The organism is Bacteroidales bacterium (assembly GCA_035353855.1).
GTDB lineage: Bacteria > Bacteroidota > Bacteroidia > Bacteroidales > CG2-30-32-10 > DAOQAK01.
Window position 1 is genome coordinate 1 of sequence record DAOQAK010000012.1, and the last position, 57,671, is coordinate 57,671.

The following is a 57,671-nucleotide window of genomic DNA, read 5'->3' on the forward strand; positions in this document are numbered from 1 at the left end:
TCTCTATTAAATCAAACGACTTTATGATTTCTTCTGGTACAATTAAGCGGAGAATAGTATTTGTTTCCATATAGCTTTTTCTCCTTTATACGCAGCACCTCAAAAAATGATTTAGCCAATATTGACAAAATCATATTTTCAAGAGTTAATAACATATCCTGTAGGATTATTATCGGTAATTTTAAACAAGCAGATTCAATTAATGGCTATAGCTAAAAAATAATATACCGACAGAAAAGAGTTTTGCAAAAATATTTTTTGTTTTCTGTACGGTATAACTCGTTCTAAACAGTTTTGCCTTTGCAAACCTGATAAGAACAAGTATAAATTAATATTTTATTTTTTTAGAAATTTTTAATTATAGACTTTATCAATTCAGTAAGCAAATTATTTTGTATTTTTGCGACCTTATTTTTAATAATTGGTTATTAATTTTATTTAAACAATATGAAAATTTTAGTTTGTATCAGTCATGTGCCTGACACCACTACAAAAATCAAATTTGTAAATAACAATACAACCTTTGATAATGCCGGTGTTCAGTGGATTATTAATCCCTGGGATGAACTGGCACTTACCCGGGTGCTTGATATTAAAGATGCTCAGGCCGGTGCAATTGAAAGCATTACCGTTGCTAATGTTGGTTTAGCTGAAACTGAACCTACCATCAGGAAAGCATTGGCAATTGGCGCAGATAAAGGTATTCGTGTGAATACTCAACCTAAAGATGCTTTCACTATTGCTACACAACTTGCAGAAGTTATTAAGAAAGAAAGTTTCGATGTTATTTTCTGCGGTATTGAATCAAGCGATTTTAATGGTGCAACAGTTGGCGGTATGCTGGCTGAAATGCTTGGAATTACTTCGGTTTCGGCAGTTTCATTTTTCGATATAGAAAATGGACAGATTAAATTGAAAAGAGAAATTGATGGCGGACAGGAAATTGTTACCACTCAAACTCCTTTCGTTGCCATAGTTCAGAAAGGTATTTGCAAAGAGCCACGTATTCCGTCAATGCGCGGAATTATGGGCGCCCGCACAAAACCTTTACAGGTAGTTGAGCCCGTTGCAGCAGAACCATTACTCGAATATGTTAGCTTTGAATATCCAAAACCAAAAGCTGCTTGCAAAAAAGTTGATGCAGAAAATGTGAAAGAACTTGTACAATTGCTGCATAACGAAGCAAAAGTTTTATAAACATTCAAAGTAAATTCATAAATCGTCATTCGTAAATCTAAAATCCTAAATCAAATGTCAATACTAGTATATACCGAAAATTGGGATGGTAAGTTTAAAAAGCTTTCATTCGAACTTGTTTCTTATGCTGCAGAACTGGCAAAAAAATTCAATACTACTGTAACTGCTGTTTCTATTGGAAATGTTGACGCAGAAGAATTAAAAAAATTAGGCACTTATGGTGCAAATAAAATTTTATCAGTTAACGATGCAAAATTAAATGCACTCGATAACCAGGTTTATTGTTCTGTAATTGCTCAGGCTGTTGAGAAAGAAAAATCTAATGTTGTAATTTTTGCACACAACAATTCAGGAAAAGCAATATCTCCAAGGCTTTCCGTAAAATTAAAAGCAGGTTTGGTAACCGGAGTTACCGGGGTACCCTCTAATACCGAGCCTTTCACCATTACAAAAAGAGTTTTTACTTCAAAAGCATTTGTAAATGCAGTTGTAAAATCGCCGATTAAAATTATTACATTATTACAAAATGCATTTGGATTATTTGAAAATCCTGTTGCAGCAGAAATTGAAAATTTTGCTCCGCAATATAATGAAGGTGATTTAAAAACCCAGGTGAAAGAAGTAACTAAAGTTACCGGAAAAATTCTTTTGACCGATGCTGAAATTGTAGTTTCCGGCGGTCGTGGAATGAAAGGTCCTGAGAATTGGGGTCCTATTGAAGAACTTGCAACTCTTCTGGGTGCTGCAACTGCATGTTCACGTCCGGTTTCTGATGAAGGCTGGCGTCCTCATGAAGAACATACCGGTCAGACAGGAAAAATCATTGCACCTAATTTATATTTCGCTTTCGGAATATCAGGAGCAATACAGCATTTAGGCGGTATCAGTTCTTCAAAATGTATTGTAGCTATTAATAAAGACCCTGATGCCCCTATTTGGGAAGCCGCTGATTACGGCATTGTTGGCGATGCTTTAAAAGTTCTACCTGAAATTATTTCGGCTGTAAAAGAGCTAAAAGCTAGTTAAAAAAATATTCTACTTTTTTTTCAAAAAGCTATTCTTATTTTGAAGAATAGCTTTTTTGTTTTCTTTAAAAAGTAATATTAAAAAGTTCATTTCCTTTGTTTTATATTTTTTTAATTTTTATTTTTGTTTTGAAAATTTACAATAAAGCAGAATTGAAAATCATTAAAATTATTTTTTTTATTTTTCTGTTTCCGTTTATATTTGGATGCGAAAAATCAGTTGTCAATGAAAATATTTCTGATCATTCTAATGATAAAACAATAAATCCTCATCCATATCCTTATCCTGTAGTTACAGGTAAGTTCAATGTCCTTACATATAATATTGCCGGGTTACTTGAACCTTTTTCTAGTTCTAACCCTTCACTTAATACACCTTTCATTGGTCAGCGAATTAGAGATTATGACATTGTTCAAGTTCAGGAAGATTTTAATTATCATGCTTCATTATATGCAAATGATAATCACTTATACCGAAGTGCAACAAGCGGAGGAATGGGATTTGGCGATGGATTGAACACGCTTTCAAATTTTCCTTTTGCCGAAGATTTGGTAAGAGTTAAATGGAATGATTGCAGCGGAACTGATGGAAATTGTTTAACACCTAAAGGATTTACATACACACGTATTCGGCTCCAGGAGGGTGTTTATATTGATTTATATAATTGTCATACAAATGCCGGAGATGTTGAAGCAGCTTATGATGCAAGAAGAAAAAATGTGTTACAGTTAGTTCAGTATATTCAAACAAATTCTATTGGAAATGCAGTTATTATTACTGGAGATTGGAATTGCAGGTATACACGCAACGAAGATAATATTCGTGAAGTGGTTACAGGATTACCTGCAACCGATCCATGGGTGCAGTTGATCAGGGGAGGAGTTGAACCAACACAAGGCGCAAATGCTATAGTTTGCGATTCGTCAATACTGACCGATTATGATTGTGAAGTGGTTGATAAAATATTCTACAGAGGGAATAAATTTATCAGGTTAAATGCTTTGGAATATAAACTCGAAGATGCGATATTCCGTGATTCACTTGGAAATATGTTATCGGATCATCGACCTGCTTTTACTGAATTTTTTTATGGCTTACCGGGTAATATCAGATGCAGTGATCAGTTTGGAGGAAATGGCGGTACCAATTTTAATGATGTTAATTTAATTCCTGAACGACCTAAAGTTTCTTCTATTGGAATAAGAGCAGGTAACCGCGTTGACCAGGTTAATATTGCTTTAACTGATGGAACAACATTTATTCATGGCGGAACAGGTGGCACTGCAAATACATTGGTTTTACAGGAAGATGAATTTATAAACAAGGTAACATTGTGTTCCGGCACTAAAGATGGAACAGTTCGTATATTTTATATTCAATTTACAACTAATTTAGGAAATACAATCTCAGGTGGAACACAAAATTCGGCAACTGTTACATACACTGCTCCGAATGGATTTCAGGTTGCAGGATTCCACGGAAGAGCAGGAACTGAGCTTGATAAATTAGGATTGATTTATATGCCGTTGTAAGCGGATAAAAAGAAAATCAGGATTTTTATTGTCATAAGTCAGTCAAATGATTTTATAATGAAATTCGGTTTGAATCGAAAATAATTATAATAAAATTCGGTTTGAATCGAAAATAATTATATATTTGTTGTAAAAATTATTAAAATGGCAATACAAAGAACCATCGAATCAATTATTTTAAAGAAGCTAAACAAGAAAAAAGCTATACTCATTTTCGGCGCACGACAAGTTGGAAAAACAACTTTGATAGAAAATTTATTTAAAGAAAAGAAAAATGTACTTTTCCTGGATGGTGATGAATCTGATAACAGGGAGCTTCTTTCAAACACTACGTCAACTCGATTAAGAAGTATAATTGGAAAAAATACAATTGTTTGTATTGATGAGGCTCAACGCATAGAAAATATAGGAATAACATTAAAACTATTTATCGATAAAATAAAGGATGTGCAATTAATTGTTACCGGCTCATCAGCATTTGAGCTGGCAAATAAACTTAATGAATCACTGACGGGGAGAAAATATGAATTCCATTTATTTCCTTTGTCTTATGATGAAATGGTTAAACATCATGGTCTTCTTGAAGAAACAAGATTGCTGCACCATCGTCTTATTTATGGGTATTATCCTGAAATTGTTGTTGACCAAGGCTCGGAAAAAGAACATCTGAAATTAATTACAAACAGTTATTTATACAAAGATTTGTTGATGCTTGAAACTATGAAAAAACCTGTGTTATTGCAAAAACTGGTTAAAGCCTTGGCATTGCAAGTAGGGAATGAAGTTTCTTATAATGAATTATCGCGTTTAGTGGAGGCAGACAAAGAAACTGTTGAAAAATATATTGATGCTCTTGAAAAATCGTATATTATTTTTCAATTACCTTCTTTAAGCAAAAATGTACGTAACGAAATTAAAAAAAGCAGGAAAATATATTTCCATGATAATGGCATCAGGAATGCTGTAATTGGCAATTTCACTCCACTTGAAAACCGCACAGATAAAGGTGCTTTATGGGAAAATTTCTTTATCAGCGAACGAATAAAATATAATACGAATAAAGGAATTGATATGAAATATTTTTTTTGGAGAACTACTCAACAACAGGAAATTGATTTTGTTGAGGAATCTGATGATGGGCTTACTGCATATGAAATCAAGTGGTCAAAAGTTAAATCAAAATTTCCTTTAACATTTTTAAATGCTTACCCCAAAACGAAGACTAATGTTATAACACAGAAAAACTATTCTGATTTTTTGATATAATATTTGATTTACTATATCTTTTATAAATCAAGCGCTTTTACTATAATTTCAGCAATATCGAAATTAAAAATTTCTTCTTCTTTATTTTTATATTTTAACCCATCGGTAAGCATAGTCATGCAGAAAGGGCATGCTGTTGCAATAATATCAGCGCCGGTTTCCAAAGCATCTTCGGTGCGTTCAATAAAAATTTCCTTATCGCCTTTTTCAGCTTCTTTGAACATTTGCCCGCCTCCTGCACCGCAACATAATGCAAAACTTTTATTGCGTTTCATTTCTTTTTTTACTGAAGGAATTGCATTCAGAACATCGCGCGGTGCCTGGTATTCATTATTACAACGACCAAGATAACAAGGGTCGTGGAAAGTTATTTTTTTATTTTTGAATAGGTCAGAATTTATTTTCAAATTTCCTTCTTCAATAAATTTTTGAAGGAATTGAGTGTAGTGGATTACTTCGTAATTGCCGCCAAGATCGGGGTAATCATTTTTGAAAATATTATAACAATGCGGACAGATAGTAAGAATTTTTTTCACTTCATAGCGTGAGAACGTATCAATATTCATCAATGCCTGCATCTGGTAAAGCATTTCGTTTCCGGCTCTGCGTGCGGGATCGCCGGTACAGGTCTCTTCTTTTCCAAGTACAGCATAATTCACTTTAAGATGATATAAAATTTTTGTAAAAGCTTTCGCAACTTTTTTATATCGGTCGTCAAATGCGCCGGCACAGCCTACCCAGAAAAGATATTCAGGTTTTTCTCCTTTTGAAAAAACATCAGCCATTACAGGAACATTTATTTTTTCTTCTGTCATTTTTTTGTGATTAAATTAAATTTATACTATTAATGACTATTAATGACGACTTGCTTTAGCAAGTCGAATGTCTTTTTATTTTTGTTTTACTGTAATATCGTTTGCCCATATCAAACGGTCTTCAGGCGAGAATTGCCAGGGTGCTCCATTGTTCTGAATATTATTGAAAATAGTGTTTAAGCCTGAAGGTGCTGCCGATTCTTCCATTACAATATATCTTCGCAATTCCATAATTAAGATCGGGTGATTCATATTTATCGGGCATTCTTTTGCGCAAGCATTGCAAGTTGTGCATGCCCAAATTTCTTCGGGTGAAATATAATCGCGCAATGATTTTCCATCATCAAACGATTTATTTTTTATAAGCTGCGGACCTTTTTCTTTCATACGTGCACGCAAATTCATCATCAACTTACGTGGCGATAATTTTTTCCCGGTGATATTTGCAGGACAAACAGAAGTACAGCGTCCACATTCGGTACACGATAATGAATCGAGATAAGTTTTCCAGGTAACATCTTCCGGGTCTTTTGCACCAAAACGTTCAGGAGGTGCATCGGTAGCGGAAGGTGCAGCATAAGCCAAATTCGGGTCCATCATAATTTTTACTTCCCTGGTAACATTATCCATGTTGGGTAATTTTCCGAGTGGCTCCAATCTACTGAGAAAAACATTCGGTACCGACATGAAAACATGAAAATGTTTTGAGTAAGGAAGAACATTCATAAAAATAAAAATCATTAAAATATGCGTCCACCAGCAAACTTCATACATTGTTTTATATTCACCGTTAATCCCGAGAAGACCGAAAATAAAATTACTTACAGGATAATAATTTCCTTCGCCTGTAATGCTTATGTATGAAATGTTCATTCCAAGCAACGATACCATCAACAGCAAAATCAACGTAAGCGCGATGTTTGCATCAGCATGCGATTTGTGTTCCATTTCAATCCCGCTGAAACGCTTGATATGAAAGAATAATCTTCTTGCAAGAAAAACAATGATTGAAATTAATACCAGTAGAGCGAATATATCACCAAATGCCATTAATATTTCGTATACAATTCCAAGGAATGATAATGATTTTTCAAGACCTGTAATCCCATCAATCATCATTTCAAGCGAACCAAAAAGGATTACGCAAAATCCCCAGAAGACTAATGCATGAAAAAATCCTGCAAAAGGTTTTCTGAAAATTTTTGTTTGACCAATCGCAACTTCCAGCATTAATGAAATTCGTTTTCCAATATCTTTAACAGGATAAGGTTTGGTTAATTTTATTAATGCAAAAATTTTTCGAATTGAAAAAGTGAATATCCCGAATGCTATTAATACAGAAGTAATAAAGAGTATCTGTTTTACCATTTTTATTAATGTTTAATTATTGTATTGAATTCCAAATAAAATAGTTCCGTTAAAGTCAATAAATATTTTTAAAATAATATATGAAAATTAAAAATTCTTTTGTTAATTTGTTTACAGATAATTTTGCAAAAATAATGAAATATGAATAAAAAAACTATCCTAACCATTAACCCGGGTTCAACATCAACTAAGATTGCTGTATATCACTCTAATGACATTGCTTTTTTAAAAAATATCAAACACTCTTCTGAAGATATTGATAAATTTGAAAAAATAGCCGACCAGTACGAATATCGCAAAAACATCATTATCCAGGAATTGAAAGATGCAAAGATTAATATTAAAGATATTCAGATAATAGTTGCCCGTGGTGGTTTGGTAAAACCTATTCCTTCGGGGATATATGAAGTTAATGAACGTTTGAAAGAGGATTTACGCGAAGGTATCCAGGGACAACATGCCAGTAATCTTGGTGGTTTGATTGCCGATGAAATTGCGCGAATGATTCCTAACGCTAAAGCCTATATTACCGATCCTGTTGTTGTAGATGAACTGGAGGAGGTTGCCCGTTTTACAGGTCATCCGGAACTGAAAAGAATTTCTATTTTTCATGCACTTAATCAAAAAGCTATAGCACGTATGCATGCAATGGCAACCGGAAGGCAATATGAGGACCTTAATTTAATTGTTGTGCATCTTGGTGGCGGTATCAGTATAGGTGCACATAAAAAAGGTCGCGTTATTGATGTGAACCAGGCTCTTGACGGTGATGGTCCTTTCTCACCTGAACGTACAGGAAGTTTGCCTGTAGGTGAATTGGTACGTTTATGCTTCAGTGGAAAATATACGCAAAAAGAAATCCTTAAAATGATTACCGGTAAAGGTGGATTTGTTGCTTACCTTGGAACTAACAATGCGTACGAAGTTGAACAGCGTGTAAATAATGGCGATGAATTAGCAACCAAAGTGCAGGAAGCAATGGCATACCAGGTTGCTAAAGAAATAGGATCAATGGCAGTTGTTCTTGATTGCAATGTGGATGCAATTCTTATCACTGGTGGTATTGCTTATAATAAAGGCTTTATTAAATATATCAGAAATAAAGTTCAAAAAATAGCTCCTGTTGGTATTTATCCGGGCGAAGATGAAATGCGTGCATTAGCTTCAAACGGGCTTATGGTGCTCGAAGGCGAAATACAACCTTTGGTTTACGAATAAAATAGTTATCCTTAAATCCTTCTATTTTAGCCTGTTTCACAAAACAGGCTATTTTTTTTGAAAAAACTTGACTTTTAAAATCAGAATATACTATATTTGCAATATATAAGATTATATCATATGAAAAATTCTGATACAAAAAAAGAAATGATATCGAAAGAACTTTTAAAAGGTTCATTGAAATCGATAGTACTAAAGCTATTGTCTGAAAACAATAAGATGTATGGCTATGAGATTACTCAGAAAGTGGAAGAGATCACTGGCGGAAGGATCAAACTTACGTTTGGTGCACTTTATCCTATTCTCCACAAGCTTGAAACAGATGGTTCTGTTGTAACAGAATCGGAAATAATCAATGGTCGAGTAAGAATTTACTACAAGCTTACCAAAACAGGAAAAAGCGTTGCTAAAGAAAAAATAAAAGAATTACAGGAATTCATTGAAATGATTAGTGTTTTATTAAAACCCGGATTTAGCCTTGAGTTATGCAAAATTTAACAGCGGCAAATATTGAAATTATAATTGAAGAAGTTACCAGGGCAAACATTACATTTTCTCATCTTCGTGAAGATTTGATTGACCATATCTGTTGCGAGATAGAAAACGAAATGCAGCAAGGTTCCAGCTTTGACAGGGCTTTTGAAAAAGTAAAAAACCTTTTTGGAAACAAAGAATTAAAAAAAGTTCAGGAAGACACATTATTATTAATAGATAAAAAATACAGGCTTATGAAAAAAACAATGAAAATAGTCGGATGGATCTCCATGCTGATGATCACCGTTGGTGCTTTATTTAAAATTCAGCACTGGCCCGGGGCTGGACCTTTGCTGATTTTTGGATTCTTCTTTCTTGGGGCTATCTTTTTTCCTTCAGCTTTATGGGTGATGCGAAAAGAATCAAAATTAAAAGGTAGCCTCTTCACTTATATCATCTCCATTATCGGGGGTATACTTTTTATTTTTGGTATTTTATTTAAGATACAACATTATCCATTTGATAAGTTATTTCTGATCATTGGCTTTTCGTCATTAGGGTTGATTTTAATTCCTTCTATACTCATTTTAAAACTTCGTGATGAAAATACCAGGAATCATAAAGGTACTTATATTATCGGGGCTATTTCGCTAATAATTTATCTCGCAGGAATGCTCTTTAAAATAGTGCATTGGCCCGGAGCTCTTCCCTGCCTTATTGTTGGCGCTATAGGGTTAACCACAATATTTTTTCCTTTATTCACAATGAAAGTATATAAAAATGCAGAAAACATAAAAGCAAGTTTTCTTTTTTTATGTACCGGAATTTTATTTTTCAATATGTTCAGCCTTTTGCTTGCTATAAATGTTTCAAAAGATGTATTAAGCCTTTTTATTAAACCCGGAACAGAAATTATTAAGACAGCAACTATTCTTGAAAATAAAAGCAATGCGTTGTCAGAAGAAATCATGACAGATTCTTTAATACAGGATACTGTGAAATCAAAAATAAAAAATATTGTAACAATGTCGGACGGAGTGTTCAATTTTATTGAAGATATCAAAACAGAAATAATATCAAAAGTAGATGTGGTAACTATGGATGAAGCAAAAGCAGCAACAAAAAAAACATCATTAATAATAAATAAGGATGGGGGCGAAGCTTCAATGCATGTCCTTCTGGGTAATACAGAAGATTTTAAAAGTGGCAAAGCATCGGAAATGAAAACGAAAATAAAAACTTTAAAAAATACATTATTGAATTATTGCATCAGCGATGAAGATGCTGTAACTATAATTTCAAAAGCGCTTGAAATAAAAGATTCAGTATTTATTAAAGAAGAAGGAAAATATTTCTGCTGGGAACTTATTAATTTTTATCATCTGCCTTTACTTCCAACAATAGATAAGCTTTGTTTTTTTCAGAGGAATGTTCGGTTTGCAGAACTTGAAACGCTTGAAAGTCTTAATTCAAGATACTTTGTAGATAATCGGAACACGGTAAATAAAACAAAATAATAAAATTTTAAATTATATAACTTATGAAAAAGTTCATCTTAGTTTCAGGAATAGTATTCATCAATATTTTTGTAATTGGTGCATTATTCAAGGTTTTGCATTGGCCTTTTGCAAGTATCCTTGTAACGTTTGGACTTGGATTGTTCAGTCTTGGATTTTTGCCATTGGCATTCATACAAAGCTATAAAGGAAATGAAAGAAAAAATAAATCATTGTATATAGCTGGTTTTATTTGTGCATTCATTTGTTTTATGGGGGCTCTTTTTAAAATCCAGCATTGGCCTGGAGCAAATTGGTTTCTGATTGTTGGAGTTCCTTTGCCTTTTCTTTATTTCCTGCCGGTATATATTTATAACCATAATAAATCTAAAGAAAATTCTTCAGTAAATTTTCTTGGAGTAATGTTCCTGATGGTATATATTGCAGTTTTCAGTGCTATCCTTGCCGTGAATGTGAGTCGTGACATTCTTAATGCATTTAATATTGTTTATAATGATAATGCGAAAACCAATGATTTATTATCAGTAAAAAACACATTAAAGTATGAAGCTCTTGAAAAATCAGGTATTGCAGCTAATAAAGAAAAAATTATTCAACTTAAAATAAAATCGGAAACTTTGTGTACCCAAATCGATAATATAAAAATTGAATTGGTAAAATCTGTTGAAGGCAATGATTCACCTGCTATTGAACCCGGAAATAAAATTTATACATCAGCAATTATGGCAAAAGATGAATCAATTCGCACTAAAAAAATAATGAGAGGTATTAATGAAATTTCAGGAAGAGCTGCTGAATTGAAAGTTCTGGTTAGCAACTACCGCGAGTATCTTAAATCATTTGTCGGGAACAATGATTCCAGTATAAAAATTATTGATGAATTACTTAGTACTTCTGATATAACCGATACATATAATGGTGAAGTAAACACATTAAAATGGGAAGATTCCTTTTTCCCTTATGGAGCATATATTGTAACCGTGCTTGGAAACCTGGGTAGTATTGAAACTAATGTGAAAATGGCTGAAGCAGAAGCATTGGAGACAATTTAAAACCTAAACATTATTAAATAAAAAGCCTCAGAGAATAGTAAAGATAAGTGCAGCAGAGTTCTTTGAGGTTTTTTATATAAATAGTATTGTGTTTAATGCATTAACCAGTTTTCAATTATTTTTTCACCATGGGGAGTCATTACAGATTCCGGATGGAATTGCAAACCTCTTACATCGTAGTATTTATGGGCTAATCCCATTATTAGCCCATCCTTGTTCTTAGCTATAATTTTTAATGATGATGGTAAATCATTTTCATTTACTGCCCAAGAATGATATAATCCAACTTCAATATCAGAGGGGATCTCATGAAATAAATAATCAGAGATGTCGATAATGATTTTTTCTTTTTTACCATGTAAAGGTTTGGTTAAATTATAAATACTTCCGCCAAAAACTTCCGCAATTGCCTGATGTCCTAAGCAAATTCCAAGTATGCTTTTTGTAGCTGAAAATTTTTTTATTATTTCATTCATCTTTCCTGCTTCAGAAGGTAAGCCTGGTCCGGGAGAAAATAATATCTTATCGAAATTTTGCACATCATCAATATCAATATCATCATTTTTAAATACTTGAAAATAAAAATCAGAAAAGTTTCCAATGATTTGAACTAAATTAAAAGTAAAAGAATCATGATTATCTATGATGCAAATGCTCATTTTATTTATTATATTTGTATGATGACGAATACCGATGCAATAATATGTAAAATGAATGAATTTGGGAAAAATAAAATCCCCTTTCTGTTCATCATTGATTTTAATTGTACCTGGCCTGTTATTATTCCTTTATCTGAGATCAAAAGCGAAAATATTTTATATAACATAAATGGTTTTACAAATACAACGAAACCACTTGTTGAAAATAAAGAAATACATATTAAAAAATTTCCGCTTGCTTATAATGATTTTCTTAACTCATACAGCAAAGTTCAGAAACATTTGCACTTTGGGAATTCATACCTGGTTAACCTGACATTTGAAACACCTATAAAAATAAATCTTACTTTAAAAGAAATTTTTTATTTGTCACGATCAAAATATAAACTTTTATTCAACGATGATTTTGTGGTTTTTTCACCTGAAATATTTGTTAAGATTGATGATACAGGAGTTATTTCTTCTTATCCGATGAAAGGCACTATTGATGCTACAACAGAAAAAGCAGAAGAAAAAATAATCAATGACAAAAAAGAATTTGCTGAACATTGTACTATTGTTGATTTAATTCGAAACGATTTAAGCATGGTAGCAAAAAATGTTTATGTGAAACGCTTCAGGTATATCGATCGCATTGAAACATCTGAAAAACCTTTGCTTCAGGTGAGTTCTGAAATATGCGGACAATTACCAAAATTATATTATGAAAATATAGGAACCATTATAGCTGCATTATTACCGGCAGGTTCTGTAAGTGGTGCGCCAAAAAATAAAACCATTGAAATTATTAACGAATCAGAAACATACAGCAGGAAATATTATACAGGAATTTTTGGATATTTTGATGGCTCAATGCTCGATAGTGGCGTGATGATTCGTTTTATTGAAAAGCGTGACGGAAAATATTTTTATAAAAGTGGCGGAGGTATTACAGTAAACAGTAATCCTGAAAATGAATACCAGGAAATGATAGACAAAATATATGTACCAGCTTCTTGAAACCATAAAACTGGAAAAGGGCCAGGTTTGTAATCTTCGTTATCATCAGCGGCGTGTTGATGATAGCAGAATGATTTTGTTTAATATTAAAGAGCAGCTTGACATTGAACCTGCAATCAATGTACCTTTAAGAGCCAGGCAGGGAGTTTACAAGTGCCGCATTGTATATGGGAAAGAGATAAATGATATTCAGTATATTCCTTATTTGACAAAAAAAATAAAATCTTTGCAATTGGTTGAGGATAACGAAATCGATTATAAATTTAAATACGCAAATCGAGAATGTTTTGACAGCCTGCTTGATGATTGTATCTATGATGAAATACTAATTATTAGAAATGGTTTTATTACCGATACTTCTTTTTCAAATATAATTTTCTTTGATGGAAATCGATGGTATACTCCGGCATCCCCATTATTAAAGGGAACTAAGCGGCAGCAGCTTCTTGACGAAGGAAAAATATTTGCAGAAGAAATTCGTCCTTCCGATTTAAAACATTTTTCAAAAGCCATGCTTATAAATTCCATGCTCGATTTTAATTTGAAGCGCATGATCCCTATATGCGATATTGTTGTTTAAAGAAATGTGTTGAGATTTTATTTTAAATTAAAAAGGCTGTCTTTTTGAGACAGCCTTTTATGAAGATAAATATTATTTGTTAATTTTTATCCCAGAATAATTTATGGCTAACTGCATCTCCGCCTGCTCCAAGAGCACTAACAGCAGCGTTAAAGTTAGCAGCATTAAGTGTTTGTTCTTCAACAGGGAAAGTATAACGTAAAGGAATAACTGATTTTGCATTTGGTGGTGCAACAAGAACCGGAAAATCTAATCTTCTCCATTCTGTCCATGCTTCAAAACCACGATTATAATATGCAAACCATTGCTGTATACCTATTTTTTCTTTCCATGAAGTTGAAGAATAAGCTATTTCAGGTTTAGCAAGGTAAGTAGCAATATCAGCGGGAGCTACACCCCAATATTCCATACTGGCTGTGATACCTGCATTATAATGATCAGCAGCAGTTCCGCTTCCAATATTATATCCTCTTTCAACAGCTTCTGCAAGTAAAAATTCAACTTCTGCATAATCGAAAATCATACCTTCAAAAGTTGCTGCTTGTATTGGAGAAGAAACATGAGAACATTTTGAATATCTATTCAACATTCCAAAAATTCCACCAACATAGGTTGTGGTACCGGTTTTATAAGTAAAATAAAACGGCATTCTTGGGTCGCCCAATGTATCCATATAATCAACAAGGGTATTAGCAGGAACAAAATCGTGTCTTCCGCTAGCAACCAAGTCAGTATAAACAGGATTTGAATTGGATTGAGCATCATCAGAATAAGGAAGAACTGCGTTATCTGCATTTGAAGTAAATACATTTGGTGCAGCATCTTCAATTATAGTTTTGGCAAGAGCAGATTCAGCAGTAACATCTGATAAAATCATTCCCATATGCAATTTTAATGAATTGGCAAATTTATACCATGCTGCAACATCGCCGCCGTACATGTTATCACCGGAATCAAAACTTCCTTCAGAAGGATCCATATCAGCTATTGCAGTATTTAACCTTGAAATAAGGTCTTTATAAACTGTTAAGCCATCATCGTAAGCAGGTGTTTCATTTGTAACATCTAAAGCTTCAGAATAAGGGATATTTCCAAATGTTTCAACTAAAGTACCCCATGCATATACAGATAAAACTTCAATAATAGCAAGTTTATTCTTTTTAATTGCCGGAGCTTCGTTAACATATTCTTTTTCTGAAATCAGCCTTTTAGATTCTTTTAAATTTTTAAGAATATTTAAATAAATAGCATCCCAAAAGTTATCAGGAATACTTCTGGTAACCAAATCATAATTAGATTCATCAGTATAGGTGGTTTCTGTCCACTGCTGAGTAAACATTCTAAAAATATTTTGGTTTACATTTGGGGTTACCATAATATCAAAAATGTTCTTTTGTGCTCCTGTGAATAAAAGCTCTCCAGGAACGATTGAGGGGTCCTTTGTGTTTTTATTTAAATCTTCCAATTTCGTACAAGCAGAAAATGTCAGGAAGATTGTAAAAATTATCAATATCTTTTTCATGTTTTGTATAAATTAGAAGTTAAGTTTAACATTAAAACTAAAATCACGAGTTGATGGTAATGAACCTATAGTATAACCTTGTAAATTACCTGCTCCTAAACCGGATTCAGGATCTGCATAAGGTAAGTTTTTGAAGATTATCCATGGATTAGATGCAATTAAACTAAAGGTAGCTCCAGTAATAAAGCATTTACTTAATTTATCAGATGGTAAAGTGTATGATAAACTTACTTCTCTTAATTTAACATAACTTGCATCATAAACGAATTCTTTATTTGGATAACTTCCATAACCGAATCCACCAAAATTATAAGCATCTATTCTTGTTTGATTAATGCTTCCATCAGGATTAACGCCGTCAATGATATAGCCACCGCTAGCAGCAGTATAACCACCACTTACTATGCCATTTCCATCAGCATCGTACTGATTGAAATCAAGAGGATCTCTTACCGGATTACCTAAGTCATTAGTATAATCTGTTTCAGGATACAAACCTGTTGCTAATCCATAATACATATCAAGTGAGAAAATATCTCCACCTTTTTGTATATCAACCAAGAAACTAAATGCCCAGTTTTTATAGGTAAATGTATTTGAAATACCTCCTGTCCAATCAGGATTAATATTTCCAATAATATTATCTGATGTTTCTGTTGCTATAGGAGCACCTGTTTCTGGGTCAAGAACTTTTTCACCATTAATATAAGTATAATCAGTTCCGTATATAACACCATAAGGTTCTCCAACCATTGCGTTAATGGTTACGCCACCTTGGTATGAACCAAGCTGTAAATTATCAACACCTTCCATTAATTCAAGAACTTTATTGTGATTTTTTGTCCAGTTAACATTAATATCCCATTTAAAATTCTTTTGTTTAACCGGAGTACCATTTAAGGTTAATTCAATACCGCTATTTTGTAAATTTCCAGCATTAACAACTTCTAAAGCATATCCTGTTGCTGTTGATATTGCCATAGGAAGAATCTGGTCAATGGTATTGGTTTTATAGATAGCTAAATCAAATCCAACTCTTCTGCCTAAGAAATTCATTTCTAACCCACCTTCAATACTCTTTGTCATTTCAGGTCTTAATTCTGGATTCTTTTTTGTTGATGGAACATCATAAATAGGACTATAGAATGGTGTTACAGCAGCGTAGTTATCTGTCAATTGATCAAAATCAGCACCATTGCCAACCTGTGCATAATTTAAACGAACTTTACCAAATGATAACCATGTAAGTTTTTTAGTAAATTCAGAAAAAACAAAGTTGGATGATATTGACGGATAATAATATTTACTTTTATCTACTGGTAAAGTAGAAGAATGGTCACGTCTTAATGTAGTTTCTAAATATAAATAGTTTTTGTATCCAAAAGAAGCATCAGCATAAACACCGTTAACTCCAATTGTAGTTGCTAATTCTCTTACTGAAAGAGGATCGTGACTGTTTCTTAATGAATATAAACCCGGAACTACTAAGCCGCCATTGGTTGCAGTAATAATCCTGTTATATTCTGTACGTCTGATATTGTTTCCTATAATACCTTTAAAACTTATATCTTCAGAAATATTTTTATTGAAATTCAACATTACATCATAGTTATATTCAGTGAAAGTAATATCTCTTCTTAAATAACCAGATTCCTGTTTATTTCTGCCACCACTACCATCGGTGGTAGTACCTATACCAAACTCGCTGGCGATACTTCCAACAGCTCTTCTTTCTTCCTGAGATTCATTGTATGAATCGCCTGCAACTCTTCCGAATATATCAAACCAGTCATTTACTTTGTAATCTAATGACATATTTCCTGTAATACGATTTCTTCCATCATTTTCGTAGTTTTCATAACGAGTCCAGTAATAATTGTCCCAATAAGCAGGTACCGGATCTATAGGATCGCAGTTCCATGTAACATTTCTGCCTGTTTTATCATAAGCATCCCACTGGTCTTTCATGTCAACATTTGTTTCCATCCACTGACGGAATGAAGTGCAAATATTATCACTATATCCGGTAGAGTTACGGCCTGTAGCTTTTTGTGTAAGATAATTTGCAGAACCGGCTGCAGTTAATTTATCCGTTACTTTCCAACTTCCACTCAAATAGATATTATCTTTTATTAATTCACTATTTGGCATTAAGCCTTTTTGATTATAATTAGTATATGAAAGCCTGTATGAACCTACAGTTGTTGTGTTGTCAATAGATACTGTATTAGTAAATGTAATAGGATGATTAAAGAAAGTAACCGGACCATTTTCTGCGGCTACCCAAGGAGTAGCTTTAAGATAATTAGGTGATTCCGGATCTACAGCATCCCATTGGTATACTAAAAGATTTTCGTCAAATTTAGGACCGTATGAAGCATCATCTATAGTATTTGCCCATTGTTCATCAATACCATCGCCATTTAAATCTGCCGAAGTCCAATAATCACCATAACCTGCACCATAATTTTTCTGGTAAGTTGGGAAAGTTGTTTTATCTACGAAACCTACAGTAATTCCAGAGTTTAATGTAACTCCAATCCCTTTTTTTCCAACTTTGCTTCCTGATCCTTTTTTAGTAGTAATCATGATTACACCATTTGCAGCGCGTGAGCCGTAAAGAGCTGTAGCGGCAGCACCTTTAAGAACGTTGATTGATTCAATGTCATCAGGATTAATATCTGATGCGGCGTTACCATAATCGAATCCTTGTCCGGCCTGTTGCTGTGATGTTGTGTTTGAAACATCATTACTAATAGGAACACCATCAACAACAAATAAAGCCTGGTTGTTTCCGGTTAGTGATTTAGCACCACGAATCTGGATATTTGTAGATCCTCCAATATTAGTAGTCTTTTTTACTTGTACTCCAGATATCTTACCGGAAAGAGAATTGACAAAGTTATCGGTTTTAACCGTATTTACTAAGTCTCCCTTTAATTCCTGAGTAGCATAACCCAGAGATTTTTTTTCTCTTGTAATACCCAGAGCTGTAACAACAACTCCTTCAAGGTTGGTCGCACTTGATTCGAGCGCTACATTAATTGTAGTTTGTGTACCAATTTCTACTTCTTGGCTTTTCATTCCAACAAATGAAAAAACCAAAGTTGTTGCTGTTGCAGGCACGCTGAGTTTATACTCTCCCGAAATATCAGTGATTGTTCCGGTTGTTGTGCCTTTTACTGCAACGGTTACTCCAGGTAATGCGCTACCATCTTCTTTGCTGGTAACCTTCCCCGTAATAGTCTTTTGAGCCATCGCAAACGTAAAGCTCAAAAGAAAAACTCCCAGTAAAAGGATAATTTTTCTCATAGTGTTTGATTTTAGTTAAAAATTAAATTGATGTTGGGGCAAATATAAATGATATTTATTAGTTAAAAAAAATAAATTGATTAAATTTTTAACAATGGGGGTAATATTTTTTGTTAATAAAAATTTTAAAACCGTTTAGAATTTATGGTTTTTCATCTATTTTTTAAAATGATTCATCGTAATTTATGGAATATTTACTTTTTCGGTATTTTCAGTTTTTTTGTTTTCGGTCAATTTGCGAAAATATTTTTTCTGAAATAAAATTAAAAGTATAACTCCCGTGGTAATGCTGGCATCAGAAATATTAAATACCGGGCGGAAAAAAATAAATTCCTCACCTTGCCAAAAGGGGAACCAACCGGGATAATGACTTTGTATTATAGGGAAATATAACATATCTACTACTTTGCCGTGAAGGAAGCTACCGTAACCGCCGCCTTCAGGAAGTAACTGTGCTACCTGAAAGTAACTATCGTTGAAAATCATTCCATAAAAAGCGCTGTCGAGAATATTTCCTATTGCTCCTGCAAAAATGAATGATAAGCTTATGGCTAATCCAGTCGTAATCTCTTTCTTTTTTGCTTTACTGAATAAATACCATCCAATTACAGCAACAGCAATTATTCGAAAAATACTTAGGAATAATTTTCCGTAATTACCTGCAAACTCCATCCCGAAAGCCATTCCATTATTCTCTGTGAAATGTATAATAAACCAATTTCCAAAGACATGATACTCCTGTCCAAGGTACATGTTGGTTTTTATCCAGAATTTTAAAACCTGATCAACAAACAGAACAAGAAAAATAACCAGAAATGATTTTTTCAGCACAAGATAAAATTTTAACGGTATTCAATAATTTATAGTTATTTATCTTTTTTGGGGTTGTTGCAGTTTTGCTTCTATACTCATGGTTGCATGAGGTACAACGCGTAAACGTTCTTTTGGAATAAGCCTGCCTGTAACACGGCATATACCATAAGTTTTGTTTTCAATGCGTATTAGAGCATTTTCCAAATCGCGAATAAATTTTTTCTGGCGTGCAGCAAGTTGACTGTTTTCTTCTTTTGACAATACATTTGAACCTTCTTCAAGAACTTTGAAAGTTGGAGAAGTATCATTTGTATCATTTTCGTTTTTTGTAGTGTATGCTTCTGTTAATAAAGCAAGATCGCGATGCGCTTCTTCCAGTTTATCTAGAATAATTTTTTTGAACTCCATCAGTTCTTCGTCAGTATATCTTACCTTTTCTACTACAGCATCATCGATTTTTTTCTGTTTCATTTCCGGCTGAATTGCTTTCTTCGTCTCTTTCTTCATTTCTTTTCTTTCAACTTTATTTACAACAACTTTCTTTTCAATTTTTGGAGTAACCTGCAATTTTTTTTCTTTTTCTTGTTTTTTAGGTAATACAGGTTTTTTAATATTTTTCTTTTCTACTTTTTTAACAACAACTTTTTTTACTGCTTTAGAAATAACTTTTTTCTTCACAGGTTTTTTAGTTACCGCTTTTTTAATAACCTTTTTAGCAGTTTTTTTTACTGGTGCTGCCTTTTTTACAACTTTTTTAGTAGCGTTATTTTTCTTCACTTCCTTGCCTGACCGACCGGCAGGTTTATTCTTTTTCACTATAACAGCCTTACCTTTAATTTGTTTTTTCTTTTGCATGGTATGGTCGTTTAAAATTAATATTAAACTTTTTTTACAAGTATTTTTGTTGAAATATCGTCAACCAACTCTACTGCTGTAGAGTTTTCGATGTCGATTGAATCAACAAGATTTAAAGATACTGCCAAAGTCTCAGCACAAATATATGAATTATTATTTCTAATGGATGAATTTATTTTTTCATGCTTTTCAACAAGTAAGGAAATTTTGTCGGTAACTTCAAACTGACTTTCCTTTCTAATATTCTGAATACGATTAATCAATTCACGTGCAATACCTTCATCATGTAACTGTTCGGTAACGGTTATGTCAAGGGCAACAGTGAGGCTTCCCATATTGGTAACCAGCCACCCGGGAATATCTTCTGAAAAGATTTCCACATCGGAAAGATTTAGTTCAAAAGTTTCGCCTGCTATTACTAATTTATATATTCCTTCTTTTTCGATTTTATCAATATCGTTTTGTGAAAATTCTGAAATGGTTGATGCTATTTGCTTCATCATCTTTCCGAATTTAGGGCCTAATGTTTTAAAGTTAGGTTTTATTTTTTTGATAAGAATTCCCGAAGCATTTGTTATCAGTTCCAATTCTTTCACGTTTACTTCCGAAAGAATAATATTTTTTACTGCTTCAATTTGTCGTTTGAAATTTTCATCAAGTGCCGGAACCATTATCTTTCCTAATGGTTGACGAACACGGATGTTTACTTTCTTGCGTAGTGAAAGAACCATCGAAGAAATATTTTGTGCTATCTGCATTCTTTCTTCAAGTTCTTTATTGATTTGCTTTTCGTCAGCAACAGGAAAATCAGTAAGATGAATTGATTCGGAATTAATTCTTCCGCTTACATTATTCAAATCGAGGAATAGTCGTTCTGCAAAGAATGGTGCAATAGGAGCCATCAATTGCGATAGAACTTCAAGGCATCTGTATAATGTTTGATAAGCAGAGATTTTATCGTTGGAATATTCACCTTTCCAGAACCTGCGTCGGCAAAGGCGCACATACCAGTTGCTCAAATGTTCGTCAACAAAACTTTGAATTGCTCTTCCTGCTTTGGTAGGTTCGAAATCATTGTAGCATTCATCAACATTTTTGATCAATGAATTCAATTGGGAAAGTATCCATCGGTCAATCTCCGGTCTTTTTTCAATAGGTATTTCAGTTTCTTTGTAATTGAAGTTGTCAATATTTGCATAAATTGCAAAAAAGTTATACGTATTATATAAGGTACCGAAAAATTTACGTTGGATTTCGCCTATGCCTTCTACGTCAAATTTCAGGTTATCCCATGGCTGCGAATTGGTAATCATATACCAGCGTGTAGCATCGGGGCCATATTTTTCGATGGTTTCGAATGGGTCAACTGCATTGCCCAAACGTTTCGACATTTTATTTCCTGCTTTATCCAATACAAGTCCGTTTGAAACCACAGTTTTGAAAGCTACGGAATCGAATAACATGGTTGCAATTGCATGAAGCGTAAAGAACCATCCACGAGTCTGGTCAACACCTTCAGCAATAAAATCAGCAGGGAAATATTCTTTTAAATTATTTTTATTTTCAAAAGGATAATGGAATTGTGCATAAGGCATAGAACCTGAATCGAACCACACATCAATCAAATCAGGCTCACGGAACATTTTATTTCCTTTTGGTGAAACCAAAATAATTTCATCAACATACGGACGGTGAATATCAAACTTCAAATAATTTTCAGCGCTGTTATCGGAAGGGGTGAATGAAGCAAAAGGATTTTCTTTCATGAACCCGGCAGCAATTGATTTTTCAATTTCTTTTTTCAGTTCAGCAACCGAACCAATGCAAAGTTGTTCGCTTCGGTCTTCGCTTGTCCATACAGGAATTGGGACACCCCAAAAACGTGAACGTGATAAATTCCAGTCAACTAAATTTTCGAGCCAATTCCCGAAACGACCGGTACCAGTGGATTCCGGTTTCCAATTAATGGTTTTATTTAATTCGAGCATCCTTTCTTTGTATGCTGTCGTTTTTATAAACCATGAATCGAGCGGATAGTAAAGAATAGGTTTATCGGTTCTCCAGCAATGCGGATAAGAGTGTTCGTATTTCTCAGTTTTGAAACATTTATTTTCTTTCTTCATTTTCACTACGATGTCAATATCTACACTTTGACTTGTAGCGGGATTGAAGTTAGCATCGTATTCAGATTTCACATATCTTCCGGCAAATTCACCCATAGCATCAATAAACTTTCCTTGCTTGTCAACCATAGTAAGCGCACCCACATGATAAAGCCTGTTCATACGGAAGTCGTCGGCGCCAAAACTTGGAGCGATGTGAACTATTCCGGTTCCATCAACTGTTGTAACAAAATCGCCAACTACTACGCGGAATGGGTCGCCATCTTCGGGTTGTGCATAAGGTAATAGTTGTTCGTAGCGTAAACCTTCTAGCTGTGTGCCTTGGTATTCGGCAATTACAGAGTATGGAATATTTTTTTGTCCGGCCTGGTAATCTTCAAGTTTCAGTTCTTCATTTTTTTCAGGAAAATAATTCCTGAATAAGTCTTTCGCAAGAATTACTGTAATAGGTAATGAAGTGTATTGATTGAAAGTTTTTACAACAACATAATTTATTTTTGCACCTACTGCCAGTGCTGTGTTTGAAGGCAATGTCCATGGTGTAGTTGTCCATGCAATGAAAAATAAATCGCCATGAATATCTTTAAAAAGAAATTCCGATTTCTGATTTTTTACAACTTTAAATTGTGCAACAGCTGTTGTATCTTTTACATCTTTATAACATCCCGGAAGATTAAGTTCATGTGAGCTTAGTCCTGTGCCTGCTGCGGGAGAGTATGGCTGTATGGTGTAACCTTTATATAATAATCCTTTTTGATATAAAAGCGAAAGTAAATGCCAAACCGATTCAATATATTTATTATCGAAAGTGATATATGGGTCGTTAAGGTCAACCCAGTAGCCCATTTCCTTCGTAATGTCGTCCCATTTATCCTTGTATTTCATGACCTCACGACGACATGCTTTATTATAATCAATAACAGAAATAGTTTTGCCAATATCTTCTTTGGTGATTCCTAAAGTTTTCTCAACTGCAATTTCAATAGGTAAGCCGTGAGTATCCCATCCAGCCTTGCGTTTAACCTGGAAGCCTTTCAAAGTTTTATAACGACAGAAAATATCTTTAATGGCACGCGCCATAACATGATGAATACCCGGAAGCCCGTTAGCAGAAGGAGGTCCTTCATAAAAAACAAATTGCGGCTTGCCATCTCTAGTTTCAATACTCTTCTCAAAAATGCCGTTATCGTCCCAGAATTTGCGAACATTCTTACCCAATGTAGGTAGGTCGAGTTGCTTGTATTCTGTGTATTTCTGTTTCATTTAACGAATAAAATTTGATTAATAAAGTGTGCAAAGGTAAAAAAAAACAAAATAATATGAACTAAAATGCTAATATTCCGGGATAATAAATAAAGCGAATAGCAACATACGAGAGTTTCGACTTATAAGTTAGATCATAATCTTTGTTATCCTGGTTAGTTTTGATTGATCCGGTAAAATGATACGATGCCGAATTCTTTATAGCATACTGGAAAGAAACACCTATTTCAGTTTTCCTGTAATTGTTTTTTTTATGCACCATTGAAATCCCGAAATGAATATCGGGTGAAAATATTTTTTGATTATCAGTTGTCATACTAAATGACGATATTAATGTATCGCCAGATGAATTAATAAGGAAAGGTCCTTTTTGTTTCCCTGTAATTGAATAAGGAATATTGTAACAATAAACAATTCCCAATTGATAATTAACAAACGAGCTACTATTGCTGGGTTGTTCGAAATTTAAAAGTAATGGAACTTCGGGAGAAAGAATTACAGGTCGAAATGATAACTTTCCTTCTACATTGAAAACATTAAAATTATAAACCCTGAAGGTGAATGATTTTACCTGGTATTGTATTCCTGTAACAAAACTTATTCTTCTGAAAAGTTGTATGTTTCCTGTCAATCCCAACCCGGTTCCCATACGTTCAGCCCTTTTATACATATTATTTTCAAAGCTATTCGAAGCATCAAGGTCGAGCGTTTCATTAAGAGTACCTTTAATGCCAATTTGAAATGTTTGTGCATCAACAGAAATGCTGCAAACAAGAATAATAAACAATATTTTAAAAAATATTTTTTCCAATTTTTTTTGCGAAACGCAAATATAAAAAATTTTATCCGAAACTTTTTTATACTCGTTCTTATCAGGTTTGCAAAGGCAAAACTGTTTAGAACGAGTTATACCGTACAGAAAACAAAAAATATTTTTGCAAAACTCTTTTCTGTCGGTATAAGTTCCAAATTCCAAATTCCAAAATCAAAGGCCCAAGAGATAGATTAATTCCGAAATTCGAAATTTAAATTTTAAAATGAATATCTATAAATCATTCAACAATTAAACATCCAACAATTAATCAATAGATTTTTATTGTAATTTAGCAAATGCTTTTGAAAACAGAAAATGATCAGCAGGGAAGATATACAGAACATTCTTGAAACTTCACGCATTGAGGAAGTAGTGGGCGATTATGTTACACTGAAAAAACGCGGTGTGAATTTAATCGGGCTATGTCCTTTTCATAATGAAAAAACACCATCGTTCACAGTATCGCCATCGAAAGGTATTTATAAATGTTTTGGTTGTGGAAAAGCAGGAAATTCCGTGAACTTTTTAATGGAGCATGAGCATTACACGTATCCCGAAGCATTGCGGCACCTGGCAAGAAAATATTTTATCGATATTGAAGAGGTACAGGAAAGTGCCGAAGAAATAATTGCCCAATCAGAAAAAGAAAGTCTGTTCAGCGTTTCGGCATTTGCACAAAAATATTTTTCGGAATGCCTTGTAAATACCGATGAAGGTAAAGCTATAGGCTTAACCTATTTTAAACACCGTGAATTTACAGAAGCGATTATCGAAAAATTTCAGTTAGGTTATTGTCTTGAAGAATGGGAAGAGTTTACGAAAGCCGCAATTGAAAACGGTTTCAAGAAAGAATACCTGGTAACAACAGGACTTAGTATTTTAAAAGATGAAAAACTGTACGACCGTTTTCGTGGTCGCGTAATGTTTCCTATTCATAATGTTTCCGGGCGTGTTATAGGTTTTGGCGGTCGAATACTTTCGGCAGATAAAACAAAAGCAAAGTATGTAAATTCTCCCGAATCGGAAATTTATCATAAGAGCAATGTTCTTTACGGAATTTATTTTGCAAAAAATTCAATTATTTCGCAGGATAACTGTTTTCTTGTAGAAGGCTACACCGATGTTATATCGATGCACATGGCGGGTATTGAAAATGTTGTTGCCTCATCGGGAACATCGCTTACTACCGAACAGATAAAACTGATTCGCAGGTACACGCCGAACATTACGATATTATACGATGGTGATGCCGCCGGTATCAAAGCTTCATTCCGTGGAATTGATATGATTCTTGAAGAAGGAATGAATGTGAAAATTGTTTTATTCCCTGATGGAGAAGATCCCGATTCATATGCGCGAAAACATCGACCTGCCGAAGTGCGCGATTTTATTAATCAAACAGCCACCGATTTTATAAAATTCAAAACCGATCTGCTGGTTAAAGAAACTGCAAACGACCCGATAAAAAAAGCAAACCTGATCAAAGAAATTGTTGGCTCTGTTTCATTGATCCCTGATGCTATTGTTCGCAGTGTGTACACGCGTGAATGCAGTTCGCTGATGAAAGTTCCTGAACAAACACTCATTAATGAAATGAATAAACTCCGCCGTAAGAAAGTAATGAAGAAAGCGGAGGAAATTGCTGAAGAGCAGGAACTACCCGAAAATACTGAATATACAGCCGAACAACAAATTGTAGTTGACGATACCAATACCGAATACCAGGAAAAAGCATTAATGTGTTTCATGCTGAATAATGGAAAAAAAACAATAACAATTAAAGAAAGAATTGAAACAGAAACCACATCCGATTCGGGTAAAACCGAAATAATTGTTGAAGAAGTAAATTCTGATATTCCATTAGCCCAGTTTATTATTCTTGATCTGCAAAGAGACCATATAGATTTTCAGAACCCGGTTTTTCAAACGATTATGAATGAATATTCAAAAATGGTTGAAGAAAACAATATTCCCGATGCCCAATATTTTATAAATCATGAAAAAACGGAAATAAGTTCTTCGGCAATAGAATTATTATTTAACCCTCATAATTTGAGCGAGAACTGGATCAAACATCGCATAAGCGTGAAAACAGAAGAACAGGACCTTTATGCATCAGCCATCTCATATATTTATTCATTGAAGCTTAAGAAAGTCGATAAAATGATTTCCGAAAACCTTGATGAGATAAAAAATTCAACTAACGAAGAAGATCAGATTCTCCTAATGCAAAAGCACTACAGGCTTATGAGAAGCAAAAAAGAATTTGCTGATAAACTTACACGAATTGTTACAAAATAAAGCTTCCAATTTTATTTATTCATAATTGTTTCAATGAAAATTAATAAAGTTATTGTGATAAATTTTGTCAATATTTTTTGTGCTTTAAAAATATTTTCTAATTTTGCGTCCTCTTAATAGAATTGTCCTGTGGTGTAATTGGCAACACGTCTGATTTTGGTTCAGAAGAGTTCAGGTTCGAGCCCTGACAGGACAACAAAAAACTCAAGCCTCCGTTGAATTGCGGGGGTTTTTTTATATAGCATATAAAAGAAATGATTATAAAAATGCAACATTATAGTTGTAATAACGTAATAGGTCTCCGAAAATGAATTGGTAAAATGTTTTTGCAAAAGGAATTATTTTTATAAATTTGTTACATATAATTGAATGAATTTTCATAGTAATCACGAAAATACTTTATAGTTATGGCAAAACTTTATGAACAGGAATCACCGGCAATAAACCTTATAGGTGCAGGTACGGTGATAAAAGGCGATGTAAAATCGAATGGGGATATTCGTATTGACGGAACTTTAATAGGATCGGTAAATTCGAAAGGAAAACTTGTAGTAGGAACTTCAGGAAACATCGATGGAGAAATTATTTGCCAGAATGCTGATTTATCAGGAATAATTAAAGCACAAATCACCGTTTCGGAATTGCTTTCAATTAAAGCTACTGCAAAAATAACAGGTGATGTAATTACCAATAAACTTGCTATTGAACCCGGAGCTATATTTTCCGGATCGTGCAGTATGAATAATCCACAGACTAACCCGATCAAAGAAACAAAATTCGGCGAAAGAGTTGAACCACTAAAACCTAATGAACCACAGAAAACCAAAGAACACGCTTCGTGATTATGGTCGGTATTCAAGCATTGCTTTTCAGATGCTGGTGATTATTGGAGTTGGAATTTTCGGGGGCTTCAAACTGGATGAATATTTAAAATTGAAATTTCCTGTTTTTGTTTTAATATTTTCTTTTTTATCGGTGGCATTAGCTATCTATTATGTTGTTAAAGATTTAATACGGAAAAAATAAATCGTGGAAAAATATTTTAATAAGTTCATCTTACGGTTATTTATTTATACAATAATTCTTGCTTTAGTTGTTTTTATACTGGATAGGATATTAAAGCAGGAATACATAACACCTATACTTTATTCATTTTTCCCGTTTTATTTTTTATTGACAGCCGTATTATTTCGTTTTTTAATCAAAGCAAAAAAAACAAAATTTTCCTCCTTCGCTAACCGCTTTATGCTGGCTACTTTTGCAAAGATGATGATTTGTCTGGCAGTAATGCTTTCCTATGTTTTTTTAAATAAAAGTAATGCCATCCCTTTTATATTATCATTTTTTGTTTGTTATGTTTTATATACCATTTTTGAAGTCATTTCATTGTTAAAATTTCCATTCGACAGAGAAAAATAAATTTTAATCAGCACAAAAAGTTTTTTTACAGAAATTATTTTTTCATAGCAAAAAAAAGTTGATTTTTTTCGTACAGGATTATGAATTATTATATATCTTGCAGCATTGTTTAAATAGCCTTGCTTTATATGCTGAAGAATATTCAAAAAATAAATATCCGGTTTTTACTCATCATCGTTTTATTCCTTCCTGCTTTATTCCTGAAAGCTGAAAATGGCGAACAGAAAGGAAATCCCGAAAGCAAAACCGAGAAAGAAAAAAAATTCAATGCCGGCGAAATGATAATGGAGCATATTGCCGATGCACATGAATGGCACATTATCACTATTGGTAAAACAGATATTGCTATCCCGCTTCCCGTGATACTTTTGGATGATGGAAAATTAGTGATATTCAGTTCCGGAAATTTTCATCACGGAACAGAACCTTATAAAGGATATAAACTGGAAACCGAAGGCGAGAATAAAGGGAAAATAGTTAAAGTAAATGATGAAGGCGAAACAATTAAAGAAGCAGTTCTTCCTCTTGATTTTTCAATTACAAAAAACACGCTTACATTATTTATTGTAATGATTATATTATGTGTGGTTTTTATTTCAATAGCACGCAGATACACAAAACACACCAATGAAGCTCCCCGCGGATTGCAGTCGGTACTGGAATTTGTAATTATTTTTCTTCGCGATGATGTTGTGAAACCTGCTATTGGCGAAAAAAAATATGAACGCTATATGCCTTACCTGCTAACGTTGTTCTTTTTTATTTTCTTTGGAAATTTATTAGGACTGATACCGATTTTTCCCGGTGGCGCTAATTTAACAGGTAATATTGCAATTACAATGATTCTTGCATTATTTACTTTCACCATTACTACTTTCAGTGGGAATAGAAATTATTGGTTGCACATCATTAATACTCCCGGCGTACCATGGTGGTTAAAATTTCCATTACCGCTTATGCCTATTGTTGAAATTATTGGTGTAATAACAAAACCATTTGTGTTGATGGTCCGTCTGTTTGCAAATATTTCAGCAGGACATATTATTGCACTTGGTTTTTTTAGTTTGATATTTATTTTCGGAGAAGTGAATGTAGGTATAGGATATGGCGCATCAGTCGTTTCTGTCTTTTTTACTATATTCATGGGGTTACTCGAATTACTTGTTGCTTTTCTGCAGGCATATGTATTTACACTGCTTTCGTCATTATATTTTAGTATGGCAATAGAAGAGCACGAACACCATGAAGAACATGCACATTAAAATTAAAATGAACTTTTTTAATAACTAAACCATAACAATTATGTCACTATTATCAGTAATCATGCAGACAGTAAGCGACCTGGCACCTATAGCAAAAATGGGAGCCGGTATAGGCGCAGGTATTGCAGCAATCGGAGCAGGTATAGGAATTGGCCGCATCGGTGGCAGTGCAATGGAATCCATTGCCCGTCAACCCGAAGCCATGGGCGATATCCGTTCGAATATGATTGTAGCCGCTGCACTTATTGAAGGAGTTGCTTTCTTCGCTATTGTAGTTTGTTTGTTGATACTTTTCATCTAAGCAAACAAAGTAAATTCATCCCGACGGTTGGTCGGGATGAACTTACTTATTAGTTTTTGTTGTATGTTTATGGCAACAAGTAATATTAAGTAAATAGTTAAAAGGTCAAAAGTGATAGAAGAAAAAAATAAAATACTAAGTTTTTATGATCTTGAAGTTTATCAAAGGTCTTATGATGCTTGTATTATTCTTTCAAAAAAAATTCTTCCATTATTACCTGTCTCTGAAAAATTTGATTTAAGCAATCAATTATCAAGGTCATCTAAAGCAATCCCCCGCTTAATAACAGAGGGTTTTGCAAAGAAACATCAAAAAAAAGGTTTCCAAAAATATTTAGATGATGCATTAGCAGAATCTAACGAAACACAAGTTGGATTAAATCAAGCTCGCGATTTATATAATGTCGAATACTCTACGGAATCAGGAAATGATTTATCACAAGAATATAAAATTATAAGTAAACAGATATTTCGGTTAAAGGAAGCCTGGAATAAATTTTCATAGTACTATAAATTAACCTAAAACAAATTACAAAAAACTTGGCTAGTAGCCATTAACCAATAACATAAAACTTAAAATATTATGGAACTCGTAACTCCGCATATAGGTTTAATTTTCTGGATGACGCTTTCGTTTGCCCTTTTAATTTACATCCTTGGAAAATTTGCATGGAAGCCTGTAATGAAAGCATTGAAAGAACGTGAAAATTCCATCAACGATGCTTTAAAAGCAGCCGATAAAGCACGCGAAGAAATGTCGCAACTTGCATTTAGTAACGAGCAGCTTATCAAAGAAGCAAAAGAAGAACGCGATGTGTTATTGCGCGATGCAAGAAAAATTCGTGATAATGTCATTGATGAAGCAAAAATAAAAGCTGAAGAAGAAGCGAAAAGGATTATAGAAACAGCCAAAGAAAATGTTCATTTCGAAAAAATGGCAGCTATCACTGATTTAAAAAATCAATTAGCAATACTATCAATTGAAATTGCTGAAAAGATTTTAAAAGAAGAACTTTCGAAAAGCGAAAAGCAGAAAGAACTTATTGATAAATTATTAAATGAAATAAATTTTAATTAAAAAATTCAGAAAGTATTTACAATAATAAAATCGAATTCTGATTATTTATAAAGATGAAAGAATCGCGTATAGCTGTCAGGTATGCCAAAGCATTATTCGAACTTGCACTCGAACAAAAAAATACGGATGCAGTTTTTTATGATATGAAATTGGTAGCTGATACCTGTCATTCCAATAAAGATTTTAGGTTGATGCTTATAAGCCCCATTATCAACAGTGATAAAAAAAGAAATATTTTAAAATTAATTTTTGAAAATAATATAAATAAATTATCGCAGGCATTTCTTAATATTATTACAGCAAAACGCAGAGAATCGTATATCGAGCAAATTGCAAACCAGTATATTTCTCTTTACAGGGATAATAAGGGAATTGAAACGGTTTATCTTACAACTGCTGTTAAAGCTGATGATGAAATCAAAACAAAAGTAAAATCAGTGGTCAATAAATTCACTAAAAAAGAAGTTGAATTAATTGAAGATATCAAGACTGAAATCATAGGTGGGTTTGTTCTTAATTTCGGGCATTATCAGTATGACGATAGTATCCGGAATAAAATTATAAAACTAAAACGCGAATACAATATTAATATTTACGAAAAAGGATTTTAAAAAATTGTTATTTGGTTATTAATAGAATTGAAATAATAATCCATGACGCAAAGCAAATTACAATAAATGACAGCGAAGTAAATGACTAATTAAAAAATTATGGCAGATATTAAACCCGCCGAAGTATCGGCAATTTTAAGACAGCAATTATCGGGATTTAAAATGGAATCGGAACTTGAAGAAACGGGTACTGTTCTTCAGGTTGGTGATGGCATTGCACGTATTTACGGATTAACCAATGCTCAGTCGGGCGAGTTGGTTGAATTTGTTAAAGACGGAATGAAAAGTATTGTACTGAATCTTGAAGAAGATAATGTGGGTGTTGTACTTCTTGGCGAATCTACTCATATTAAAGAAGGCGATACGGTAAAACGAACAGGCAATATAGCTTCTGTTAAAGTTGGGGAAGGTATGTTGGGAAGGGTTATTAATACTGTTGGTGAACCTATCGACGGTAAAGGCCCTATTAAAGGCGAAGTTTACGAGATGCCTCTTGAAAGAAAAGCACCGGGTGTAGTTTTTCGTCAGCCTGTGAATCAGCCATTGCAAACCGGTATAAAACCTATTGATGCAATGATACCCATTGGTCGCGGGCAGCGTGAACTTATTATCGGCGACCGTCAGACCGGAAAATCAGCTATTGCTATCGATACAATTATAAATCAGAAAGAATTTTTTGATAAAGGTCAGCCTGTTTATTGTATATATGTTGCTATAGGGCAAAAAGGCTCTACTGTTGCCAATGTAGTAAAGACATTGGAAGACCACGGTGCAATGCAATATACAATAGTAATTGCCGCACCGGCATCATATCCTGCCGCAATGCAGTTTTATGCACCATTTACAGGCGCTGCTATTGGTGAATTCTTCAGGGATACCGGAAGATCTGCATTGGTTATTTATGACGACCTTTCAAAACAGGCAGTTTCTTATCGTGAAGTTTCGTTGTTGCTCCGTCGTCCACCCGGACGTGAAGCATATCCCGGTGATGTTTTTTATCTTCACTCCAGGTTGCTTGAAAGAGCTGCAAGAATAATTTCTTCCGATGATATTGCAAAACAAATGAACGATCTTCCTCCATCTATAAAACATTTGGTTAAAGGCGGAGGTTCCCTTACAGCGCTTCCTATTATTGAAACACAGGCAGGCGATGTATCAGCATATATTCCAACGAATGTGATTTCAATTACCGACGGACAAATTTTCCTTGAAACAAATTTATTTAACTCAGGTATTCGTCCTGCTATCAATGTGGGTATTTCAGTATCACGTGTTGGTGGTAATGCGCAAATCAAATCAATGAAAAAAGTTGCAGGAACATTAAAGCTTGACCAGGCTCTTTTCCGCGAATTGGAAGCATTCTCTAAATTCGGTTCCGACCTTGATGCAGCTACTGTTTCTACACTTGAAAAAGGAAAAAGGAATGTGGAAATTTTAAAACAACCACAATATTCTCCTATGACTGTTGAGAAACAGATAGCCATAATTTATTGCGGCACCAAAGGTTTATTAAGAAATATTCCTATTGATAAGATCCGAGAATTTGAAGAAGAGTTTCTTCATTTTATGGAGTTGCATCATAAGGATGCTTTAGAAACATTAAAATCAGGAGTTCTTTCTGACGATGTTACTAAATTACTTGAAAAAACAGCTACTGATCTATCACATAAATATCAAGCTAAATAAATCATCGGAGTCATGGCCAGTTTAAAGGAAGTAAGAATACGTATAGCATCAGTAAAGTCGACGCAGCAAATTACCAGTGCTATGAAAATGGTTTCAGCTTCAAAGTTGAAACGTGCGCAAAATGCCATAATCAAAATGCGTCCTTATGCTGCCAAGCTGAAAGAAATACTGGAAAACCTAAGCGCAAGCCTTGATACTTCTGAAAGTGTTTTTTCAAAAGAAAGAAAAATTCAGAAAGTTTTACTGGTTGCGATTACTTCAAACAGGGGACTGTGCGGAGCTTTCAATACCAATGTGATAAAACTTACTTTGAATACATTACAAACAAAATATGCCGAGCAATACAAGAATGGGAATGTTGATTTAATTTGCATCGGGAAAAAAGCGATTGATTTTTTTGTGAAAAAAAAGTATTCTGTTATTGATAAGAATACCAAAATTCTGGATGCTGCAAGTTTTGAAAATGCTGCACCTATTGCCGAACAACTGATGAAATGGTTTGAGACCGGGAAATACGACAGAATTGAAATCATTTATAACCAGTTCAAAAATGCAGGTGTACAGATTTTAGTTAACGAACAGTATTTGCCTGTGGCTCCTCCAAAAACCAATGTATCTGTAACAAAGAAACAACAAACCGATTACATTTTTGAACCGGGTAAAAAAGAAATCGTTTCTGAACTTATTCCTAAATCATTAAAAATTCAATTCTATAAAGCAATCCTTGATTCTGTTGCTTCAGAACATGGCGCACGAATGACCGCAATGCACAAAGCTACTGACAATGCTGATGGATTACTTAAAGAACTCCGCTTATCATATAACAAAGCACGACAGGCTGCAATTACCAGTGAAATACTTGAAATTGTAAGTGGTGCAGAAGCGTTAAAAGGTTAAGAGGATAAGATATCAATTTAAATTGGGGGCATTTTGCAAATGCCCCCAATTTTTTTTGAAAAAGCATAAAAAATCAAAATACAAATGAAAATTAAAGTTCCGTCTTTGTTATTTTTTTTTCACACTTTTTTCGCAAATTTTGTATTTGTTTATTTATAACTTTACATCATAAACTTAAAATAAATTGTTATGAATAAAAAAATTGAAAATATTTTAAATCGTCAGGTCGACAGGGAAGCATACTCTTCCCAGTTGTATCTTGCAATGGCATCATGGGCTGAAGCATCAGGATTGGAAGGCATTTCACAATGGTTCTATGTACAGTCAGACGAAGAACGGCTTCATATGCTTAAATTCATTCATTATATCAATGAGCGCGGAGGAAATGCAATAGTTCCTTCAATAAAACTTCCTCCTGCAAAATTCAAAGATGTTGCTGATGCATTCGCGCAAACTTTAAAACATGAAGAATTCATTACTGCATCAATCAATGAAATTGTTGCATTATGTAATTCTGAAAAAGATTTCACCACACAAAATTTTGTTCAGTGGTTTGTTGCAGAACAGATACAGGAAGAAAAATCAGCACGTGCAATTATTGATAAAATAAATCTGTTGGGAAAACAAAATCTATATTTGTTAGACAAGGATATTATGGCAATGCGTGCAGCTGCTGAACCCGGTGGTGGTGCGGCTCCTGTTGCTTAAAAATATAAAAGACAGCGAAAAGCTGTCTTTTTTTATACTATGGTTCGCGTTCGTTTAACGAAGTGTAACGAGTGCAGAGATGTACACATTAATATAGTCAATGGTTGTTGGGTTTTGCGACTGGTTAGGTCAAATGTCAAAAATTATTAGTAAAAAATATCTCTCTTGCAACTTACTACTATCAACCAAACCAACAGCCATCAACTAAAAACTAATGACGCAAATTCAATTTTATATTTTCTATTTGCTATTATCTATTTTCAATAAAAGGTCATAGGTTGAAAGGTATAGCGGCTGGTTAAGTCAAAGGTCAAAAATTATTAGTAAAAAATATCTCTCTTGCAACTTACTACTATCAACCAAGACAGCAGCCATCAACTAAAAACTAATGACACAAATTCAATTTTATATTTTCTATTTGCTATTATCTATTTTCTATAAAAGGTCATAGGTTGAAAGGTATAGCGGCTGGTTAAGTCAAAGGTCAAAAGCTTATAGAAAAAAAATATTTTTCCATCAACTAGCTACTATCAACCAAACCAGCAGCCATCAACCAAAAACTAATGACGCAAATTCAATTTAACATTTTCTATTTGCAATCATAAATTTACAATAAAGGTTATAGGTTGAAGGTCATAGCAACAAGCTAAGTCAAAGGTAATATGGATAAGGTAGAAACACAATCAACATAAAACATTCAGCAAAACCAGCAGCCATCAACCAAAAACTAATGACAAAAATTCAATTTAACATTTTCTATTTGCTATTATCTATTTTCAATAAAAGGTCATAGGTTGAAAGGTATAGCGGCTCGTTAAGTCAAAGGTCAAAAGCTTATAGTAAAAAAATATTTTTCCATCAACTAGCTTCTATCAACCAAACCAGCAGCCATCACCCAAAAACTTATAACAAAAATTCAATTTAATATTTTCTATCATCAATTTACTATAAAGGTCATTGGTTTATAGGTTGGGCAGCTTGTTATGTAAAAGATAGAAAGTTATAACCCTCCCTGACCTTTGTACAACGAAACAGGTTTGTCAAGTTTTACTTTCAGAACAGTCATGTATTCATCCTGTACACCTTCGGGAACTTCAATATAAACAAGACCGGGAACTTTGCTCCACGAGATTTTTCCAACTACTTTATGTTTTAATTGCGTTTTATTTCCAACCACTTCAACATTTTTTATTTCGTTACACAAGCCTTTAATAATAATATTTCCGCTTTGCTTTCCTTGCAGAAAAAGATATAGCGTACATGAATCTTTCGAGAGTGTTGTAGGTCCATAAAAATATCCTTGTGGTAAACCGCCTAGTGTTCCGAAAATTGCTTCACTGTGTTTATTTGTCCATTTGCCTAATTCAGAAAGAATGAATGTTTGTTCATCAGGAATAGTGCCGTCAGCACGGGGGCCAATATCAAGAAGCAAATTTCCTCCCATGCTAATGCAATCGGCGAAAATGCTGATGATTTCATATGGAGTTTTGTATGTGGTGTCGCCAATGTAATATCCCCACGACTCATTTGTTGTCATGCAAAGTTCCCAATTTTTTTCAGAAGGACGAGAGACTGGAAAATTTTGTTCGGGTGTTCCGTAATCGCCGTATCCCTGCAAACGCCCGTTAATAATGGCTTTTGGGTTTTTCTGTAAAATTATTTTACGGATTTTTGCAGCCTGCCATTCTTTGGCATTATGTTCCCAATCACCGTCGAACCAGAGCAGATCAGGGTTGTAGAGGTTCATGAGTTCTGCAATTTGTCCGTGACAGAATTTTAAAAAATGTTTCCATCTTAACGAATCATCACTTATTTTATATCTTGACGAATCTTTTAAAAAGCCGGGATAATCATTATTACTCCAGTCGATCAGCGAAAAATATAAACCAACTTTAATATTTTCTTTGCGTAGTTCTTTGACAAAAGGTGTGAGCACATCAGCTTTTGCCGGCGATGCTTTAGGAATGCTCAAATCATTTTGAGTTGTGTTCCATAGCGCAACACCATCATGATGCTTTGATGTTATTACTGCGTACCTGGCGCCAGTGGCTTTAATTAGCGATACCCATTGCTGAGGATTATATTTTTTTGCAGTAAATTCATTTATCTGCGCCATGTAATTTTCATGGCTGATATGTTTATTATAAAACGCCCACGACTCCGATGTTTTGCCTGTAGAATAAATTCCCCAGTGAATAAATATTCCAAGCTTTGCATCGCTAAACCATTGCATTTTATTTGTGTCGGTTTTTGTAGCACTAAGCTGTGCTCTTACTGCTATGCTGAAAGCGAGAGATGCAAATATGAAAACAAAAATTATTTTTTTAGTGATTCCCATTGATATTTTATTGATAAATATATACAGGTTAAACAAGCAAATCCTCTGCATCTAAAGCATACAAAGTTATATAATGTTAATTTTTTTATCTTTAAAAAAGTCTTTAAATAACTTTTTGAATTTTTTTGAATCAGAAATCTGACTTAAACAAATGTCAATGTCTAAATTACCTGATAACTTCAATAATTCTGCAGGGAAAGTATCAGATTGAGTAAATGTATTTCCCTTACTAATTCGAGAAGTGATACCAAAATCAAGAACAAATTCTGTAATTGTTTTATCTTTTTTAATGTCAGCTAGGTTTTTGAAATTCTTTTTTAAAAATTTAATTGTATCCTTTATTTGTATGTCGAAATTGTCGAAGTCAGCATTACTAGTAGAGATTGAAAGTCCAGAGGATTTATATTTCTTACCTTTAGGTTTTAATTTATTAATCGGTTGATTTTTATGAAAAATCAAATTTGGTTTGAGTTTAGAGTTTTGAATAAACTTTTCAACGTTAAATTTGTCACCTGAAATTCTTAGTACACAACCCATGTCTTAAAAATTTTATTAATAATGCATAACTTTTGTACTGCAACATTTGAATTTTTTATATCAATCAAAAGTTGCTAATTTATTACTATAGTAATTGTTTTTGAAAGCACATCGCAGGTAAGGTAAAGTATTTTATCAATAGGTATTTCAATTGATTTTCCTTCTTTATCTTTTGCAGAAGAGATCTCGAGAACATATTTTGAATTTACCAGGGTAGTGGTGATTGAATTAATTTCATTGTAGGTAAATGAGGATATAGTTGTTCCGTTATAATTAATTTTTATAGTGGAATACATTATACTTTCATAGATGAGAGCCTTGTTTCCATTACCGTCTTTTGTTGTGAATTTGCAAAAGTCCTGGGCGCTTGCTGTAAAGCTTATACCAATAAGCAGAATAAAAATGATTTTTTTCATATGAATGATTTTTATGGTTATCGTATCAAAGATATAAAATCTTAGAAAGTATAATACCAATCAAACAAGTTATGAGTTAGGTTGTGTTTTCTGTTTTGGTGAATTGTTTGAATTATCAATTTCATTCATTCGGGAATTTAATTCTTTTACTGATGTGAAGCTTTCCATTAACCCGGGAAGATAATCAGTTGCTGTGATAAATGTCCAGAGATATGAAACGATAGAATAAATTTTTCCTGTTGAAAAATTATCTACATCAATGCAAATAAAAAGTACAACAATAAAAACAACCATTAGCATAAGCTTAATTGCACCAAAATCAAATGCACTCCATTTGGCAATTGAACGTTGTGGCCTTACCATGTTTTGGTAATATTTATCTATATCATCAATATCACGGCTTTCAAGTTTTTTGTAAATTTCTTCACGATTGTCGTGCGTTATTTTTTGAAGTTTGGTAACACGCTTATTATATATTGTATTAATAAAAAACAAAGGTGGGATAATCAAAAGACAAACAAGAGCAATACGATAATCGTAAAAGAACAAAGCGCATATTGCACCAAGTGTTGCTGTAAGTTGCCAGGAAATATCGGGCAAACGGTATTCTAAAAAATCAACGTATTCTTTTGCAAGATCGGCGCGACTTACCATTTTTGAAGCCGAATGACGTTTCTTTTTTGAATTCATTATTAGTTCGGTGGCAAGGTTCGCGTACATTTTCGGATAGGTCCTTCCATTGAAAAAGCGGCTAAGCGAGCCTCCCATAACATTGACAACATAAATTATAATCCATAAAACCAAAGGCAAAGTATAACTTACATTTTCATGGTCATAAAAATTATCAATCAAAGCATCGAGAAGTTTTCCAAAAAATGTTGGCTCTATAATCCATGCAACATTTTCAACCAATACAAATGCCATTATTATTAAAAGCGATTTTTTGTTTTTCTCAATAAGTTGTCGTATCATAAAATTTCAATCATCAATATTAACAACACATACAAAAATAAATAATTACTGTAATAATTTTCCTAATAATATATTTACTTTTGAATTTGAGAATAAAAAATATGTTTTATGAAAATAAAAATATTAATAATAATTATTTTTTTGGGAATCATAACTTCGTGTGTTAAAAATAAATCGGTAACCGGAATATACCGTTATTATTGGGGAGAAAAGGATTCGTATAAAGTGTGGATTGTTGATGGTAATGAAGTAAGATTAAAACTTTATAATGAATTTTTATATGGAGGGAATGAGCAGCGTTATTTATTTAACCCGAAAGGAGAAATATGGATTGATAACGCAGTAAGTTGTGAAGAATTTGAAATGACACTTGCCCACGAATTGAATGAACGTCATTTGATGGCAAAGTTCGGATGGACATACGATGATGCACATGATTCGTCATTGGCATTGGAAGTAGTGATGCGCAGGAAGTTTGAAAAGATTTGTCGCGCACATGAAGATTTATTGCCTATGGTGTCTGTAACAGATTTTGATACGGTGAAAGAAATAAAAGATATTCCCGATAGTGTAAAACTTCAGAATATTTATAGGGTTCCATTAGGCGAACGAAACGAAATTAAAATATGGATAGTTGATGGTTATTTGGTAAGAAAAAATATTTATCCTGATTTTGGTTTTAGCGGAAACGACCTTGCTTATCATTTTATTCCTTCGAAAGAAATATGGATTGATGGTCAGGTCGCAGCTGACGAAACGGAATACTCAATTGAAACGGAAATGATGGAACGTGAACTGATGATGAAAGGAAAAAGTTATGATGATGCGTATGAAGCCGCCATTACAAACAATCAGAAGAAAAGGGAAGAAATGAAAAAAATAATTCTGAAACATCCACCTGTTGTTGTGCCTGATTCTGCTACGCGCGATAAAGGGTTGATAGATCCGAATGAACCGTAAAAAAATAAAAAGAGGCCGATGCATTCGCATCGGCCTCCGACTTGATTGATGGTTAAGGTTAGTTTGATATAGTTACTTTTCTAATAATTGTTGATTTGTCATTTGAGATTTCAACAAAGTACACACCTTTACTAAAGCTCGACGCATCAATTTGTATCACCGGGTTATTATCAATGATTTTCTTTTCAAATATTTTTTCTCCTACAATATTCATAATTCTTAAAGTAGTTTTCTTATTATTCATATTTGAGATGGTGATATTAAATAATCCCGGATTTGGATTTGGTGAAATATTAAATTCCATATCGGGCGATTCATTTTTAATATTTAATGTCGGATCAATTACGGCTGTAACCGGTGTCCTTACACTTTTACAATCCTGTTGCTGAACCTGGATATTATAAAAGAAATAATAACTCGATGCGGTACCAATAGTATTTCCGGTAATAGAAATTAAATTTGGAACAGTATAAGGATACGATGTGTTAAGTGTATCTCTCCAGCAATTATTTGTTTTACTTAAAGCCAGTATATAACCTGTTCCTGCAGGAACATCAATATTTAATGTTATTGTTTGCGCACCGTTTGGAATATTTACGACAACAGAATCTAAAATTGTTCCAATGCTATTTTTCAAATATACAGTTCTGTTTGCAGCACCGCTTGCATAAACAGTTGCCGACTTAATTGTTAACGGTTTTAATGCATCAAAAACCAAACCCTGGCAATAAGCCAGAGAATAATAACCACCCGTTCCCGTTGTTAAACTTGATGAAGATTTTCCAACAGAAGAAAGTGTGGGATATTCAATATCATTCTCAACGTAATAAGTAGTAGTACTTGTTATATTAGGCGAATAAGTAGTTCCGGTATTTACAATGCTTCCGCCATTAGCGTTACTATACCAATTCAATACATTGCTGCCCGATGCACTGAGTGTTGCTATTCCTGGTGCAGGTATAGTATCACTTACTGTGAGTGGAGCAGTTGGCCTGTTTACTGTAATATAGCTTGTTTTTGTTTTATTAGTTGAACCATTAGCATTTGTAGCTGTTAATTTTACAGTGTATGTTCCGTTTGAAGAATAAGTATGATGAGGGTTTTGTAAAGTAGATGTTGTCCCATCGCCAAAATCCCACGACCATGTTGTTGGCGCAAACATTGAGGAATCGGTAAATTCAACATAACCATCACAGGTTGTAGTATTGTTTGCTGAGAAATTTATTACCGGTGCGGAACTTGGATTTAATGAACCATAAACCAGATAAGCAGTTTTAGACCCAACTAAGCTCACACCATATTTAATTTTCATATATCCATTTTCGCCCCATAACGGACTCCATGAATTTCTCAATATCCAATATCCATTAGTCCCTCCATTATCATCCCAACCTACAAGTATAACTGCATGGTTTGTGCTGGTTCCTTCATTAGTTGTAAATATACCGCTGGTATATGATTCAAAGCCATCGCCTACATAAACGGTTATATATACAGGACCATAATTATAAATTGCATTTTTTATTTGATCGGTTGTTGCTTGTCCGGTTGATACAGTTGTGTAACTCGAAGCTTGTTCGTGATAAGTGTACGAAGCATCACAACTTCCATTAGCAGCAGTATAGGGTTCCTGTGATTCATAAACAGCGCCTTTTGGTGACTTAAAATAACTGAACACGCAATTTCCGCCACTGCAATCATACGAAGAACAATTTACCAACCATTGTTCTGACAAATCGCGGGTAACATTATCAGCAATTTTTATGCGTGATTCGAAAACTCCGCTTGAAGCAAAGCCCCAGCAGCTACCGCACTGTCCTTGGTCTTTTATAGGAGTACACCCTCCTAATGCTAACCAGCTGAAGCTTGATGGTAGGGCTTTTCCAAGTTCTGTTTGTTTGTATTCTTCAACAGGCAATGGTTTTGGTGCGGTATACATTCCTATGTATTCACCATCATTAATAATAGTTATTTTAAATGTTTCAAGTGGTTCAATATTTTTTTCCCAAGGACGTTTGTAAGCTAATAGTAATTCTGCTGTTCCTTTTGAAACACCTACAAATCGTGTAATCTGAGTACCTGGTGTGCCTTCTAATCCGGCATTATCAGGAATGAATTCCCAATTTCCAACTTGCTTTACAATATTCGTTTTTAAATTGATAGGATACCATCCATAACCTGTAGATGGGTTTGATGGTAACTTGATTTCAAGAACCTGCTCACTTGTAAGAGAAACAGTTTGTCCGTAATCTGTTTTTTTAACTTCTTTAAAATTTTGTCCAAATATGTTTAAAGCAAACAACTGGACAAAAAGGTTTGCAAATAGTAAAAATTTTTTCATAAGATTTGGGGTTAAATACAATACAAAATAACAAAATATCTTTTAAATATACAAAACAAATTATTTACAATCAGTTATGTAAATATATTTATATTAATAATTTATGTATGCCAAAACATAATATTTGTCGATAAAACATATATATATGTATACAAACATATTAGTAAAATCATGTATTAGCATTAGTAAAATCACTTATATCATAAATAAGTCAACAAAACAAATTTGTGAATATTTAAAAAGTAAATAATGTAGATAATATCCAGATAATTATTTTAAAAGATGAATAAAAAATAAAATCATTTGAGAAAAAATAACAATCAAGAATTATAAAAGTTCAATTATAGATACACAAATTGAAATTCTGTAATTAAGATTTAAGAAAAAATACGAGTACATAAAATTTCTAAAATTCTTTAAAAGCATCAATTTACTTTCAATTGAAAATAAATAAATGTGTAAAGAAAAATATTTTGAATATTCAGTATTAATACTGAAAGCAAATCACTAGTGATACTTTAATTTTGTTTGCATATTTCCTGAAAAAAATTCAGGTTATACATTCAAAAATGTATACATGTTCTCTGAAGCTGTAAATTTAATTTTGAATTGCGGGGATTCAGTAGGCTTAATGAAAAAAGCCGTTGATGATATGTATTCTGTTTTTCGTACACTTACTCCGATAAATGCTGACGATCAAAATGACAAACCAATAATAATTCCTTCAGGTAAAGCTATTTCTCCTTCAACAGCGGCACATTGTTTACTTGAAATGAAACGTACTGCTTTATTCTTAAGAGGAATAAACAAAGCAATAAGATTAAAAAAAATAAAAAATAAAAAAAATACTATATCAATATTATATGCGGGAACTGGTCCGTATGCAACATTGATAACTCCATTATTTTTTTTGTATAATTCTGATGAGATAAAAGTTGATTTGTTAGATATTAATCCTATATCATTGGATTCGGCAAGGAAAGTAATATCCGGATTGAATTGCGAATCATATATAGATGAAGTTTATTTTGAAGATGCATCAGTATTTAAAATAAACAAAAATTATGATATAGTGATTTCTGAAACAATGCAGGCAGCATTAAAAAATGAACCACAGGTTGCTATTATGCAAAACCTTATTTCGCAACTGGATGATGATGCAATATTTATTCCGCAGGAGATTTCTATAAGTGCAGAAGTAGTATCCAGGGGTAAGTGGAATCCGGTTACCTATATATTTGATGATATTGAAAAAATGTTTCTTGGAGAATTATTTATCATAAATAAAAATAATTTAAACACTTCTGCATTTAAGAAAAAATTTTTTATTCCATGTAATTTGATGAGTAGTGGCAAGTATTTGAAGCTAAATACAAGAATAACTGTTTTTGCTGATGAGGTTCTTATCGAAGGAGATAGTTCATTGAATATCCCACAAAAAATTTGTGAATTAAATTATATGCAATCGAAAGTAATTGAATTTATCTATGAACAAGGCGTAAAGCCAGGTTTTCGACATCAAATTATTAAATCAGGTGTTTTTCAATATAACAATATCGGAAATTAAAAAATGAAATATAAATATTGATTTTAAATAAAATAAATTATTAACCTAAAAATCTAAAAACTATGGATCCAATTCTAGGACAAATTCAATTATTCTCATTCTTTTTCGCCCCACAGGGATGGATGTCATGTGAAGGCCAGATATTAAATGTTCAAAATTATACGGCCTTGTATTCCTTAATTGGCAATGCATATGGCGGAAGCGGTCAAACAACATTTGCATTACCAAATTTAAACGGCGCTGCACCGTTGCCAAATATGAAATATTATATCGCCATAGAAGGCATATACCCTTCAAGAAGTTAATTATTAATTCTTAAAAATAAAAAAATATGGATACAGAAGTATATATTGGAACTATCCAATTATTTGGATTTTTTTTCGCCCCATCTGGGTGGCTATCATGTGAAGGTCAAACATTAAACATTACACAGTACCAGGCTTTATTTGCTTTAATTGGCAATACATACGGGGGTGATGGCAGAACAACTTTTGCAGTTCCTAATCTGAATGGTGCAGCACCATTGCCAAACATGAAATATTATATAGCATTAACGGGACTCTATCCTACACGGGATTAATTTATCATTCATTTTTAATTTAAAAAATAGAATTATGGCAGATATTAATATAGCTTTAAATAAACCAGCAACAGCAAGTAACTCTGTTGCTCCTTATACACCTGATAAGGCTGTTGACGGAAAAGCATCTTCATCAACGCCTTTTAGCAGGTGGTTATGTAACTCTGTTCCGGGTTGGATTTGTATAAACCTGGGAGTTCCTGTATTTACTAAACGATGGGTGGTTAAACATTTACCTTTAATAGGATGGACTGCACCTAATTTCGCAAACTCCGATTATAAACTTCAAGGAAGTAATGATAATGTAAATTGGACAGATATTGACAGTATTGTTGGAAATACTGCCAGTACTACTGATCGTACATTTAACCCTATGTCATTTCAGTATTACAGGGTTTATTTCACAAAAGGATTAAACACAAATACAAAGATGGCATCAATAGTTGAATTTGAATTATACCAGTATTTCAGTAGTTTTCTTTCTGCATTAACAGTTAGTTCAGGTACATTATCACCAACATTCAATAAAACTACTCTTAGTTATACTGATACAGTTCCATATAGTGTTAATAGTATAACTGTAACACCTACAGCCGAAAATGCACAGGCAATAATTAAGGTTAATAATGTTTTGGTGCCAAGTGGTAGCGCTTCGCAAGCAATTCCATTAAATATTGGAGCAAATACAATTTCAATTTCAGTATCTGCTTATGATGGTACTATTACAACATATACAATTACTGTTAATAGAGCTGATAGTGCTTATCTGTCATCGTTGACAGCACAGTCAGGGAATCCTATAACATTGATTCCTGCATTTTCAAAAACAGAATTTAATTATACGGCTAGTGTTGGTTATGATGTTACAGGAATGACAGTAACACCAACATCTGAAAATCCAAATGCTACAATTAAAGTAAATAATTCTGTTGTGGTAAGCGGTCAGGCATCGCAGAATATTCCTTTGAGTGTAGGCAGTAATACTATTACCATTCTTGTAACAACTCCGGGAGGATTACAGCAAACCTATACTATTAATGTAACAAAAGCTGATAGCGCATACCTGAATACCTTGGTAATTAAATCAGGAGTAGCTACGTATACGCTAAATCCTGGTTTTGCTCCGCAAACATTTAACTATACTTCAAGTGCAGGAAGTAAAAATAATGCGACTGTTACTCCTACTGCTCAATCGGCTACTGCTGTTGTAAAAGTAAATGGTACACAAATAACAACAAGCCAGCCTTCAGTTACTGTTCCGATAAATAACGGAACAAATACAATTACAATAGAAGTTACAAATGGTGGTTTTACAAATTCATACATTGTAACAATTACTAAACCCTAACAAGTTTTGTATTAATAAAGTCAGTCGTGTTTTATATATGGCTGGCTTTATTTTTATAAATAAAAATATAAAGTAAATCATATGAAAAAAATATTTTTAGAAAATAGCAATAGAGATAAAAAAATAAAACATAAAATAATTTATTTGTTATTCTTTTTTGTTTTTGTTTTTATTGGTGTAAGAGCGCAAACTACAATATATGCAACTATGGATGCATATAGAGATAATTCTATTGATGCAGGCTTTTCTATTTATAATGATGTAATGACATTATATCTGGATAATGAGTTTTCAGGTTCAACAATTGTAAATTATATAGGTGATGTTACTAATTATGGAATATCAGAATGTAAAGCTGCATTAAAATTTTCATTGCCTGGAAGTTCATTGGTAGTATCGAGTGCAAAACTTAAACTTAAAATTATTGATGTAACCAGCAGCCCTACTATTACTATTAAATCAACTGATGATAATGATTGGGAGCAAAGTGCCGTAGAAATGAATTCAACATTTCCCGATTTAGTAAATTCATCTACACTTGTATCAGGAGCAGCAATTGTTGCAGGTGATGAAGGAACATGGAAAGAATTTGATATTACAGATTTTGTAGAATCAGAAATTAGTACTTCTGATCATATAATTTCACTTGTAATTTCAGGTACCTCGTCATTAAATAACTATTTCAATTTTGTTGCAGATGATGATGCCTCAGGAGATAAAGCTGAATTAGTACTTACGTTTTACCCTGCTACTTCTACGTTTCAGACAAACGGCAACTGGTCAACATCGGGTAACTGGAACAATGGGCTTCCCGGTGAGGAAACAGATGTTATAATAAATGCTAATTGCACATTAGATCAAAATGCAGAAGTTGATGATATAATTATAAATGCAGGAAAACAACTGACTATTAATTCTGGTAAAACATTAAATGCAGGGGGTAATTTTACTATTAAAAGCAATTCAAGCAGTGAAGGTTCATTTATTGATAATGGTACTTTGAGCGTAAGCGGTACTATAAGCGTTGAACGTTATGTAAGCTCAAACAGCAGCAGTCACTGGGAATATATTTCTTCGCCTATACCTTCTGCATCATCTGATTTATTTACATCATCATCACCGACTATTCGAAACCTTTATTATTCAAATTAATCAACAAATTCATGGAGTAATTATTCAACAACATCGACAGGTAATTTAGAAGTCATGCGAGGCTATGCAAGAAAATATGTTAATGGAGAAACAGGCAGCGACGATGTGATAACTTTTACCGGAACATCATTAAACACTGGCAGTTTATCCATATCAAATCTTACAGGAACAACTATATCTTCTGTTTTCAACGGATGGAATCTTGTGGGGAATCCCTATCCCAGCGCAATTGACTGGGACGCATCGTCGGGCTGGAGCAAAAGTGATTTTTATAATTCGTATTATGTCCGTACAAATGGTACTTATAGTTCTTACGCATACGATTTAGGAACTCATGATGCAACAAGATATATTCCGCCAATGCAGGCGTTTTGGGTAAGAGCCTTGTCGGAAGGCACATTCACGCTTACATGCAATAACGATGTAAGAGTTCACAGCAACCAAAATATTTACAAACCTGCAAGTACAGACAACACTCTTCATCTTTCAATTACAAATAACACCAATGGATTTGATGATGATACATACATCCGTTTCAAACCAGAAGCTACAGAAAATTTCGACAGTCAATACGATGCTTATAAAATGTTTGCCGATGATATTAATTATCCGCAGATATATACTCATGCAGATAATGATGATTATTCAATAAATAATCTAAGCAACATAAACGGTGAGCGCAATATTCCAATTGGCTTTAAAATATCTGTCAGTGGTCAGTTTACCATTACTGCTGATTTAGTTTCTTCATTCACTGATAACGGAAACACAGTTTTTCTTGAAGATACACAAGAAAATATTCTTCAGGATTTATCAGTCAAAAATTCATACACATTTAATTCTGATGCCACATCGGGTTTATCGCGCTTCATCATACATTTTAACCCGTCAATTACTAACATTACAGAAAATACAGATGAAAAGGTTTGTATTTATTCGTACCAAAATGAAATTCATGTAAAAGCAACAGAAATGCTTGATGGAGAGATAAGCATTTATAATATGTTGGGACAAATAGTTTCAATAAAAAAATTATCAGGAAATAATTCTGCTGTTATTTCACTCAATAAGGAATGCGCTGTGTATACGGTGAAATATACCTCTGACAAAAAAAGTATTACAAGACGAATTATTATTAACCGTTAATCAGGAGGAATTATAAATGAAAAATAAAAATATTGCTGAAAAAAAAATAAAGAAAAATTATTTCAAACCTGATTTTATTACAATAAAATTAGATAAGGATGTTTCTATTTTTATGTCATCAGCAAACCCTTTTTGTGATCCTGAAGAAGCATCTATTCATGAAAATTCTGAAATCAATCCATACAAATTATTTAAAAGTTAAGTTGCATAAAAAGTACTACGACTTTCTTTACAATAAAATTAACGTACTTATAATATTTTGATCAATATAAAAAATGAAGATTGATAGTTTGTATAAGAAGTTGAAGAATTATTTAGAAATATTTCGAGTAATAAAAATAGAGTTCCTATACAATAAATAAAAATGTATAAAAAGTGGAGCAGATCCCACTCCGCAGTGGCGGAAAAAACGGGCCGAAACCGAAAAGCCTTATGAGTAGGGAATAAAAAAATAATAAAATTATGTCAACAGAAAAAGAACAAGTTTTAGTAGGTGCATGGTCAATTTACACAAGTAAAATTGATGAACAGGCACAGCAAGCATTCAAAGAAGCTACACATGGGCTGGTTGGGGTTTCTTATAGCCCTGTAGCAGTATCTCAACAGGTTGTTGCAGGAATGAACTACAGATTTTTTTGTAACACAAAGCTAATTACTCCAATTTATTTAAATGGAGCCGCAATTGTATCTGTTTATAAACCTTTAAAGGGTGAAGCTCATATCACATCAATTACACCAATCCATTTATAAATATGTAAAGTATACGTTCGGTAGAATTAAATATACTAGCGAACGTATACTTTTAAACTTATGTTGCTTAAATAAAATAAAATTTATAAAAAAGTAAATAAAATAATTAAAAAGTGGAGCTGAAACCACTCCGCTGTAGCGGAAACAAACGGGGCAAAACCATAAAGCCTTATAAATGGAAAAGTAAATAAATATAAAACTATGGACTTAAAAGAAAAAACAAAAAAAACTGATAGCAGCAAATTAGCAACTTCTGGACAAATCAGGACCATACAGGAAATGTGGAATGCAGCTGTTGATTATTTCTATACAGGGAAAAGTGATATTGAAGCTATGAAGGCTATTTATAACAGGATGATTACCTCTCCGTATCTTGGCGTGCAGGATATTTCAGATGTATGTAGTGGTGTATATGCCGATTCATATTGGCAAGACATCTGTCTGAATTCCTCTATACTATCCAGCCATTTACAAACAGCGCTGGGACTTTCATCAGATGTAGCCAATGTATATGCTAATAATTCAATTCGTCAATGGCGGGGAATATACAGCCGCAAAAATGCTTCAGATACCGGGACAATACCAACAATTGGTGATTATTATTCGAGCATTGATATTGTTTGTACAGGAAAACAGCCAAAAGAACCGGATGAACTTATTAGTAACTGGAATGTGCCTATTTGGGTAAATCCGGTGATAGGGAAAAACTATCTTTACATAAGGTGTTCAAATGTTCAGTTTTTAAATAAAATAGTAAACCCGAGAGTTCAGGTGTTTTACACATATGGTGGATTTAATCAACCACCCAGCACTTGGACACAAATTAAAACGTATGACGGAGGCAGTGATGAAGGAGAAGTTTATATCAGTAATGATAAAACAGGTCCTATGCCTTTAAATACAAAAGGGGTTTCAGAAGCTTTTAGTTTTGAACCATTAAAAACAGATCACGGTTGTATATTATCAGGAATAACAACAGAATTCTTAACAAAAATAACCCAAAGAATATAACTGCCGGAAATTGGAATTATGCAACATATGTTACCCGTAATGGTAGCGCTGCATGGCATAATTTTGATGCACAAAAAAGTGTTACTTCTAATTTGGTTTTTTATAACCAGGATGGCGCTCCTGAAGTATTTTCTTTTATCGTAAATTGTCGTAACGTTCCGACTGGCTCAAAAATAGGGATTAAGAGTACTGACCCGAAATGTTCTTTCGACAGTGGTCTTATTGAAATTAACAACCCTTTCCAACAAATATCACATCAGGTAACTGTTCCGCCAAATTATAAAGGTGATTTAATTATAACAATGACAGATAAACATGGGAATATGCTTCCTGCAAATTCAGTAGTTGAAATAAGCATGAAATGGATTTTGAATAAAGGTCATAAGACATATGCTAAAGCTTTGAAACATATGGATGCTGTTGAAAATGCAATTAATTCAGAAGAACTGGCTTTACATTTAGGTAGTTTCACCCTTGTAGGTGGAGGTAAAGAGATTTCCGAAAATTAATTTTCACTTATTCTTTGTTGATTTGTATAATAGCAAATCAACAAAGAATAATAAAATAGATTTAGAATGTCATTAAATTTATATCAATTGTTAATTTAAAAAACCTAAAGGATATTTTAAATTTTACAATGGTTATGCCTATAAAATATATGCAATCGTTATTATTTCTACGTGTATAAAAATAAAATATGGGAAAAGTTAAGCGTCTTGATTTTTTACTAACTTTTTTACGCACTCCAAAACAGCACTCCAACGTGTTTTGTAGGGTATTACCGTATATATAAAATACGAACGCCGAAACTTCTTTAGCCTTATATTGGCTTGCGTTTCGGCGTTTGTGGAGCGTACGAGGGTCGAACTCGTGACCTCCAGACTGCCAGTCTGGCACTCTAGCCAACTGAGCTAACGCCCCATTTATAGTTTGCAAAAATATAAAATAAATTCAAATGGTTCATTTGTATTTTTAATACTGCTGAACTATTTCAAATAATTATCGACAAAGAATTTGAAATAATTATCAATATCCTTTTTCTTGAACATTGAAGGATAATTATCTACCGATATAACAAATTGTGTATAATCACCCGGGTTCAGTTTACCGAAAACAGATGTCTTATCTTTCACCGCATTGTAATAAAGCATGGCTTTATTGCTGTTCTCAAAATTGGTAATCGTAATCAATTGTTGAGTGTTATCAAGAAATATATTGCTTACAGTAAGTTTGCTTGAACTATAATTAGTAGTATTAAAATTTGAAAAAGCATTTTTAATATCTGATATTTTTACATTTTTATCCGTAAGTTTTACAATAACTACATAAAAATGTATGGCATCTTCATTATATTTATATCCTTCAGAAATTGTTGCCGGAGTACTTATGGGTGCTTCAGCTGAAATGATGTTTTTGGATTTTCCGGTACAAAAATCATAAAGCAATTGTGCTTTAGGAGTAATTTCATTCTTAGGATAATTATCAATGATCTTTTTAAGTATGCCTGTAATACCGGTACTGTCTTTCGATTTGCCGAGAGCAACAGCATTCAGATACATGAATTTTGGAATTAATGCCGTATCATTATCATATAATACTTTTGCTCTTTTTGCTTTTATCAGCACAGAATCCCAGCGTGATGAGAGATATGCAATATATGTTTCAGCGTATAGTTTCTCTGCAAGATTCTTTTCGCTGGTTGATATTTTTCTGTAGTTCGGATCTTTTATCAGTTTGCAGTAATCGCTTTCGGGACTTTTATTACAAACGAGATTTTTATAATAATCTTTTTTTATGTTGTCGTTTAATATGCTATAAACCTGGTAAAGCTGAAAATATGATTTCAGGAGATAATCATCTTTAGCAGGAAAACGTCGTATAAGCTCATCATATGTTTCAATAGCTTTCGGGTAATCCAACAGGTCGTTTTGATAAACCTGGCCAATATTATATAATGCAGCTACAATTTTATCATCAGAAGCTGCAACCTGTTCAGGTGTGAAAGGAATATCTTTAAGATAATATTTTTTATCTTTCAGGTTTACTGAAACGTTACTTAATGAATCAACGGTAGAAGAATCGGTACCCAGAGCAATTTCACCGAAAGGATTTTCCTCCTCTTTATTGCTGAGCCGCCACAAGTCTTCCAGTTTTCGTGAACCCCATTTTTTTATAAATTCTGTTTTACCGAAATTAACGGCAGTAGTATTATAAAAATACCATGCTGTAGAAGTACTGCTAAGCTCATTTTCCGTATTTGCAGCATATGTATTTTGTTGTTTCAGGTATTCTTCTTCTTTTTTCTTCTGCTCTTCTTTAATGACATTGGTAATTATTTCAACAATAACCTGGTTACGTTCTTTCTCTGACATTTTTGCCAATCGCTGAAGACTGTCCTGAAGTTCAACTATTTTTAAATTTAAAACAAGATTTCCCAGAATAGTTGAAAGCTCTTTGATTTTATTATAATCCGGGTAGTCCGATGGTAATACAGTCATTGCACTGTCGTAATATGTCTGAGCCAGTTCATATTTTGGATAACTGAAATAAATTTGTGCAAGTTTCAAAAATGATGTTGCTTTTTGATTATTATTCGAAACACTTTTGCTTGCTGAAAGTTTGTAGTTATCGACAGCACAGGTAGTATCTTTTTCTTTCATGCATATTTCAGCTAAAGCATAATAAATCTGGTCGAGGTAATCCTTGTTCTTTGTTTCTTTAGCCATTTTGCCCAGAAGTTTTTTCAGGTCCTTGCTATTTCCATTTACTGCATCGAAACAAATGGCTTTATTTATTTTTGCATTGAAAGCCATAACATATGCAGGATTCATTTTAATGACCTTATTATATAATTTAGTAGCTTCTGCCAAATTACCTGTACGTTGATATATTTGGGCAAGAATAAAACGCAACCGAACATTGGTGGTTTTCTTTTTATTCAAATCAATGGCTGATAAAAGATATTCAACAGACTGCTCATATTTTTCCTGTTTAATCTGGAAATCGGCATAAACAATAGGAAATTCTTTTATCACTGATTTTGGAACAAGACCTTTATCTATTTTATTTTGTAACTGGGCAAGTGCAGATTCCGATTTTTCAAACTTTTTAAGTTCGTTATAGCATCGCACCATCCAAAGCATGGCATTATACTTAACCGGCCAATTATCATATTGCTTAACAATATAATCAAAAGTTTCGGCGGCCAGTTTATATTCCTGTTTATAAAAATATGATTTTCCAATAAGTAAATATGCTTCAGGAATCCAGCGTACATATTCTTTATTCTTTTTAAAAATGGAATGTTTCTGAATGACTTTTGATGCTTTGGTATAAGCCTTTTCAAAATTAGCATTCTGAGCCTGGGCATCATCAGCGGTTCCCAGCGTATAAATTTTAAGTATTTTGGAATAATCGTCAATATTGGCTTTTGATAAAGCAGCAACCCCTTCTTTTAATGCTTCGTTCCCATTAAAATAAGCGTTGTATCGCGCAGTAACAGTATGATAATACCGGTGAGTGAATGTACTCTTTTTAGTAGAACATCCTCCGGTGATAATAATAAGTAATACTGCTATCAGCCAAATATTTAAATATATTCCCTGTTTTTTCAAAATTTTAAATCTTTAGATGTAGTATAACTACAATTTGACAAATTTATTTTATTTTTTTTAAATCACACAGATATTTTTCTATTATAAGGACTTTGCCTCACATATTTTTTCAATGTATACAATAATATTTACGATATTTGCCAGTTAGTGTATACGATTATATTGAAGAATGACCGCTGAGAAAAAGAAAAAAAATAAATTTCTTGAGCGCTTGCGAACCAAATATCGACTGGTAATTATTGATGATAATTCACTGGAAGAAAAAATTTCTTTTCGCTTGTCGCGAATGAATGTATTTGTAGTGTTCGGACTGATAAGCATATTTCTTATTTTTATTACTACGTTAATTATTGCATTTACGCCTCTTCGTGAATACATACCCGGTTATGGAAGCTTTCAATCAGACAGGACATTGAGAGAACTTGTTATTAAAACCGATTCTCTTGAAGAAAGCATGCAACAGAAAGATCTTTATTTATATAATATCAAAAATATTATTGAAGGAAAAGAAATGGTTGATTCGTTTCCTGAAAAACCGGTATCTTCATCAAACAAGTATGGTAACATAACAATAAAAAAATCGCTGGAAGATTCTTTACTGAGGCTTGAAATGGAAAAGCAGGACCAATACAACCTTGCAGTTTCGCAGGAAACAGAAACCGCATCGGTAACATCCATCAGTAATTTATTTTTCTTTACTCCACTTAAAGGGATTATCACCAATGCGTACAATCCTTCGGGTGAGCATTATGGAATTGATATCGTTGCAGAAAAAGATGCTGCAATAAAAGCTACATTGAACGGAACAGTTATATATTCAGGGTGGACATTAAAGACGGGTAATACCATAGTGATTCAACATACCGAGAATTTAATTTCAGTATATAAACATAATTCAGCATTGCTGAAAAAAGAAGGGGATTTTGTAAAAGCCGGTGAAGTGATTGCTATTATTGGAGAAACAGGCGAACTGACCACTGGTCCGCATTTGCATTTTGAACTTTGGTATAATGGAAGTGCCGTAAACCCCAGGGATTATATGGTATTTCAATAATATCCAGTAATCAACACTGAATAAACAATGATGAATTAAATATTTTTATACTTCAAAATATTAAATTGAGTATTGGATATAGGGAATTAAATTAAAATATATTTTGAAAAAACGAATTGCAATATTAGGTTCTACAGGTTCCATAGGTAAACAAACATTGGAAGTTATAAAGCAGCATCCTGAAAATTTTGTTGCCGAGGTTTTAACTTCAAATACAAATGCCGATTTATTGATTGAACAGGCCATTGAATTTAAGCCCAATTGTGTTGTTATTGCTGACGATAAACTATATAAAAAAGTTTCGGATGCACTGGCTTCGCATTCCATAAAAGTTTTTGCAGGTATGGATGCTGTTGCACAAGTTGCCGAAATGGGAAATATTGATATAGTGCTTACGGCGCTTGTTGGGTTTGCCGGTTTAGAACCTACGCTTAATGCGGTTAATGCAGGTATTCCGGTTGCTCTTGCAAATAAAGAAACGCTTGTTGTTGCCGGTGAAATGGTTACTGCTGCTGCAAAAGAAAAAGGTGTAAATATTTATCCTGTCGATTCGGAGCATTCTGCAATTTTTCAATGTTTGGCAGGAGAGTTTCATAATAAAATTGAAAAGATTTATTTAACAGCATCCGGCGGACCTTTTAGGGGAATGAGCAAAGAGGAATTGGAAAAAGTTACACCTGCTATGGCATTGAAACATCCCAACTGGAATATGGGAGCTAAGGTTACCATTGATTCGGCAACGCTTATGAATAAAGGACTGGAAGTAATTGAAGCACGCTGGCTTTTTAATTTGACGGCCGAACAAATTGATGTAATTGTGCATCCGCAATCCATCATTCATTCACTCGTTCAGTTTACCGATGGCAGCATGAAGGCTCAGATGGGATTACCCGATATGCGGCTGCCTATTCAATATGCGCTTAGTTATCCCTTGCGTCTGGAATCCAATTTAAAGAGATTTAATTTTACCGATTATCCTCAGCTAACATTTGAAAAACCGGATTTAAATAATTTCCGCAACCTGAAACTTGCATATAGTGCAATGAAAAAAGGAGGCAATATGCCCTGCATTTTAAATGCTGCGAATGAAATTGTAGTGTATGCATTTTTAAAAGAAAAGATTTCGTTTTTTAAAATTTCGGAAATCGTTGAAAGATGCATGGAAAAAATTTCTTTCAAAGAAAAACCTTCACTGGAAGATTATTTTCATACCGATAAAGAAACAAGAGCATTTGCCAAAGAGATGATTTGAAATAATCGCTTCGAAGAAATAGATCAGTAAACAAACTTTTTGCAAAATAGAAAATAAATTACGTGCTTTGCACCTTATAGAAAATAAATAAATGGAAGTATTTATAAAAATTGTTCAGCTAGTACTAAGCCTCTCAATAATGGTTATTATTCATGAGTTGGGGCATTTCATTCCTGCAAAACTTTTTAAAACCAAAGTGGAAAAGTTTTTCCTGTTCTTTGATGTAAAATTCTCAATAGTAAAATTTAGAAAAATAGACGGAAAATGGAAAGCATGGTTTTTTAAAAAAAATAATGATACATCTATTCCTGAAACTGATAAAACCGAGCTTGGAGTTGGATGGTTGCCCCTGGGCGGATATGTGAAAATTGCCGGAATGATTGATGAGTCGATGGATAAAGAGCAAATGAAACTTCCTCCGCAACCATGGGAATTCCGTTCAAAAAAAACCTGGCAACGATTAATTGTAATGGTTGGCGGTGTTACTATGAATGTGGTTCTGGCTATAGCCATTTATATCGTGATGCTTTCATTGTGGGGTGAAGAATACCTGCCTGCAAAAAATGTAAAATATGGCATTGCATGCGATTCAATGGCCTTAGAAATGGGGCTACGTAATGGCGACAAAATATTATCGGTCGAAAATAAAGAAGTAAAAGATTTTTTTAAAATACCTGCTGAAATAATTCTTGAGGAAGCAAAAACAATACAGGTTATTCGTGATGGCAAAAAAATGGATGTTGAAATTCCTTATGGCTTTTCGGGTAAATTAAGTCAGCATAAATCGCCCGATTTTATAACTGTTCGTTTTCCTTATGAAGTGGAGGAGTTTGCAAAAACCTCACCGGCAAAGGATGCGGGAATGATGGTAAACGACAGGATAATCGGGTTGAATGAAAAAAACCTGGAATATTATAATGATTTCCGTACAGAAATTGTAAAACATAAAAACGAATCAGTTAATGTAACCGTTCTTCGTAATAAAGACACACTTCATCTTCCTGTGAACGTTCCGGAAGATGGGAAGATAGGTGTCCAGGCTAAAAGTATGACGAGCTATTTTGAACTTAATAAACAGGAATATAATTTTTTTCAGGCTATACCTGCAGGTACCGTGAAGGCATACGAGATGATGGAGAAATATTTAAAAAGTCTTAAACTTATTTTTTCACCGGAGACCAAAGCATACGAATCTCTTGGCGGTTTTATTTCAATAGGAAATATTTTTCCTGCAGAATGGGATTGGAGCGCTTTCTGGAATCTTACTGCATTTCTTTCCATCATGCTGGCCGTTATGAACTTGTTGCCTATTCCTGCTTTGGACGGAGGCTATGTTTTATTTTTGCTTTATGAAATAATTTTCCGCCGCAAACCCAGCGAAAAATTTATGGAGTATGCCACATATGTGGGGATGTTCTTTTTACTTGCCCTGTTAGTATTGGCGAATGGGAATGATATTATAAAATTATTTAAATAAAATCAAAAATCGCTAAAATGAATGCTAAATGAAAATTATTTTTTTAGAGAAAAATATATAGTTGTATTGAAAATTGTAAGATTAAATAAATTACCGAATATAAACTCAAAACTGTCATTTAATAGCTAAATTGCACAATCTGCAAAATAGCTCTATGCAATTTGGATTTTATGTATTTTATTTGTTGTGAAAAAATTAAACAGTTAATAAATTGTTTAAATGAATTTTCCAACAATATTTTTTAAAATCACGTCTATAAAAAAAGATGTTATGAAAATTTTTCAGAAAATATTTTTTACTGTTTTTCTTTTTATTGGAATAACGGCAAATGCACAGGACCCGCAATTTTCGCAATTTTATGCCAATCCACTTTTATTAAACCCTGCATTTGCCGGTAGTGCAGGTTGCTCAAGAATGGCTATTAATTTGCGTTCACAATGGCCTAATATTCCCGAAAATTATAAAACGGTCAGTATATCTTATGATAGC

Annotated in this window: 52 protein-coding genes and 2 tRNA genes (1 of these 54 running past the window's edge); 38 read left to right on the forward strand and 16 right to left on the reverse strand. The window is 33.3% G+C overall.

Translation table 11 applies throughout. From position 1 onward, the window contains the following. Nucleotides 1–447: 447 nt before the first annotated feature. From PKK00_04355 to PKK00_04370, 4 genes are all read left to right on the forward strand, one after another. Nucleotides 448–1,197, forward strand: coding sequence for an electron transfer flavoprotein subunit beta/FixA family protein (locus tag PKK00_04355; GenBank protein ID HNW97629.1), 750 nt, complete (start codon nucleotides 448–450; stop codon nucleotides 1,195–1,197). A gap of 54 nt (nucleotides 1,198–1,251) precedes the next feature. Beyond that, complete coding sequence (locus PKK00_04360) at nucleotides 1,252–2,223, forward strand: electron transfer flavoprotein subunit alpha/FixB family protein (protein ID HNW97630.1); 972 nt, start codon at nucleotides 1,252–1,254, stop codon at nucleotides 2,221–2,223. A 152-nt stretch (nucleotides 2,224–2,375) separates the two neighbouring features. Then, nucleotides 2,376–3,755, forward strand: coding sequence for a jacalin-like lectin (locus tag PKK00_04365; GenBank protein HNW97631.1), 1,380 nt, complete (start codon nucleotides 2,376–2,378; stop codon nucleotides 3,753–3,755). A gap of 144 nt (nucleotides 3,756–3,899) precedes the next feature. Then, the gene (locus PKK00_04370) at nucleotides 3,900–5,021 is read left to right on the forward strand and encodes an ATP-binding protein (protein ID HNW97632.1); all 1,122 of its coding nucleotides are present in this window, start codon (nucleotides 3,900–3,902) and stop codon (nucleotides 5,019–5,021) included. A gap of 20 nt (nucleotides 5,022–5,041) precedes the next feature. Here PKK00_04370 and PKK00_04375 read toward each other — a convergent pair whose 3' ends face one another. Then, nucleotides 5,042–5,836 (reverse strand): (Fe-S)-binding protein, encoded by a 795-nt coding sequence (locus PKK00_04375; GenBank protein ID HNW97633.1) that lies wholly within the window; start codon nucleotides 5,834–5,836, stop codon nucleotides 5,042–5,044. Between the two features lie 75 nt (nucleotides 5,837–5,911). Further along, entirely contained in the window at nucleotides 5,912–7,204 is a 1,293-nt protein-coding gene (locus PKK00_04380; protein HNW97634.1) for a 4Fe-4S dicluster domain-containing protein, read from the reverse strand. A 141-nt stretch (nucleotides 7,205–7,345) separates the two neighbouring features. Here PKK00_04380 and buk point away from each other — a divergent pair, with 141 nt between their 5' ends. The 4 genes from buk to PKK00_04400 all read left to right on the forward strand — a co-directional run bounded on the left by buk (nucleotide 7,346) and on the right by PKK00_04400 (nucleotide 11,465). After that, nucleotides 7,346–8,422 (forward strand): butyrate kinase, encoded by a 1,077-nt coding sequence (buk, locus tag PKK00_04385; GenBank protein HNW97635.1) that lies wholly within the window; start codon nucleotides 7,346–7,348, stop codon nucleotides 8,420–8,422. Nucleotides 8,423–8,542: 120 nt separating this feature from the next. Next, nucleotides 8,543–8,920: a PadR family transcriptional regulator gene (locus tag PKK00_04390; GenBank protein ID HNW97636.1), complete on the forward strand. Its 378-nt coding sequence runs from the start codon at nucleotides 8,543–8,545 to the stop codon at nucleotides 8,918–8,920. After that, entirely contained in the window at nucleotides 8,908–10,413 is a 1,506-nt protein-coding gene (locus tag PKK00_04395) for a hypothetical protein (GenBank protein ID HNW97637.1), read from the forward strand. The genes PKK00_04390 and PKK00_04395 overlap by 13 nt, the downstream gene beginning before the upstream one ends. 23 nt (nucleotides 10,414–10,436) lie before the next feature. Next, the gene (locus tag PKK00_04400) at nucleotides 10,437–11,465 is read left to right on the forward strand and encodes a hypothetical protein (protein HNW97638.1); all 1,029 of its coding nucleotides are present in this window, start codon (nucleotides 10,437–10,439) and stop codon (nucleotides 11,463–11,465) included. Between the two features lie 92 nt (nucleotides 11,466–11,557). Here PKK00_04400 and PKK00_04405 read toward each other — a convergent pair whose 3' ends face one another. Continuing rightward, nucleotides 11,558–12,124 carry an aminodeoxychorismate/anthranilate synthase component II gene (locus PKK00_04405; protein HNW97639.1) on the reverse strand — a complete coding sequence of 189 codons (567 nt, stop codon included), beginning with the start codon at nucleotides 12,122–12,124 and terminating at the stop codon, nucleotides 11,558–11,560. A gap of 18 nt (nucleotides 12,125–12,142) precedes the next feature. Here PKK00_04405 and PKK00_04410 point away from each other — a divergent pair, with 18 nt between their 5' ends. Continuing rightward, nucleotides 12,143–13,123, forward strand: a complete 981-nt coding sequence (locus PKK00_04410) for an aminodeoxychorismate synthase component I (protein HNW97640.1) — start codon at nucleotides 12,143–12,145, stop codon at nucleotides 13,121–13,123. Next, a complete protein-coding gene (locus tag PKK00_04415; protein HNW97641.1) occupies nucleotides 13,107–13,703 on the forward strand; it encodes an aminotransferase class IV in 597 nt (198 codons plus the stop codon). Before PKK00_04410 ends, PKK00_04415 begins: the two co-directional genes overlap by 17 nt. A 79-nt stretch (nucleotides 13,704–13,782) precedes the next feature. Here the strand turns inward: PKK00_04415 and PKK00_04420 are convergent, their stop codons facing one another. From PKK00_04420 to PKK00_04445, 6 genes are all read right to left on the reverse strand, one after another. Next, entirely contained in the window at nucleotides 13,783–15,225 is a 1,443-nt protein-coding gene (locus PKK00_04420; GenBank protein HNW97642.1) for a SusD/RagB family nutrient-binding outer membrane lipoprotein, read from the reverse strand. A 12-nt stretch (nucleotides 15,226–15,237) separates the two neighbouring features. Next, nucleotides 15,238–18,537: a SusC/RagA family TonB-linked outer membrane protein gene (locus PKK00_04425; protein HNW97643.1), complete on the reverse strand. Its 3,300-nt coding sequence runs from the start codon at nucleotides 18,535–18,537 to the stop codon at nucleotides 15,238–15,240. Nucleotides 18,538–18,720: 183 nt separating this feature from the next. After that, nucleotides 18,721–19,368, reverse strand: a complete 648-nt coding sequence (locus PKK00_04430; protein ID HNW97644.1) for a lipoprotein signal peptidase — start codon at nucleotides 19,366–19,368, stop codon at nucleotides 18,721–18,723. Nucleotides 19,369–19,407: 39 nt separating this feature from the next. Continuing rightward, a complete protein-coding gene (locus tag PKK00_04435; GenBank protein ID HNW97645.1) occupies nucleotides 19,408–19,821 on the reverse strand; it encodes a TraR/DksA C4-type zinc finger protein in 414 nt (137 codons plus the stop codon). Nucleotides 19,822–20,228: 407 nt separating this feature from the next. Next, complete coding sequence (gene ileS, locus PKK00_04440) at nucleotides 20,229–23,591, reverse strand: isoleucine--tRNA ligase (protein ID HNW97646.1); 3,363 nt, start codon at nucleotides 23,589–23,591, stop codon at nucleotides 20,229–20,231. Between the two features lie 61 nt (nucleotides 23,592–23,652). Further along, the gene (locus tag PKK00_04445) at nucleotides 23,653–24,402 is read right to left on the reverse strand and encodes a hypothetical protein (GenBank protein ID HNW97647.1); all 750 of its coding nucleotides are present in this window, start codon (nucleotides 24,400–24,402) and stop codon (nucleotides 23,653–23,655) included. Nucleotides 24,403–24,720: 318 nt separating this feature from the next. On the opposite strand from PKK00_04445, the gene dnaG reads away from it, so the two are divergent. From dnaG to PKK00_04510, 13 genes are all read left to right on the forward strand, one after another. Beyond that, entirely contained in the window at nucleotides 24,721–26,706 is a 1,986-nt protein-coding gene (gene dnaG, locus PKK00_04450; GenBank protein HNW97648.1) for a DNA primase, read from the forward strand. A gap of 123 nt (nucleotides 26,707–26,829) precedes the next feature. Beyond that, nucleotides 26,830–26,902: transfer RNA gene (locus tag PKK00_04455), tRNA-Gln, on the forward strand. 211 nt (nucleotides 26,903–27,113) lie between these two features. Then, complete coding sequence (locus PKK00_04460) at nucleotides 27,114–27,548, forward strand: polymer-forming cytoskeletal protein (protein ID HNW97649.1); 435 nt, start codon at nucleotides 27,114–27,116, stop codon at nucleotides 27,546–27,548. After that, entirely contained in the window at nucleotides 27,514–27,732 is a 219-nt protein-coding gene (locus tag PKK00_04465; GenBank protein HNW97650.1) for an AtpZ/AtpI family protein, read from the forward strand. The genes PKK00_04460 and PKK00_04465 overlap by 35 nt, the downstream gene beginning before the upstream one ends. A gap of 3 nt (nucleotides 27,733–27,735) precedes the next feature. Then, nucleotides 27,736–28,125, forward strand: coding sequence for a hypothetical protein (locus tag PKK00_04470; GenBank protein HNW97651.1), 390 nt, complete (start codon nucleotides 27,736–27,738; stop codon nucleotides 28,123–28,125). A gap of 128 nt (nucleotides 28,126–28,253) precedes the next feature. Next, the gene (gene atpB, locus PKK00_04475) at nucleotides 28,254–29,387 is read left to right on the forward strand and encodes a F0F1 ATP synthase subunit A (GenBank protein ID HNW97652.1); all 1,134 of its coding nucleotides are present in this window, start codon (nucleotides 28,254–28,256) and stop codon (nucleotides 29,385–29,387) included. 40 nt (nucleotides 29,388–29,427) lie between these two features. Continuing rightward, nucleotides 29,428–29,688, forward strand: coding sequence for an ATP synthase F0 subunit C (gene atpE / locus PKK00_04480; protein ID HNW97653.1), 261 nt, complete (start codon nucleotides 29,428–29,430; stop codon nucleotides 29,686–29,688). 111 nt (nucleotides 29,689–29,799) lie between these two features. Then, complete coding sequence (locus tag PKK00_04485) at nucleotides 29,800–30,192, forward strand: four helix bundle protein (protein ID HNW97654.1); 393 nt, start codon at nucleotides 29,800–29,802, stop codon at nucleotides 30,190–30,192. Nucleotides 30,193–30,270: 78 nt separating this feature from the next. Further along, nucleotides 30,271–30,765: a F0F1 ATP synthase subunit B gene (gene atpF, locus PKK00_04490; protein ID HNW97655.1), complete on the forward strand. Its 495-nt coding sequence runs from the start codon at nucleotides 30,271–30,273 to the stop codon at nucleotides 30,763–30,765. Nucleotides 30,766–30,818: 53 nt separating this feature from the next. Further along, on the forward strand, nucleotides 30,819–31,376 hold the full coding sequence (gene atpH / locus PKK00_04495) for an ATP synthase F1 subunit delta (protein ID HNW97656.1): 558 nt from the start codon (nucleotides 30,819–30,821) through the stop codon (nucleotides 31,374–31,376). Nucleotides 31,377–31,472: 96 nt separating this feature from the next. Continuing rightward, nucleotides 31,473–33,062, forward strand: a complete 1,590-nt coding sequence (gene atpA, locus PKK00_04500) for a F0F1 ATP synthase subunit alpha (GenBank protein ID HNW97657.1) — start codon at nucleotides 31,473–31,475, stop codon at nucleotides 33,060–33,062. A 12-nt stretch (nucleotides 33,063–33,074) separates the two neighbouring features. After that, nucleotides 33,075–33,959: an ATP synthase F1 subunit gamma gene (atpG, locus tag PKK00_04505; protein HNW97658.1), complete on the forward strand. Its 885-nt coding sequence runs from the start codon at nucleotides 33,075–33,077 to the stop codon at nucleotides 33,957–33,959. A gap of 189 nt (nucleotides 33,960–34,148) precedes the next feature. Next, nucleotides 34,149–34,667 (forward strand): ferritin, encoded by a 519-nt coding sequence (locus PKK00_04510; protein ID HNW97659.1) that lies wholly within the window; start codon nucleotides 34,149–34,151, stop codon nucleotides 34,665–34,667. 1,000 nt (nucleotides 34,668–35,667) lie between these two features. Here the strand turns inward: PKK00_04510 and PKK00_04515 are convergent. From PKK00_04515 to PKK00_04530, 4 genes are all read right to left on the reverse strand, one after another. Beyond that, nucleotides 35,668–37,005, reverse strand: a complete 1,338-nt coding sequence (locus PKK00_04515; GenBank protein ID HNW97660.1) for an alpha-L-fucosidase — start codon at nucleotides 37,003–37,005, stop codon at nucleotides 35,668–35,670. A 66-nt stretch (nucleotides 37,006–37,071) separates the two neighbouring features. Then, on the reverse strand, nucleotides 37,072–37,542 hold the full coding sequence (locus PKK00_04520; GenBank protein ID HNW97661.1) for a hypothetical protein: 471 nt from the start codon (nucleotides 37,540–37,542) through the stop codon (nucleotides 37,072–37,074). Nucleotides 37,543–37,616: 74 nt separating this feature from the next. Continuing rightward, nucleotides 37,617–37,958 carry a hypothetical protein gene (locus PKK00_04525; GenBank protein ID HNW97662.1) on the reverse strand — a complete coding sequence of 114 codons (342 nt, stop codon included), beginning with the start codon at nucleotides 37,956–37,958 and terminating at the stop codon, nucleotides 37,617–37,619. Nucleotides 37,959–38,027: 69 nt separating this feature from the next. Next, nucleotides 38,028–38,930, reverse strand: coding sequence for an ABC transporter six-transmembrane domain-containing protein (locus tag PKK00_04530; protein HNW97663.1), 903 nt, complete (start codon nucleotides 38,928–38,930; stop codon nucleotides 38,028–38,030). A 108-nt stretch (nucleotides 38,931–39,038) separates the two neighbouring features. On the opposite strand from PKK00_04530, the gene PKK00_04535 reads away from it, so the two are divergent. Continuing rightward, nucleotides 39,039–39,890, forward strand: coding sequence for a hypothetical protein (locus PKK00_04535; GenBank protein ID HNW97664.1), 852 nt, complete (start codon nucleotides 39,039–39,041; stop codon nucleotides 39,888–39,890). A 58-nt stretch (nucleotides 39,891–39,948) separates the two neighbouring features. Here the strand turns inward: PKK00_04535 and PKK00_04540 are convergent, their stop codons facing one another. Further along, the gene (locus tag PKK00_04540; protein HNW97665.1) at nucleotides 39,949–42,231 is read right to left on the reverse strand and encodes a C1 family peptidase; all 2,283 of its coding nucleotides are present in this window, start codon (nucleotides 42,229–42,231) and stop codon (nucleotides 39,949–39,951) included. A 577-nt stretch (nucleotides 42,232–42,808) separates the two neighbouring features. Here PKK00_04540 and PKK00_04545 point away from each other — a divergent pair. The 10 genes from PKK00_04545 to PKK00_04590 all read left to right on the forward strand — a co-directional run bounded on the left by PKK00_04545 (nucleotide 42,809) and on the right by PKK00_04590 (nucleotide 50,294). Then, on the forward strand, nucleotides 42,809–43,798 hold the full coding sequence (locus tag PKK00_04545; GenBank protein HNW97666.1) for a hypothetical protein: 990 nt from the start codon (nucleotides 42,809–42,811) through the stop codon (nucleotides 43,796–43,798). 62 nt (nucleotides 43,799–43,860) lie between these two features. Further along, entirely contained in the window at nucleotides 43,861–44,103 is a 243-nt protein-coding gene (locus PKK00_04550) for a tail fiber protein (GenBank protein ID HNW97667.1), read from the forward strand. A 26-nt stretch (nucleotides 44,104–44,129) separates the two neighbouring features. After that, on the forward strand, nucleotides 44,130–44,378 hold the full coding sequence (locus PKK00_04555) for a tail fiber protein (protein ID HNW97668.1): 249 nt from the start codon (nucleotides 44,130–44,132) through the stop codon (nucleotides 44,376–44,378). Nucleotides 44,379–44,412: 34 nt separating this feature from the next. Beyond that, nucleotides 44,413–45,726, forward strand: a complete 1,314-nt coding sequence (locus tag PKK00_04560) for a cadherin-like beta sandwich domain-containing protein (protein ID HNW97669.1) — start codon at nucleotides 44,413–44,415, stop codon at nucleotides 45,724–45,726. An 81-nt stretch (nucleotides 45,727–45,807) separates the two neighbouring features. Beyond that, a complete protein-coding gene (locus PKK00_04565; protein HNW97670.1) occupies nucleotides 45,808–46,878 on the forward strand; it encodes a DNRLRE domain-containing protein in 1,071 nt (356 codons plus the stop codon). 54 nt (nucleotides 46,879–46,932) lie between these two features. After that, the gene (locus PKK00_04570) at nucleotides 46,933–48,024 is read left to right on the forward strand and encodes a T9SS type A sorting domain-containing protein (protein HNW97671.1); all 1,092 of its coding nucleotides are present in this window, start codon (nucleotides 46,933–46,935) and stop codon (nucleotides 48,022–48,024) included. 16 nt (nucleotides 48,025–48,040) lie between these two features. Beyond that, nucleotides 48,041–48,226 carry a hypothetical protein gene (locus tag PKK00_04575; protein ID HNW97672.1) on the forward strand — a complete coding sequence of 62 codons (186 nt, stop codon included), beginning with the start codon at nucleotides 48,041–48,043 and terminating at the stop codon, nucleotides 48,224–48,226. Between the two features lie 260 nt (nucleotides 48,227–48,486). After that, entirely contained in the window at nucleotides 48,487–48,774 is a 288-nt protein-coding gene (locus PKK00_04580) for a hypothetical protein (GenBank protein HNW97673.1), read from the forward strand. Between the two features lie 201 nt (nucleotides 48,775–48,975). Continuing rightward, on the forward strand, nucleotides 48,976–49,785 hold the full coding sequence (locus PKK00_04585; GenBank protein HNW97674.1) for a hypothetical protein: 810 nt from the start codon (nucleotides 48,976–48,978) through the stop codon (nucleotides 49,783–49,785). Then, nucleotides 49,728–50,294, forward strand: coding sequence for a hypothetical protein (locus PKK00_04590; GenBank protein ID HNW97675.1), 567 nt, complete (start codon nucleotides 49,728–49,730; stop codon nucleotides 50,292–50,294). The genes PKK00_04585 and PKK00_04590 overlap by 58 nt, the downstream gene beginning before the upstream one ends. 338 nt (nucleotides 50,295–50,632) lie before the next feature. On the opposite strand, the gene PKK00_04595 is transcribed toward PKK00_04590, so the two are convergent. Further along, nucleotides 50,633–50,706 (reverse strand) — tRNA-Ala (locus tag PKK00_04595). A 65-nt stretch (nucleotides 50,707–50,771) separates the two neighbouring features. Next, entirely contained in the window at nucleotides 50,772–53,399 is a 2,628-nt protein-coding gene (locus PKK00_04600) for a tetratricopeptide repeat protein (protein ID HNW97676.1), read from the reverse strand. A 169-nt stretch (nucleotides 53,400–53,568) separates the two neighbouring features. Here PKK00_04600 and PKK00_04605 point away from each other — a divergent pair, with 169 nt between their 5' ends. The 4 genes from PKK00_04605 to PKK00_04620 all read left to right on the forward strand — a co-directional run. Beyond that, nucleotides 53,569–54,453, forward strand: a complete 885-nt coding sequence (locus PKK00_04605; GenBank protein ID HNW97677.1) for a M23 family metallopeptidase — start codon at nucleotides 53,569–53,571, stop codon at nucleotides 54,451–54,453. Nucleotides 54,454–54,556: 103 nt separating this feature from the next. Beyond that, complete coding sequence (locus tag PKK00_04610; GenBank protein ID HNW97678.1) at nucleotides 54,557–55,705, forward strand: 1-deoxy-D-xylulose-5-phosphate reductoisomerase; 1,149 nt, start codon at nucleotides 54,557–54,559, stop codon at nucleotides 55,703–55,705. A gap of 91 nt (nucleotides 55,706–55,796) precedes the next feature. Further along, entirely contained in the window at nucleotides 55,797–57,182 is a 1,386-nt protein-coding gene (gene rseP / locus PKK00_04615) for an RIP metalloprotease RseP (GenBank protein ID HNW97679.1), read from the forward strand. 270 nt (nucleotides 57,183–57,452) lie between these two features. Next, nucleotides 57,453–57,671, forward strand: partial view of a PorP/SprF family type IX secretion system membrane protein gene (locus PKK00_04620; protein ID HNW97680.1) — the 5' end (the start) only. Its footprint extends 681 nt past the window's final position; 219 of the gene's 900 nt are visible here — the first part of the coding sequence; it begins with the start codon at nucleotides 57,453–57,455; its stop codon lies beyond the right edge, outside the window.

What these genes read in the sequence shown, in the direction of transcription:
- PKK00_04355 (HNW97629.1), top strand. Translation starts at nt 448, where the DNA reads ATGAAAATTTTAGTTTGTATCAGTCATGTGCCTGACACCACTACAAAA.
- PKK00_04360 (HNW97630.1), top strand. Translation starts at nt 1,252, where the DNA reads ATGTCAATACTAGTATATACCGAAAATTGGGATGGTAAGTTTAAAAAG.
- PKK00_04370 (HNW97632.1), top strand. Translation starts at nt 3,900, where the DNA reads ATGGCAATACAAAGAACCATCGAATCAATTATTTTAAAGAAGCTAAAC.
- PKK00_04375 (HNW97633.1), bottom strand. Translation starts at nt 5,836, where the DNA reads ATGACAGAAGAAAAAATAAATGTTCCTGTAATGGCTGATGTTTTTTCA.
- PKK00_04380 (HNW97634.1), bottom strand. Translation starts at nt 7,204, where the DNA reads ATGGTAAAACAGATACTCTTTATTACTTCTGTATTAATAGCATTCGGG.
- buk (HNW97635.1), top strand. Translation starts at nt 7,346, where the DNA reads ATGAATAAAAAAACTATCCTAACCATTAACCCGGGTTCAACATCAACT.
- PKK00_04390 (HNW97636.1), top strand. Translation starts at nt 8,543, where the DNA reads ATGAAAAATTCTGATACAAAAAAAGAAATGATATCGAAAGAACTTTTA.
- PKK00_04395 (HNW97637.1), top strand. Translation starts at nt 8,908, where the DNA reads ATGCAAAATTTAACAGCGGCAAATATTGAAATTATAATTGAAGAAGTT.
- PKK00_04400 (HNW97638.1), top strand. Translation starts at nt 10,437, where the DNA reads ATGAAAAAGTTCATCTTAGTTTCAGGAATAGTATTCATCAATATTTTT.
- PKK00_04405 (HNW97639.1), bottom strand. Translation starts at nt 12,124, where the DNA reads ATGAGCATTTGCATCATAGATAATCATGATTCTTTTACTTTTAATTTA.
- PKK00_04410 (HNW97640.1), top strand. Translation starts at nt 12,143, where the DNA reads ATGATGACGAATACCGATGCAATAATATGTAAAATGAATGAATTTGGG.
- PKK00_04415 (HNW97641.1), top strand. Translation starts at nt 13,107, where the DNA reads ATGTACCAGCTTCTTGAAACCATAAAACTGGAAAAGGGCCAGGTTTGT.
- PKK00_04420 (HNW97642.1), bottom strand. Translation starts at nt 15,225, where the DNA reads ATGAAAAAGATATTGATAATTTTTACAATCTTCCTGACATTTTCTGCT.
- PKK00_04425 (HNW97643.1), bottom strand. Translation starts at nt 18,537, where the DNA reads ATGAGAAAAATTATCCTTTTACTGGGAGTTTTTCTTTTGAGCTTTACG.
- PKK00_04435 (HNW97645.1), bottom strand. Translation starts at nt 19,821, where the DNA reads ATGAAACAGAAAAAAATCGATGATGCTGTAGTAGAAAAGGTAAGATAT.
- ileS (HNW97646.1), bottom strand. Translation starts at nt 23,591, where the DNA reads ATGAAACAGAAATACACAGAATACAAGCAACTCGACCTACCTACATTG.
- dnaG (HNW97648.1), top strand. Translation starts at nt 24,721, where the DNA reads ATGATCAGCAGGGAAGATATACAGAACATTCTTGAAACTTCACGCATT.
- PKK00_04460 (HNW97649.1), top strand. Translation starts at nt 27,114, where the DNA reads ATGGCAAAACTTTATGAACAGGAATCACCGGCAATAAACCTTATAGGT.
- PKK00_04465 (HNW97650.1), top strand. Translation starts at nt 27,514, where the DNA reads ATGAACCACAGAAAACCAAAGAACACGCTTCGTGATTATGGTCGGTAT.
- atpB (HNW97652.1), top strand. Translation starts at nt 28,254, where the DNA reads ATGCTGAAGAATATTCAAAAAATAAATATCCGGTTTTTACTCATCATC.
- atpE (HNW97653.1), top strand. Translation starts at nt 29,428, where the DNA reads ATGTCACTATTATCAGTAATCATGCAGACAGTAAGCGACCTGGCACCT.
- atpF (HNW97655.1), top strand. Translation starts at nt 30,271, where the DNA reads ATGGAACTCGTAACTCCGCATATAGGTTTAATTTTCTGGATGACGCTT.
- atpH (HNW97656.1), top strand. Translation starts at nt 30,819, where the DNA reads ATGAAAGAATCGCGTATAGCTGTCAGGTATGCCAAAGCATTATTCGAA.
- atpG (HNW97658.1), top strand. Translation starts at nt 33,075, where the DNA reads ATGGCCAGTTTAAAGGAAGTAAGAATACGTATAGCATCAGTAAAGTCG.
- PKK00_04510 (HNW97659.1), top strand. Translation starts at nt 34,149, where the DNA reads ATGAATAAAAAAATTGAAAATATTTTAAATCGTCAGGTCGACAGGGAA.
- PKK00_04515 (HNW97660.1), bottom strand. Translation starts at nt 37,005, where the DNA reads ATGGGAATCACTAAAAAAATAATTTTTGTTTTCATATTTGCATCTCTC.
- PKK00_04520 (HNW97661.1), bottom strand. Translation starts at nt 37,542, where the DNA reads ATGGGTTGTGTACTAAGAATTTCAGGTGACAAATTTAACGTTGAAAAG.
- PKK00_04525 (HNW97662.1), bottom strand. Translation starts at nt 37,958, where the DNA reads ATGAAAAAAATCATTTTTATTCTGCTTATTGGTATAAGCTTTACAGCA.
- PKK00_04530 (HNW97663.1), bottom strand. Translation starts at nt 38,930, where the DNA reads ATGATACGACAACTTATTGAGAAAAACAAAAAATCGCTTTTAATAATA.
- PKK00_04535 (HNW97664.1), top strand. Translation starts at nt 39,039, where the DNA reads ATGAAAATAAAAATATTAATAATAATTATTTTTTTGGGAATCATAACT.
- PKK00_04540 (HNW97665.1), bottom strand. Translation starts at nt 42,231, where the DNA reads ATGAAAAAATTTTTACTATTTGCAAACCTTTTTGTCCAGTTGTTTGCT.
- PKK00_04545 (HNW97666.1), top strand. Translation starts at nt 42,809, where the DNA reads ATGTTCTCTGAAGCTGTAAATTTAATTTTGAATTGCGGGGATTCAGTA.
- PKK00_04550 (HNW97667.1), top strand. Translation starts at nt 43,861, where the DNA reads ATGGATCCAATTCTAGGACAAATTCAATTATTCTCATTCTTTTTCGCC.
- PKK00_04555 (HNW97668.1), top strand. Translation starts at nt 44,130, where the DNA reads ATGGATACAGAAGTATATATTGGAACTATCCAATTATTTGGATTTTTT.
- PKK00_04560 (HNW97669.1), top strand. Translation starts at nt 44,413, where the DNA reads ATGGCAGATATTAATATAGCTTTAAATAAACCAGCAACAGCAAGTAAC.
- PKK00_04565 (HNW97670.1), top strand. Translation starts at nt 45,808, where the DNA reads ATGAAAAAAATATTTTTAGAAAATAGCAATAGAGATAAAAAAATAAAA.
- PKK00_04570 (HNW97671.1), top strand. Translation starts at nt 46,933, where the DNA reads ATGCGAGGCTATGCAAGAAAATATGTTAATGGAGAAACAGGCAGCGAC.
- PKK00_04575 (HNW97672.1), top strand. Translation starts at nt 48,041, where the DNA reads ATGAAAAATAAAAATATTGCTGAAAAAAAAATAAAGAAAAATTATTTC.
- PKK00_04580 (HNW97673.1), top strand. Translation starts at nt 48,487, where the DNA reads ATGTCAACAGAAAAAGAACAAGTTTTAGTAGGTGCATGGTCAATTTAC.
- PKK00_04585 (HNW97674.1), top strand. Translation starts at nt 48,976, where the DNA reads ATGGACTTAAAAGAAAAAACAAAAAAAACTGATAGCAGCAAATTAGCA.
- PKK00_04605 (HNW97677.1), top strand. Translation starts at nt 53,569, where the DNA reads ATGACCGCTGAGAAAAAGAAAAAAAATAAATTTCTTGAGCGCTTGCGA.
- rseP (HNW97679.1), top strand. Translation starts at nt 55,797, where the DNA reads ATGGAAGTATTTATAAAAATTGTTCAGCTAGTACTAAGCCTCTCAATA.